General features: G+C 60.3%; 46 protein-coding genes and 1 pseudogene (1 of these 47 running past the window's edge). 23 read left to right on the top strand and 24 right to left on the bottom strand.

Annotated elements, in window-relative coordinates; translation table 11 throughout:
* The 3 genes from ACREYQ_RS00235 to ACREYQ_RS00225 all read left to right on the top strand — a co-directional run.
* A protein-coding gene (locus tag ACREYQ_RS00235; protein WP_432258824.1) for an SDR family oxidoreductase crosses the window boundary here: on the top strand, positions 1 to 378 show its final stretch. Its footprint begins 405 nt before the window's first position; only the last 378 of its 783 coding nucleotides appear in the window; the start codon falls outside the window, past its left edge; the stop codon is at positions 376 to 378.
* 73 nt (positions 379 to 451) lie between these two features.
* Positions 452 to 1,384, top strand: a complete 933-nt coding sequence (locus ACREYQ_RS00230) for a 3-keto-5-aminohexanoate cleavage protein (protein WP_432258823.1) — start codon at positions 452 to 454, stop codon at positions 1,382 to 1,384.
* A 123-nt stretch (positions 1,385 to 1,507) separates the two neighbouring features.
* A complete protein-coding gene (locus ACREYQ_RS00225) occupies positions 1,508 to 2,815 on the top strand; it encodes an MFS transporter (RefSeq protein WP_432258822.1) in 1,308 nt (435 codons plus the stop codon).
* A 243-nt stretch (positions 2,816 to 3,058) separates the two neighbouring features.
* On the opposite strand, the gene ACREYQ_RS00220 is transcribed toward ACREYQ_RS00225, so the two are convergent.
* Complete coding sequence (locus ACREYQ_RS00220) at positions 3,059 to 3,850, bottom strand: YncE family protein (RefSeq protein ID WP_432258821.1); 792 nt, start codon at positions 3,848 to 3,850, stop codon at positions 3,059 to 3,061.
* On the opposite strand from ACREYQ_RS00220, the gene ACREYQ_RS00215 reads away from it, so the two are divergent.
* Positions 3,849 to 5,072 (top strand): YdcF family protein, encoded by a 1,224-nt coding sequence (locus tag ACREYQ_RS00215; protein WP_432258820.1) that lies wholly within the window; start codon positions 3,849 to 3,851, stop codon positions 5,070 to 5,072. The genes ACREYQ_RS00220 and ACREYQ_RS00215 overlap by 2 nt on opposite strands.
* Before the next feature lie 119 nt (positions 5,073 to 5,191).
* Here ACREYQ_RS00215 and ACREYQ_RS00210 read toward each other — a convergent pair whose 3' ends face one another.
* The 3 genes from ACREYQ_RS00210 to ACREYQ_RS00200 are packed head-to-tail and all read right to left on the bottom strand — an operon-like array spanning position 5,192 to position 9,293.
* A complete protein-coding gene (locus ACREYQ_RS00210; RefSeq protein ID WP_432258819.1) occupies positions 5,192 to 6,115 on the bottom strand; it encodes a hypothetical protein in 924 nt (307 codons plus the stop codon).
* Positions 6,090 to 7,595, bottom strand: a complete 1,506-nt coding sequence (locus ACREYQ_RS00205) for a hypothetical protein (RefSeq protein WP_432258818.1) — start codon at positions 7,593 to 7,595, stop codon at positions 6,090 to 6,092. The genes ACREYQ_RS00210 and ACREYQ_RS00205 overlap by 26 nt, the downstream gene beginning before the upstream one ends.
* Before the next feature lie 24 nt (positions 7,596 to 7,619).
* Positions 7,620 to 9,293: an OmpA family protein gene (locus ACREYQ_RS00200; protein ID WP_432258817.1), complete on the bottom strand. Its 1,674-nt coding sequence runs from the start codon at positions 9,291 to 9,293 to the stop codon at positions 7,620 to 7,622.
* Between the two features lie 723 nt (positions 9,294 to 10,016).
* Between ACREYQ_RS00200 and ACREYQ_RS00195 the strand changes: the two genes are divergently transcribed.
* The 7 genes from ACREYQ_RS00195 (at position 10,017) to ACREYQ_RS00165 (ending at position 24,256) form a co-directional block, all read left to right on the top strand.
* Positions 10,017 to 18,863 (top strand): hemagglutinin repeat-containing protein, encoded by an 8,847-nt coding sequence (locus tag ACREYQ_RS00195; protein ID WP_432258816.1) that lies wholly within the window; start codon positions 10,017 to 10,019, stop codon positions 18,861 to 18,863.
* 10 nt (positions 18,864 to 18,873) lie between these two features.
* Positions 18,874 to 19,140, top strand: a complete 267-nt coding sequence (locus ACREYQ_RS00190) for a hypothetical protein (RefSeq protein ID WP_432258815.1) — start codon at positions 18,874 to 18,876, stop codon at positions 19,138 to 19,140.
* A 998-nt stretch (positions 19,141 to 20,138) separates the two neighbouring features.
* Positions 20,139 to 20,552 (top strand): hypothetical protein, encoded by a 414-nt coding sequence (locus ACREYQ_RS00185; RefSeq protein ID WP_432258814.1) that lies wholly within the window; start codon positions 20,139 to 20,141, stop codon positions 20,550 to 20,552.
* A 96-nt stretch (positions 20,553 to 20,648) separates the two neighbouring features.
* Positions 20,649 to 21,089 (top strand): hypothetical protein, encoded by a 441-nt coding sequence (locus ACREYQ_RS00180; RefSeq protein WP_432258813.1) that lies wholly within the window; start codon positions 20,649 to 20,651, stop codon positions 21,087 to 21,089.
* Positions 21,090 to 21,101: 12 nt separating this feature from the next.
* Positions 21,102 to 22,829 carry a ShlB/FhaC/HecB family hemolysin secretion/activation protein gene (locus ACREYQ_RS00175; RefSeq protein WP_432258812.1) on the top strand — a complete coding sequence of 576 codons (1,728 nt, stop codon included), beginning with the start codon at positions 21,102 to 21,104 and terminating at the stop codon, positions 22,827 to 22,829.
* A gap of 7 nt (positions 22,830 to 22,836) precedes the next feature.
* Entirely contained in the window at positions 22,837 to 23,358 is a 522-nt protein-coding gene (locus ACREYQ_RS00170) for a hypothetical protein (RefSeq protein ID WP_432258811.1), read from the top strand.
* A 46-nt stretch (positions 23,359 to 23,404) separates the two neighbouring features.
* Complete coding sequence (locus tag ACREYQ_RS00165) at positions 23,405 to 24,256, top strand: YdcF family protein (RefSeq protein ID WP_432258810.1); 852 nt, start codon at positions 23,405 to 23,407, stop codon at positions 24,254 to 24,256.
* Between the two features lie 18 nt (positions 24,257 to 24,274).
* On the opposite strand, the gene ACREYQ_RS00160 is transcribed toward ACREYQ_RS00165, so the two are convergent.
* Positions 24,275 to 26,050 (bottom strand): SWIM zinc finger family protein, encoded by a 1,776-nt coding sequence (locus tag ACREYQ_RS00160; RefSeq protein WP_432258809.1) that lies wholly within the window; start codon positions 26,048 to 26,050, stop codon positions 24,275 to 24,277.
* A 164-nt stretch (positions 26,051 to 26,214) separates the two neighbouring features.
* Here ACREYQ_RS00160 and ACREYQ_RS00155 point away from each other — a divergent pair, with 164 nt between their 5' ends.
* The 4 genes from ACREYQ_RS00155 (at position 26,215) to ACREYQ_RS00140 (ending at position 29,330) form a co-directional block, all read left to right on the top strand.
* Positions 26,215 to 26,370: a hypothetical protein gene (locus ACREYQ_RS00155; RefSeq protein ID WP_432258808.1), complete on the top strand. Its 156-nt coding sequence runs from the start codon at positions 26,215 to 26,217 to the stop codon at positions 26,368 to 26,370.
* Between the two features lie 23 nt (positions 26,371 to 26,393).
* Positions 26,394 to 27,182 (top strand): YdcF family protein, encoded by a 789-nt coding sequence (locus ACREYQ_RS00150; RefSeq protein WP_432258807.1) that lies wholly within the window; start codon positions 26,394 to 26,396, stop codon positions 27,180 to 27,182.
* A 710-nt stretch (positions 27,183 to 27,892) separates the two neighbouring features.
* A complete protein-coding gene (locus tag ACREYQ_RS00145; RefSeq protein ID WP_432258806.1) occupies positions 27,893 to 28,900 on the top strand; it encodes a helix-turn-helix domain-containing protein in 1,008 nt (335 codons plus the stop codon).
* Positions 28,887 to 29,330 (top strand): GNAT family N-acetyltransferase, encoded by a 444-nt coding sequence (locus ACREYQ_RS00140; RefSeq protein ID WP_432258805.1) that lies wholly within the window; start codon positions 28,887 to 28,889, stop codon positions 29,328 to 29,330. Before ACREYQ_RS00145 ends, ACREYQ_RS00140 begins: the two co-directional genes overlap by 14 nt.
* Before the next feature lie 13 nt (positions 29,331 to 29,343).
* On the opposite strand, the gene ACREYQ_RS00135 is transcribed toward ACREYQ_RS00140, so the two are convergent.
* On the bottom strand, positions 29,344 to 30,009 hold the full coding sequence (locus tag ACREYQ_RS00135; protein ID WP_432258804.1) for a DUF1028 domain-containing protein: 666 nt from the start codon (positions 30,007 to 30,009) through the stop codon (positions 29,344 to 29,346).
* 1 nt (position 30,010) lies between these two features.
* Entirely contained in the window at positions 30,011 to 30,757 is a 747-nt protein-coding gene (locus ACREYQ_RS00130; RefSeq protein ID WP_432258803.1) for a JmjC domain-containing protein, read from the bottom strand.
* Between the two features lie 372 nt (positions 30,758 to 31,129).
* Between ACREYQ_RS00130 and ACREYQ_RS00125 the strand changes: the two genes are divergently transcribed.
* The gene (locus tag ACREYQ_RS00125; RefSeq protein ID WP_432258802.1) at positions 31,130 to 31,291 is read left to right on the top strand and encodes a hypothetical protein; all 162 of its coding nucleotides are present in this window, start codon (positions 31,130 to 31,132) and stop codon (positions 31,289 to 31,291) included.
* Between the two features lie 561 nt (positions 31,292 to 31,852).
* Here ACREYQ_RS00125 and ACREYQ_RS00120 read toward each other — a convergent pair.
* Together ACREYQ_RS00120 and ACREYQ_RS00115 are read right to left on the bottom strand one after the other, a co-directional pair.
* Positions 31,853 to 32,230, bottom strand: coding sequence for a 2OG-Fe(II) oxygenase (locus ACREYQ_RS00120; RefSeq protein WP_432260443.1), 378 nt, complete (start codon positions 32,228 to 32,230; stop codon positions 31,853 to 31,855).
* A 332-nt stretch (positions 32,231 to 32,562) separates the two neighbouring features.
* The gene (locus ACREYQ_RS00115) at positions 32,563 to 33,339 is read right to left on the bottom strand and encodes an aKG-HExxH-type peptide beta-hydroxylase (RefSeq protein WP_432258801.1); all 777 of its coding nucleotides are present in this window, start codon (positions 33,337 to 33,339) and stop codon (positions 32,563 to 32,565) included.
* A gap of 310 nt (positions 33,340 to 33,649) precedes the next feature.
* On the opposite strand from ACREYQ_RS00115, the gene ACREYQ_RS00110 reads away from it, so the two are divergent.
* Positions 33,650 to 36,292, top strand: coding sequence for a bifunctional diguanylate cyclase/phosphodiesterase (locus ACREYQ_RS00110; RefSeq protein WP_432258800.1), 2,643 nt, complete (start codon positions 33,650 to 33,652; stop codon positions 36,290 to 36,292).
* 152 nt (positions 36,293 to 36,444) lie between these two features.
* On the opposite strand, the gene ACREYQ_RS00105 is transcribed toward ACREYQ_RS00110, so the two are convergent.
* The 4 genes from ACREYQ_RS00105 to ACREYQ_RS00090 are packed head-to-tail and all read right to left on the bottom strand — an operon-like array spanning position 36,445 to position 38,694.
* Positions 36,445 to 36,987 carry a hypothetical protein gene (locus ACREYQ_RS00105; RefSeq protein WP_432258799.1) on the bottom strand — a complete coding sequence of 181 codons (543 nt, stop codon included), beginning with the start codon at positions 36,985 to 36,987 and terminating at the stop codon, positions 36,445 to 36,447.
* Complete coding sequence (locus ACREYQ_RS00100) at positions 36,984 to 37,604, bottom strand: hypothetical protein (protein ID WP_432258798.1); 621 nt, start codon at positions 37,602 to 37,604, stop codon at positions 36,984 to 36,986. The genes ACREYQ_RS00105 and ACREYQ_RS00100 overlap by 4 nt, the downstream gene beginning before the upstream one ends.
* Positions 37,601 to 38,161 (bottom strand): PAAR domain-containing protein, encoded by a 561-nt coding sequence (locus ACREYQ_RS00095; RefSeq protein WP_432258797.1) that lies wholly within the window; start codon positions 38,159 to 38,161, stop codon positions 37,601 to 37,603. Before ACREYQ_RS00095 ends, ACREYQ_RS00100 begins: the two co-directional genes overlap by 4 nt.
* On the bottom strand, positions 38,161 to 38,694 hold the full coding sequence (locus ACREYQ_RS00090; RefSeq protein ID WP_432258796.1) for a hypothetical protein: 534 nt from the start codon (positions 38,692 to 38,694) through the stop codon (positions 38,161 to 38,163). The genes ACREYQ_RS00095 and ACREYQ_RS00090 overlap by 1 nt, the downstream gene beginning before the upstream one ends.
* 444 nt (positions 38,695 to 39,138) lie before the next feature.
* Between ACREYQ_RS00090 and ACREYQ_RS00085 the strand changes: the two genes are divergently transcribed.
* On the top strand, positions 39,139 to 39,468 hold the full coding sequence (locus ACREYQ_RS00085; protein ID WP_432260442.1) for a YdcF family protein: 330 nt from the start codon (positions 39,139 to 39,141) through the stop codon (positions 39,466 to 39,468).
* 30 nt (positions 39,469 to 39,498) lie between these two features.
* Positions 39,499 to 40,662: pseudogene (locus tag ACREYQ_RS00080) on the top strand (putative bifunctional diguanylate cyclase/phosphodiesterase); the annotation flags it as partial.
* Positions 40,663 to 40,764: 102 nt separating this feature from the next.
* On the opposite strand, the gene ACREYQ_RS00075 reads toward ACREYQ_RS00080, so the two are convergent.
* A complete protein-coding gene (locus tag ACREYQ_RS00075; protein WP_432258795.1) occupies positions 40,765 to 41,094 on the bottom strand; it encodes a DUF1484 family protein in 330 nt (109 codons plus the stop codon).
* A 533-nt stretch (positions 41,095 to 41,627) separates the two neighbouring features.
* Here ACREYQ_RS00075 and ACREYQ_RS00070 point away from each other — a divergent pair.
* Positions 41,628 to 42,743, top strand: coding sequence for an MrcB family domain-containing protein (locus ACREYQ_RS00070; protein ID WP_432258794.1), 1,116 nt, complete (start codon positions 41,628 to 41,630; stop codon positions 42,741 to 42,743).
* A 402-nt stretch (positions 42,744 to 43,145) separates the two neighbouring features.
* On the opposite strand, the gene ACREYQ_RS00065 is transcribed toward ACREYQ_RS00070, so the two are convergent.
* Positions 43,146 to 44,333 (bottom strand): hypothetical protein, encoded by a 1,188-nt coding sequence (locus ACREYQ_RS00065; RefSeq protein WP_432258793.1) that lies wholly within the window; start codon positions 44,331 to 44,333, stop codon positions 43,146 to 43,148.
* A 958-nt stretch (positions 44,334 to 45,291) separates the two neighbouring features.
* Positions 45,292 to 45,618, bottom strand: a complete 327-nt coding sequence (locus tag ACREYQ_RS00060) for a helix-turn-helix domain-containing protein (RefSeq protein WP_432258792.1) — start codon at positions 45,616 to 45,618, stop codon at positions 45,292 to 45,294.
* Between the two features lie 41 nt (positions 45,619 to 45,659).
* Here ACREYQ_RS00060 and ACREYQ_RS00055 point away from each other — a divergent pair, with 41 nt between their 5' ends.
* The 3 genes from ACREYQ_RS00055 to ACREYQ_RS00045 all read left to right on the top strand — a co-directional run bounded on the left by ACREYQ_RS00055 (position 45,660) and on the right by ACREYQ_RS00045 (position 47,933).
* Entirely contained in the window at positions 45,660 to 45,947 is a 288-nt protein-coding gene (locus ACREYQ_RS00055; RefSeq protein WP_432258791.1) for a DUF4031 domain-containing protein, read from the top strand.
* A gap of 28 nt (positions 45,948 to 45,975) precedes the next feature.
* Entirely contained in the window at positions 45,976 to 47,265 is a 1,290-nt protein-coding gene (locus ACREYQ_RS00050) for a nucleoside triphosphate pyrophosphohydrolase family protein (protein ID WP_432258790.1), read from the top strand.
* Between the two features lie 299 nt (positions 47,266 to 47,564).
* The gene (locus tag ACREYQ_RS00045) at positions 47,565 to 47,933 is read left to right on the top strand and encodes a uracil-DNA glycosylase (protein WP_432258789.1); all 369 of its coding nucleotides are present in this window, start codon (positions 47,565 to 47,567) and stop codon (positions 47,931 to 47,933) included.
* On the opposite strand, the gene ACREYQ_RS00040 is transcribed toward ACREYQ_RS00045, so the two are convergent.
* The 8 genes from ACREYQ_RS00040 to dnaA all read right to left on the bottom strand — a co-directional run bounded on the left by ACREYQ_RS00040 (position 47,925) and on the right by dnaA (position 57,671).
* The gene (locus tag ACREYQ_RS00040; RefSeq protein WP_432258788.1) at positions 47,925 to 48,767 is read right to left on the bottom strand and encodes a hypothetical protein; all 843 of its coding nucleotides are present in this window, start codon (positions 48,765 to 48,767) and stop codon (positions 47,925 to 47,927) included. The genes ACREYQ_RS00045 and ACREYQ_RS00040 overlap by 9 nt on opposite strands.
* Before the next feature lie 6 nt (positions 48,768 to 48,773).
* Positions 48,774 to 49,409, bottom strand: coding sequence for a C1 family peptidase (locus ACREYQ_RS00035; protein ID WP_432258787.1), 636 nt, complete (start codon positions 49,407 to 49,409; stop codon positions 48,774 to 48,776).
* Positions 49,406 to 50,464, bottom strand: coding sequence for an ImmA/IrrE family metallo-endopeptidase (locus ACREYQ_RS00030; protein WP_432258786.1), 1,059 nt, complete (start codon positions 50,462 to 50,464; stop codon positions 49,406 to 49,408). The genes ACREYQ_RS00035 and ACREYQ_RS00030 overlap by 4 nt, the downstream gene beginning before the upstream one ends.
* A complete protein-coding gene (locus tag ACREYQ_RS00025; protein ID WP_432258785.1) occupies positions 50,464 to 50,832 on the bottom strand; it encodes a helix-turn-helix domain-containing protein in 369 nt (122 codons plus the stop codon). Before ACREYQ_RS00025 ends, ACREYQ_RS00030 begins: the two co-directional genes overlap by 1 nt.
* Positions 50,829 to 51,101, bottom strand: coding sequence for a hypothetical protein (locus ACREYQ_RS00020; RefSeq protein ID WP_432258784.1), 273 nt, complete (start codon positions 51,099 to 51,101; stop codon positions 50,829 to 50,831). The genes ACREYQ_RS00025 and ACREYQ_RS00020 overlap by 4 nt, the downstream gene beginning before the upstream one ends.
* 306 nt (positions 51,102 to 51,407) lie before the next feature.
* On the bottom strand, positions 51,408 to 53,933 hold the full coding sequence (gyrB, locus tag ACREYQ_RS00015; RefSeq protein WP_432258783.1) for a DNA topoisomerase (ATP-hydrolyzing) subunit B: 2,526 nt from the start codon (positions 53,931 to 53,933) through the stop codon (positions 51,408 to 51,410).
* Between the two features lie 387 nt (positions 53,934 to 54,320).
* Positions 54,321 to 55,436 (bottom strand): DNA polymerase III subunit beta, encoded by a 1,116-nt coding sequence (gene dnaN, locus ACREYQ_RS00010; protein ID WP_010811375.1) that lies wholly within the window; start codon positions 55,434 to 55,436, stop codon positions 54,321 to 54,323.
* 483 nt (positions 55,437 to 55,919) lie between these two features.
* A complete protein-coding gene (gene dnaA, locus ACREYQ_RS00005) occupies positions 55,920 to 57,671 on the bottom strand; it encodes a chromosomal replication initiator protein DnaA (RefSeq protein ID WP_432258782.1) in 1,752 nt (583 codons plus the stop codon).

Below are 57,671 nucleotides of genomic sequence, written 5' to 3'. Positions count from 1 at the left end.
TCGATCGTGAACCTGTCCTCCGCTGCCGGGCATCTCGGCATGCCGGGCCGTTCCGCCTACTCCGCATCGAAATGGGCGGTGGTGGGCTTTACCAAATCGCTGGCGCTTGAACTGGGCGCGGATGGCATCCGTGTCAACACGGTGCTGCCCGGTGCGGTCGACGGCCCGCGTATCCGCGCCGTCATTGCCGCAAAGGCAGAGTCGCTCGCCAAACCGCTTGAGGAAGTCACGCGCAACTACACGTCGCAGGCAGCGCTGTGCCGCATGGTGACGATGCGCGACATCGCCAACATGGTGCGCTTTCTCTGCAGCGACCAGGCGGCCAATGTGCACGGCCAGGAAATGGTCGTGGACGGCCTGACCCAGGCGCTCAGCTAGCGCGCCCGGCGCATTCCGGGGCCGCCGGATATCCGCGGTCCGCAATCCGACAACACCCGACAAAGGAATCACCATGGCCAAGCGAGCCAAAGCCATCATCACCTGCGCCCCGACCGGCGCCATCCACACGCCCAGCATGTCGCCCCACCTGCCGGTGACCGCCGACGAGATCGCACAGGCCGCCATCGACGCGGCGCGCGCAGGGGCCGCCATCCTGCACCTGCACGCCCGCGACCCGAAGGACGGACGCCCGTCGCAGGACCCGGGGCTGTTCCGGCCGTTCCTCGCCAGGATCAGCACCGAGACCAACGCCGTGATCAATATCACCACCGGCGGCAGCCCGCACATGACGGTGGAAGAACGCATGTTGCCAGCCACGACCTTCAAGCCGGAGCTGGCCTCGCTGAACATGGGCTCGATGAACTTCGGCCTGTTTCCGATGCTCGACCGCTTCAAGGAATTCCAACACGACTGGGAGCGCGAACACCTGGAGAACAGCCGCAACCTGATCTTCAAGAACACCTACCAGGACATCGAGAACATCCTGCGCATCGGCAATGCCAACGGCACGCGATTCGAATTCGAGTGCTATGACATCAGCCATCTGTACAACCTGCGGCACTTCCTTGACCGTGGCCTGGTCAGCGGCCCGGTCTTCATCCAATCCGTCTTCGGCATCCTGGGCGGCATTGGCCCCGATCCCGAAGACCTGATGCATATGCACCGCACCGCCCGGCGCCTGTTCGGCGATCAGTTCCGCTGGTCTATCCTGGGCGCCGGCCGCAGCCAGATTCCGCTGGCGACCATCGGCGCGGCCATGGGCGCCAACGTGCGCGTTGGCCTTGAGGACTCACTCTGGATCGGTCCGGGCCAGCTGGCGGCATCCAGCGCCGAGCAGGTCACGCGCATCCGGACCGTGCTCGAAGCCCTGAACATCGACGTGGCCACGCCGGACGAAGCCCGCGACATCCTCAACCTCAAGGGCGCGGCAGGCACCGCGTTCTGAACCGGCGGGGCCGCCACGGCCCGGCCCCGCCCAACCATCGAACACTGAAGATATCAACCAGGCAGAACGGCTGACGCGCGGCCCCAGGGCGCGGCACCATATCCGCCGATGGAGACTACGCACATGCAGACCGTACCCGCCTCAGGCGCGCCGCCGCTGGCCGCGCCGACCGACCGCCCGCTGACCGCACTGCTTTTCCGCAAGCTCATGCCCTTGCTGGTGCTGTCCTATGTGATCAGCTTTCTAGATCGCACCAACATTGCCCTCGCCAAGACCCACATCGCTGTCGACCTGAACATCTCGGCCGCGGCCTACGGCCTGGGCGCGGGTCTGTTCTTCCTCAGCTATGCCTTGCTGGAAATCCCGAGCAACCTGATCATGCATCGGGTCGGGGCACGCTTCTGGATCACACGAATCATGGTGACGTGGGGCCTGCTGTCCGCGGCGATGGCCTTGGTCCAGGGCGAGACCTCCTTCTACATCATGCGCGTGCTGCTCGGGGCGGCCGAGGCGGGGCTGTTTCCCGGTGTGATGCTCTATCTCACGTACTGGTTCGGCCGCGAGGATCGCGCGCGGGCGGTGGGCTACTTCCTGCTCGGCGTCTGCATCGCCAACATCGTCAGCGGCCCGCTGGGCGGCGCGCTGCTTGGCATGGACGGCACGTGGGGCTTCAAGGGCTGGCAATGGATGTTCGTGCTGGAAGGCCTGCCCGCGGTGTTCCTTGCCGCGGTGGTCTGGAAGAAGCTGCCCGACGGTCCAGACAACGCGCCATGGCTGACGCCGGCCCAGGCGCAGGAAGTCCGCAGCCGACTGGCCGCGGAAGCCGCCGATGCCAGCGCCGGCCAAGGTGGCCACTCGTTCCTGAGCGCCATGCGTGATCCGCAGGTCTGGCTGGCGATCTTCATCTACTTCTGCCACCAGATCTCGATCTACACGGTGATCTTCTTCCTGCCGGGCATCATCGGCACCTACGGCAAGCTCACGCCCGTGGAAATCGGGCTGCTCAATTCCCTGCCCTGGATTGCCGCCGCCATCGGGGCCGCATGGCTGCCCCGACATGCCAACACCCCACAGCGCGGCCGCCGCCTGCTCTGCCTGGGGCTGGTCGTGATGGCAGGCGGCCTGCTGATTGCCGCCTTCGCAGGCCCGGTGATGGCGCTCGTCGGCTTCTCGCTGACCGCACTGATGTTTTTCGTGGTGCAGTCGATCGTCTTCCTGTTCCCGTCCTCTCGCCTGAAAGGGGTGGCGCTGGCGGGCGGACTGGCCCTCATCAATACCTGCGGGCTGGTGGGCGGATTCATCGGGCCGTCGGTGATGGGCATCATCGAACAGGCGACTGGCAGTACGCGCAATGGGCTGGTCATTATGGCGGCACTGTTGCTTGTCGCCTGCGTCGTCGCACCGTTTCTGCGGCAGGGGCAGGAACGCTGAAGGGCTGTAAAGCGAGAACAGCACCATGGCAGGAAGTGGTGCTGGCTATATTCCAAGTGCGGCACTCGGCAGGCAACGGCCGGCGCCGCAGTGAACGTGGTAGCACTGGTGCGAACGGAAGGGGGCCGAGAGGCTGCCCCCCGTAAAAAGGGTTCCGGAGCGTTTGAGGCGTCGGCGGTGATGCGTCGGGCTTGCTATGCAAGATCGCCAGGCTCCGTACGCTTCCTCTTTGCCGAAAAGCCCTTACAAGCTGCAGGTACCAGGGCCACCGATGCCGCCCATGGGGTCCACGCACTTGTTGCTCACGCAGTCAGCGTTCGTCTGACACTGTCTGCCAGCGGCGCACTTCGGGCAGGTCGGCCCGCCGCAGTCGACATCCGTCTCCTGGCCGTTCTTGATACCGTCCATGCACGACGGGGGCGCCGGGGGCGGCCGTGGCGCCACAACATCGAATGGATGGTTCCCGACAAACACTGTGGCCGTGACGGTATTGGTCGCTGTCGCGATGATCGACACGGAGTGGTCGCCCTCATTTGTCACCCACGCGCTCCCGCCATCCGGCGTCATGGCGATCCTGTTCGGGAAAGCGCCGACCGGCACGGTGGCGACCACCGTCTGCGTGGCCGTATCGATCACGGAAACGGACCTGTCGTGCGTGTTGGCGACGTACGCGTGTTTGCCGTCTGGCGTGATCGTGATACTCACCGGGCTCATGCCCACCTGAACCGTGGCGACCACGGTACTACTGGCCGTGTCGATGACTGACACGGTGTTCGTGCCGCTGTTGGCAACATAGGCCCGCACCCCGTCCGGCGTGACGGCAATGCTGACCGGAAATGGCCCGACCACGATCGTGCCCACAACCGCATCGGTGGTCCTGTCGATGACAGATACCGTGTCGGAACGGGAGTTGGCTACATAAGCGCGTTGTGGCACGGGTTGTGCGGCCGCCTCTTCTGCGGTCGAAAGCACGAATAGCAGCATCAAGGCAGCCAGGACGCGAACGACAGCGCTGAGTTTGAAAACGGTTGGCATGGTGATCCTCCCTGACACGCCACGAACAAAAACGATACACAACAGAAAAAGCGATAGCCACGCAGTGAAGGCGCCTATCGCGCGCTGTCGTCCGGCGCGGGACGCTCTCATCACGTCTTTCTGCTTCCTAAGACCAAACCAGCATCTGCCGCCGGTGAATGAAAGAGGCCAGACACTGGCTCCGTGTCTGGCGGCCGTCAGGCGCAATATTCGTGCCGCGCGCCATACCTGTGCCGCTCCCCGTTTTCGAGTCATCCTGTGGGAAGCGATTTCGTTCACAAGTGCTTCAGGAACGAAGCAGAACGCCGACCGCGCCCACACATTGACGCGTGCCGTTGAGCGCGATGCCACGCCAGGCAGGCGAGATGCGGTATGTTTCATGCCATTGAGTTCAACGCACACGACGATGTTGGTACGAACAACGACGCATGACAGGAAGGCCGGCGCCCCGTGGCGGCGCATCGGACTGGCATTGGCGGGCGCCTTGCTGCTGGGCGATGCCATCGCGCTGATGCTGACGGGGCTGTTCAATTTTGGCGTGGCGCTGCCCGGCGCGATCGGCGCTGCATGCCTTGCGCTGTCATGGTACTGGGAAGCCGTGGCGCAATGGCGTTCAGCCAGCGCACAGCGCCGATGGTTCTGGCGGGCAGGGTGGACGGCATTCGCGGTATGGCTGGCGACGGTGGCGGTGTTCTTCTACTTCATCCACCGCGGCATTGCAGAATCCGCGCCGAAGGCAGCGGCGACAAGGGCCATCATCATCCTTGGCTCCGGTACGCCGCACTGCGTTGCCTCGCCGACGCTGGTGGCCCGGCTGGATGCAGGCATGGCGCTGGCGCGGCAATGGCCTGCGGCGTGGGTGGTGGTGAGTGGCGGGCGGGACTTCTTACGGGAATGCCGCGAGGCGGACATCATGGCGGATTACCTGACCGCGCACGGCCTGTCGCGCAACCGCCTGATCCGGGAGGATCTAAGTACCAGCACGGAGGAAAACCTGCGCTTCAGCCGCCGGTTGCTGGAGCAACGGGGCGTGAGCGCTGGAGACCCGCTGGTACTGGTGACCAGTGACTTTCATCTGATGCGGGCGAAACGGATTGCGCGGAAGGCGGGTTTTCAGCTGGTGTCTGACGCGCCGGCTGCGACTCCGCTTTACTTGCGCTACAACGCCTGGTTGCGGGAGTATTTTGCGTTTATTAGCGGGTGGGTATTGCGTGAGTTCTGAGCCGCTCGGCTTGGGGAAATCCGGCGCTGAGCAGGCAACGGCCGGCACCGCCGTGAACAGCAGCGCCCCGCAGCAGACAATGTCAACAGGCCTACAGGATAGCGAACGGCAGACGAGGGCTAACGTATTGGTGTAAGCAACGCAGGCGCCCCAAACCCAGCCAGCCTCGCGTTGCTTCGCTCAAAAAACCCCTCCCAGAACGTTCTAAGGGCTTCAATGCTCTGTGGCGAACGATACGAGGCAGCAGCGCTCCGCGCCCCCTTCGGTTCCGGAACAATCCCGGCGCCCATCACATAGACGGAAGCTCCACCAAAGTCAGCACGCACATTCGCCTTCTCGACCTTGCGCAACTCTTGCGCGGCGTCGATCTGCCGCATGCGTTCCTGGCTGTAGAAACTGGAGATCGAAGAGTTCTCCAGCATGTCCGACACGATCAGCACCGTCTTCTTCTGCGCTGCTGTGTCTCGTACCGCCTGCGATACTGCAGCAACGCTTGCCAATACATCGGAGCGCGCCAACGCTTCGCTCGTGCCCTGCAGGGCTTCCCGCACCGAATCTGCCACCAGCTTCGTGCCATACGCATATTGCGACTTCAGGCATGCATCGAAGTTCTTCAGCGTCTTGACCGCCGTGGCATCGCGCACCGCCTGGTCGACCAGCGGTGCCTCCAGCATTCCGGCCGCGAGCTGCTGCAGGTAGCGGCCTTGTGCATAGGCCGAAAAGCTGTAAACGCGGAACGTTGTGCCCGGCCGCAGCAAGCCCTGCAGATGCCGGCCCAGTTCCGCAACCAGCTTGTCGTCCAGCACCGTGGTCTGGTCGATCATCAGGAACAGTGCGCGCTGCGCAGCTGCTGGCGAGCCGAGCTGATTGGCAGCGTAGCAGCTGGGCATTTCCGGTGCGGCAAGCGCGGGGCCGCAGAGCATTGTGGTGGCCAGCGCCAGCCACGCTGCGCAGCGCCTGCCGAAACCCGAGGCTCGCCGGTCTGACGCAGGCCAGCCGGCAGGCGTACTTGTCATGTCAGAGCAGGGCTTCCAGGCGCGCACGTTCGGCCTCCTTGTTTTGGTCTTCCTCGGCCTTGCGGGCTTGTTCGGCGGCAAGCCTGGCTGCTTCCTGCGCTGCCTTGCGCTCGGCAAGCTGCGCGGTGACGTCATTGCGCACGCTCTCCGGAAGGCTCTGCAGCAGTGCAACAGCATCGGCCTTCCGGCCGGCAGCCGTCATGGCATCGATGCGCGCAAGCACGCTCGCGGTATCGGTCGCAGGCAGGCTCTCCGCAGCCGTCGCGATGTCTGCGTGAGAGACATTGCGGGCGGCCGCTGCGCGCGTGCGCGACTCCTTCGCCTCAATCAGGTAGTCGTCAAAGGTGTGTTCCAGCCGGAGCCCGTCATTGGCCCGCCGCTCGCTCATCTTTTGCTGCAGGGTCTGCAGCTTCGACTGTGCCACCTGCATCAGCGGCGTAAAGAAGGCCAGGTAGTCGTCATAGGTAGAGAACCCACGCGTACCGCGATAGGCAGCCTTGCTTTCCTTCCCGGCGAACCCCCACTTGTAGCCCCCGGCAATACCGACAAGCTGCGTGATCGCAAAGATGAACGCGAGCATCAGGAATGCCGCGAGGCCTTCATCGGCATAGGCGGCGTGGCCATCGGCCTTGGCCTTGTCGTCTGCCTTCTGCTGCTCCTGGATAAGCTCCGCTGGCAGCGCCTGGCCAAGCTTGTCAAACGGATTGCCGGCACTTGGCCCTTCCGCAACCAGAGCGGTTTGCGCAGTTCGCTCGGCCTCCAGGTGCTTGACGCGCATCACTGTCGAAACGATCGACACAAACACGATAATGACCGCCGCCACCCCTACCATGAAATAGCTGCGGCTGGTTCCGACACGATTCACGCATTGCTTGTACTCGGGCTCAACGTCATCCTTGTCTTGCGAGTCGTTCAGCTTGATGTTGTGGCTGGCAAACTTGCCCGGCTGCCCCTCGCCGCGCCACTCCGAGTCCGCCTTGGCGATCAGATTGCTGCGATACAACTGATGCCCGGCACTGTGCATCACGAACACGAAGATGACACACAGCACGAACACGATTGCCCACATCAGCAACTGGCGCGCGTTTTCGCTGCCGCCTTCGCCTGCCATCCACGTGCCAAGCATGTATGAGAAGCCCAGGCCTTCGGCCAGCACCAGGACGCAAAGCAGACCCATCATCCATCCTGGCGTCGGCGAGCGTCCGAGGTCGTGCGCCTTGGACAGATAGGTCAGACGCTTGTTGAACTCTTCCTCAGTGGTGAAGTGAATGAACTGCTTGTAGGCGTCGCACAGCGTGCGCTCGGACAGCGTCCAGGACTTGTCTTTGGCAAAGCGCGTGGTGTCGCGGGACAGCCGTGCGATCTTGCCGATCAACGGCAGGCTGTACCAAAGGTTCATCAATGCAAAGTCGATCCGAAACTTGTTGCCGAAATACACGATCAGCAACACGGCAAGCGCGAGCGCAGAGTTCAGCGCCGCAAGGTTCTCGTTGATCCAGTGACTCATCGTCTTATTCTTTATCGTTGTTGATCAGATCTTGCCGCCCGCCGCCATGCGCGGGCTGAATGCAGCAGAGTAGCTATTGCCGTCCTTGTCGTAACGCAGCCACGACCCGCGCGCCTGGTCCGGCGAGGCGTGCGGGATCACGATGTCGAGACATTGCAGCGGCGCCTTGTTGACGAAGACGCGGTAGAGCAGGCCCTTGTCGCCACGATAGGTGTTCACCTGTGCCTCGGTGCGCAGGTCAGCGACCTGCCTGGCATCGTGGTAGTCGCGATAAACAAGTACTTCAGGGCGGCGTGCCGGCGCACCGCCATCACGCAACACCGCTACGCCCTTCAGTGCAACGAGATGACCGTTGACGGTATCGGTCCAGATTGTGTTGTACAGGCCAGGCATGTAATCGGCAGTCCGATACGCTTTGTCGTCGCTTAGCGATTTCACGGCACGCGCCTCACGTGGGCGGTCCTGGTCGCACCGGGCCAGCGGCGTGTCCGCCACAGCGGACGAGATCAAAGCAAAGCCGCCGGGCCGATCAAGCTTGCCGAGGTCTGGCACCATCGCGCTGCGTCCCGAAGGCGTGCCACCGAAGTCGATCGATGGGGCGCTTGCGGTACGTGTCTGCATCACGGAGCTTTGCTTCTGTGCCGGGGCAGGCGAGGCAGAAGCGGAGGCAGATATGGCTGGTCGTTCGCCGGCCGGCACCTTCACAGCATCGCTACGCTCGTCGCCTTGGCGCGGTGACTTTGTGGAAGCGGTACGCGCAGACGGTTGAGTCTGGCCCCGGTCACCGGCACGGGCGGTTGTTGCCGATTTCGTCCGCGTGGCGCCGGTCGCCTCACGACTCTCCCTGCCGGGTTGCGGCTGATCAGCGGCAGACTCGCGATAGAACGCCACGTTGGGCCGGCGAGCGGCGAGGTACTTTGCAAAGGCCGCTTCGTCGGTCACATCGACGATCTCGACTCGACGATTCTTCGCCCTCCCCGCCTCGTCGCGGTTGTCCGCCAGGGGCATCGTTTCACCCGCGCCCTGATAGTAGAGCTGCGACTCCGCGACACCCGCATCGCGGAATAGTGCAGCAACGGCACGCGCGCGCTGCTCCGACAGATCAGCGTTCAGCCTGGAACTGCCTGTATCGTCGGTATGCCCGATCAGCAGGATGCGCCGCGACTTCAGTGCCTCAACAGCCTGCCGTTCTTGAGGCGTGGACTGCGGGCCGAGCGTCCTTGCCTGCGCCGCATATGCGTACTGCTGAGCGATCTCCGTGAAGGCGACGCGGGCCTCCGGCGCCAACACGCTGGATCCGGAAGCAAACTGGGAACTGCCGCCAGTGCCAGCGTCTCGTACCGACACGGACATGCCGAGGCCGCCCTGTTCGCGGTCGCGTGTTGCAGGCGCCAACGCACTGCCGTCCGCGGCGATGTCGACCACAGTGACATCCAACCCGTGCTTCTTTGCAATGCGCGACAGCTCGCAACGGCGGCGGTCCATGTCCGCACCGATCAGCCCGCCAAGCGCCGCACCCACACCCGCGCCGAGCAGCGTGCCGACCTTCTTGTTGCTCGAGACGACATTGCCCAGGACCGCGCCGGCGATGACACCCGCTGCGATCCCGATATTGCGGGCATTGTTCGAGCAAGGATCGTCACTGGCGAACGTCTCCTTCAGGTACCCACCTGGTGCCGTGGCGCATCCGGTGACCATCGAACATGCAACCGCAAGGCTGGTCCATCGCCACACGCCGCTTGTAGCAGGCCTCGCTGCATTCCGTATTGCGCGGCGTGACCCGCCGACCGTTGTCTTATTCTCTTTGTTCATCGACCTTTGTTTCCTGAAGCGCCTAGCCATATCCACCGACAGGCGCCATGGCACGCCACACCAGTATCGGCAGCGACTGCGGAAACTTGAGGAGCGAATCCACCCGCGAACGCATCGAGTGCGTTATCAGCGAACATGGGAAGGGCGGTGACCCGGCCGTCGATGGTAGTGATCGGCACGGCATGTGCCAACCCTCCGCGGACCATGCTTCGGAGGGGTTGGGATGAATTCAATGCGGAGCCTATAGGGGATCCGATTTCCGGGCTTACTCGATGCAGGCACGGCTTCGTTCTACTTGGTGACGTATGCGGTGGCCTGCGGTTTCATTCGAACGAGATCAGCCACTCATAGACCGTGATCACCGCCATGGTGAGAAGTGGTGCAACACATCGCCAACGAAGCCTTCTCGGCGCGTGGCGCAACCAGATTCCCATCATCGCAAGGCAAAGGTGAGGTTGTGGTCGTGTGAAACGCCCCCCATAAACCGCGCACACAGTTGCTCGGAAAATTCGACCCCATTTTCAGATTCGCCCGATGTCATTTCGGGGAGCAGCCCGCTATCTTCAGCGTAGCTTAGGCGCAGAGCAGCCTCTTGCAAGCCCATAGCGCTTGCACGCCCTCCTCGACACCAAAGACATGAACAAGAATATCTATCGCCTGGTTTTCAGCGCCGAACGCGGCATGCTGGTGGCCGTACAGGAAAGTGCCGAAGGAGGCGGCAAGGGGCGCCATGGTAGTGCGAAGCGTCAGGACGGCGGCACGGCGTTCGCGCCGGTATTGTGGCTGACGGTGCTGGCAGCATCGATGATGGGCATTCCCGTGGTGCTGGACCAAACAGCCCGCGCACAAACCCTGCCAATCCAGGTGGACAAGAACGCGGCGGGTGCCCGCCCTTATGTCGGCACAGCGGCAAATGGCACGCCCGTCGTAAACATCGCACCGCCCCAGCGCAACGGTGGCACGAGCGTCAATAGCTTCATCCAGTACAACGTCGGGCCGTCCGGTGTCGTGATCAACAATTCGGGCGGCAGCAGCCAGACGCAAATCGCGGGTTGGGTACAGGGAAACCAGCAGCTCGGCAACAACTATGCCGGTACCATCGTGCAGCAAGTCACGACACCCAATCCCTCGCAACTGCTCGGCATGCAGGAAATCGCCGGCAACCGTGCCGCGCTGGTGGTGGCCAATCCGGCGGGGATCACATGCTCGGGTTGCGGCACCATCAACGCCGACCGCTTCACGCTTTCGACGGGCCGCGCACTGTACGGTCCGGACGGCAGCCTCGCGGGCTTCGACGTGAGCCAGGGCAATATGGCCATTGGCGGTCAAGGACTATCCAGCCCACAGGCTCAGGTGGACCTGCTGGCGCGCTCGATATCGGTCAACGCCGACATCTGGGCCAGATACCTGAACGCCATCGCGGGCGCCAACCAGGTCGATTACCAGAACCTGAACGCCACGCCGCAGGCTGGGGCCGGCCCAAGGCCGCAATTTGCGCTAGATGCTTCTGCGCTGGGCTCAATGTTCTCCGGGGCTGTCCGCCTCGTTGGCACCGAGAAAGGCGTTGGCTTCAACCTGGGCGGCAATATCGCCGCCAGCACCGGCGACATCACCGTGGACACCAATGGTGATGTACGCATTTTGCCCAGCGCCCGACTGCAGGCACAGGGGGGAGCGACCGTCTTCGGCAGCAACATTGACAACGCCGGCACCATCACCGCGCGTGGCGCGGTGAACGTCACCTCACCGGGGCAGCTCAGCAACACCGGCACCATGGCGGCGGGCACCGACCTGCAAGCTATGGCCGACAGCATGACGAACCATGGCACCATCGGTGCCGGAGTAGATGCCAACGCGAATGTGACCGGCGCGGGCACCGCCATCCTCGCTGCGCGCACCACCCTCCAGTCAGATGGCAACATCGTGAGCGGTGCGGATGCAAACCTGTCGGCGCCGAACCTGAAGTTGTCCAATGGCAGCATCATCGCGCACGGCACCGCCAACCTGTCCGCCTCGGGCGACATCCAGCACCAGAACGCCCGGCTGGAAGGCAACGCCGTGCAGGTGCAGGCTGGCGGCACGCTGGACAACCGCAACGGCAGCATCGTGGCAGGCACCGGCGGCACCACGCTGCAGGCCGCCACCATACTGAACCATGCCGGCACGACAACCAGTGGCGGCAACCTCGCCATCAATGCCGCGCAATCCGTGGACAACACCGGCGGCACCATCGCGGGCACTGGCGCCACCACCGTGGCGGCGGCCAGCGTCGTGAACCGTGGCGGCACGCTTGGCTCCGCACAGGACAGCGTGACCGTTCAGGGCACGCTCGATAACACCGGTGGCAAGACGCTGGCCACGGACGAGCTGCGCGTGTCGGGGGGTCCCATCACCAACGACCAGGGCCAGATGGCCGGCCAGAATGTGTCGCTGAATGCAGGCAGCCAGGCGCTCTCCAACGCGGGTGGCACCATCCAGGGCGGCACAGGCGCTACCACGCTGACGGCGGCCAGTGTGGACAACGCAGCCGGGTCGATCACCAGCACCGGCACGCTGGCCATGCAAACGCCCGGCGCCGTCAACAACCAGGGCGGTACGCTGGCGGCCAACGGCGCGACCACTGTGTCGGCCAGCCAGATCAGCAACCAGGGCGGTGTCCTGGGATCGGCACAGGCGAGCCTCGCCGCCACAGCGCCGCTGGATAACACTGGCGGCAAGACGCTGGCGGCCACTGACATGACGCTCACCGGCGGGCTGATTACCAACACCAATGGCCAGATCTCGGCGGGCCACAGCCTGACGCTCGACACCGCCACCCAGGCACTGGTCAATACGGCCGGTGTGATCTCCGCCACCGACCTCAACGCCAGCACGGGCGCCTTCGACAACCAGGGCGGCGTGGTGCAGGCGACCGGCGCCGTGGCGGTCGATACCCACGAGCAGACCTACGACAACAGCCAAGGCGGTCTGACGGTAGCTAACGGCGCCGTGACCCTCGACACCGACGCCCTGAACAACGCGGGCGGCGCCGTTTCCGGCAGGCAGGCTGTCACGCTGACGGCCTCCACTGTGGATAACACCGCCGGCAAAATTCGTGGGGGCGGCCCACTCGGCGTCACCGCCGACAGCCTGACCAACGCTGGCGGGCAACTGGCCTCCAAGGGCCACGCGACACTGCGGATTGCCAACACGCTGGACAACACCGCGGGCTTCACCCATTCCGGCGGCACGCTCGATGTGCAGGCCGGCACGGTCATCAACCGCAACACGCTGGGCGGTACGGACACGAACCCGCTCGGCATGGAGGGCAGCACGGTCCAGGTGGCCGCCAACGCCATCGACAACACCCAGGGCGTGCTGCAGGCGGATTCGGCGCTGACCGCCGCGGCGGCGACGCTGGACAACACCCAGGGCCAGATGACGTCGGGTGGCACGGCGCAGCTCAGTGTCGGAGCGACCACCAACACGCAGGGCCTGCTGTCGGCTAACCAGGCGCTCGGCGTCACCGGTACGAGTCTCACCGGTGACGGCACGGTGCAGTCGCAGGGCGACGTGAACCTGAAGCTCGCCAGCGACTTCAATAACACGGGCACCGTGACAGCGGGCCGGAACGCGACGCTCGACACCACGGGTGACGTGAACAACGCCGGCAGCATCAGCGCGGGTCAGGCACTGGACGTGCATGGCCGCAACCTCAGCAACTCTGGCGAGTTGTACGGCCAGGGCTCCAACCACCTGCGTGCGGATCAGGCCATCTACAACAACGGCCTGATCGACGGCGGTGCTGTGCGCATCGATGCCGGGACCACGGTTACCAACGTGGACCGTATCTATGGCGATTCGGTCTCTGTCGGCGCGGGCCAGCAAATCCTTAATGACGCGAATCCGGCCACCGGCAACGGTGGCGTGATCGCCTCGCGCTCGGGTGACGTGAACCTCGGGGCGCCCGATATTGTCAACCGCGAGCATGCGCTGATCTATACGTCGCAGGACCTGAACGTGGGCGGCACGCTGGACGCCGACGGCCGCGCGACCGGTCAGGCCAATTCGTTCACCAATGACTCGGCCACTATCGATGTGACACGCAATGCCAACATCAACGCGGCCAACATCCAGAACCAGAACAGTCACTTTGCGACGACGGTGACCGACACCGGCACGGTCAGCCAACTCACGTACCGCCTCAAAGGTTCTACAAGCGATATCGACCCCACGACGGCAATTATCTTCGACTACAGGTTGGGATCAACCGATTACTACCACCCCGGCACCGACCTGGGCTGGCTCTATCGGGACGGCAATGAGCGGGGTGCGCCACGCTGGCTGGTACTGCCCTCGGATCAGTATCCGTTCTCGACGTTTGGCCCGCCTTTTGACTGGTCACGCCGCATCGACGGTACGCCTGGCCCCATCCTGTACTGGGGCAGCAACGTCGGCACTATGCTGGAGGGGGACAACGTTTTCACGCCTCTGGATCAATGGTCTCCAGTTGGTCTCGCCTTTGCCCAGTACACGCAGCAAGATAACCTTGGCACCGTCCTGGCGGTGACCAACGAGCGGTTCTACTATCAGCCCGGTGACGCCATCTGGGACAAGTTCGGCGTGCCGCGCCCAAGCTCGGCCCCCCCTCCGTTCCAGGGTCCCTGTGCGCAGGATGCGCCGGCATCGTGCCAGGTCGACTACCAGACCTACCAGGCATGGCACGACGCCAATTTTTCGAAGCACCTGGCGCTCAACGACAAGATCAAGGCCTTCAACCAGGACTTCCACGCGCGCTCGGTCTCGGACTTCTACAGCGTCAATGAGCATACCCGTACCCGCGATGAGACCGTGGCCAGCACCGATCCAGCGCGCATCCTTGTAGGCGGCAATGCGGCCCTGAATGGCGTGGTCGTGAACGACAAGAGCCAGATCCTGGTCGGTGGCACCCTGACCGTCCAGGCGCGCGTGGACAATCGCGGCTACACCGGCACCCGGATTGAAACCGTGACAGGTTCGCAGGACTGGAACTACGTCAACTACGGCGTCAATAATCCCGACCGGCGAATGACATCCGGGGCACTGCCGCCGGTGAACATTAACCTGCCCCTGGTCCTGGCGACCGGCTCCACGCTGGATCACCAGGTCATCACGGGCACCGGCACGACCGTGGCGGGGAAGACCGATGTGGGGCCAATCGCCAATGCCCCGACGATGCTCCAGGTCTCGCTGGACGCCGGTGGTGCGGCCTCCGGTCCACAGTTGAGCGCCAATGGCCCGGGCTCCAGTCTGGGTGGCGCCGTCATTCGCGCTGTCACCCCCTCTCTGGCCGTGCCGCGCAACGCGCTCTTCACGGTCAACACGCAACCGGATGCGCGCTACCTGATCGAGACGGACCCGCGCTTCACCGACCAGCGCCAGTGGCTGTCGAGCGATTACATCCTGAAGCAGCTCGGCCAGGACCCGGACAACGTGCTCAAGCGCCTGGGCGACGGCTTCTACGAGGCGCGTCTGGCGGCCGACGCGGTGATGCTCGGCACCGGCCAGCGCTTCGTCGGCAACTACACCGACAACGAGCAGCAGTACATCGGCCTGATGAAGTCAGGCGTCACCTTCGCCCAGCAGTTCCACCTGAACGTGGGCACCGAACTGACAGCGGAGCAGATGGCGGCGCTGACCAGCGATATCGTCTGGCTGGTCAGGAAGACCGTCACACTGCCGGATGGCACAACGCAGGACGTGCTGGTGCCGCAGGTCTACCTGATGACCCGTGTCGGTGACCTGACGGGCGACGGCACGCTGATCGCGGCCAACAACACCGTCATCCGGACCACCGGCGACGTGAAGAACACCGGCACGATTGCCAGCCGCAATCTGACGCTGATCGATGCCGGCAACATCGTCAACGAGCGGGGCACGCTTTCCGCCGGCACCATGGTGCTCAATGCCAGCCAGGATATCGACAACCTGGCCGGCACCATCAGCGCGGGCAAGCTGTCGGCCAGCGCGGGCGGCGATATCAACCTCACCACGACGACGGCCACCGGCAGCAACCAGAGCGGCCAGGCCGCTGCGAGCCACACGGTGGTGAGCGGCGTCTCGACGCTCAACGTGGACAGCGCCACGCTCATGGCGGGGCGGGACATCAACGCACAGGCCGCCAGCATCGCCGCGACGGGCGACCTGGGCATGGGCGCCGGGCGCAACCTCAATCTCGACACGGTGCAGGTGGGTGACCGCCGGGATTCCGTGGCCGATGCGCGCAACAGCACCAGCACCGCGCGCAGCGCGGACATCGGCACGCAGATCTCCGGCCAGAACGTGACGCTCGTCGCCGGTCAGGACGTGAACGCCAGGGCGGCCTACGTCAACGCGGACAGTGCACTGGACGTGAGCGCCGGGCGCGATATCAACGTGACGGCGGGCCAATCCAGCGTGTCCATCCGGGACCAGCAGGGCAGGACGAGCGGTGGGTTCCTGTCCAAGTCCTCCACGCATACGATTGATGCCGCAAGCCAGACGGATGCCATTGGCAGCACCTTCTCCGGCGACTCGGTGACTATGAACGCCGGCCGGGACCTGACCGTCGCGGGGAGTACCGTGGCGGGCACGCACGACGTGAACCTGTCGGCCAAGCGCAACCTGGACATCACGACCACTGAGACGCAATCGTCCGCCTACAGCTTCAAGGAAGAGAAGAAATCCGGCTTCGGCGCGACGGGCGGCGGGATTTCGTATGGCAAGCGCGACCAGAAGGACACCACGCACGACAACGGCACGCAGCAGGTGGGCAGCCTGGTCGGCTCGACCGACGGCAGCGTGCACCTGAACGCTGGCAGTACCCTCACCATCAAGGGCAGCGATCTCATCGCAAGGCAGGACATCACCGGCAAGGGCGCCGACGTGAACATCGAGGCGGCGCAAAACCTGCAGCACCACGATGAGGCCCATGAACTTAAGCAAAGCGGTTTCACGCTGGGCGTGTCGGGTGGCGCCCTCGGCGCCGCCATGAACGCCGGGAACAAGATCAGCTCCGCCAGCAAGAGCCAGGACGGGCGCGCCTCGGCACTGTGGGGCATCGCAGCGGGCCGCGACCTGTATGAAGCCGGCAGCGCGCTGGGCGATGCGGGTGGTACTTCTGGCGCGGCAGGTGCTGACGGCGCCAAGGGCGCGGGCCAAGGTGTCGCAGCCGGCGTCAGCCTGTCCTGGGGCACCAGCCAGAGCAAGCAGACGCTGACGCAGGACTCGACCAGCCACAGAGGCTCGCGCGTGTCGGCGGGAAGCACCGCCGCCTTCCAGGCCACGGGCGTGGATGCGGATGGCAATCAGACCGCTGGCAAGCTGAACCTCGTCGGCTCGGATATCGACGCCAGGAAGGTGGCGCTGCAGGCCAAAAATGATGTGAACATCGTGTCGGCCACGAACACCGACGAGAGCCACAGCACCAATGCGTCCAAGAGCGCCAGCGTTGGTGTCTCGTACAGCTTCGGTCAGGGCATGGCGGGCATTGGCGTCTCGGCATCGGCGTCCAAGGCCAATGGCAATTCGGACAGCACAGGTACCTCACAATCCGACAGCCACGTGCGTGGCAGTGACTCCGTGACCATCGTTTCGGAGAACGACTCCAATATCCTGGGGGGCACGGTCAGGGGCGGCAAGGTCAGCATGGACGTGGGCGGCAACCTGAACCTCGCCAGCCGCCAGGATACGGAGGCAATGCACGCCAGGCAGCAGAGCGCGAGTGGCGGCGTCAGCATCAGCCAGGGCGGCGGGTCGGCCAGCCTGTCTGCCATGCAGGGCAAGGCCAACGGCAGCTATGCCAACGTCAGCGAGCAATCAGGCATCCAGGCCGGCCAGGACGGCTTCGACATCAACGTCAAGGGCAACACCGACCTGAAGGGCGCGGTGATCGCCAGCGATGCGACGAAGGACAAGAACCGTCTGACGACCGGCACGCTCACCTACAGCGACCTCCAGAACCACTCCGACTACAGCGCCACCTCTGTTGGCGTTTCCGTGGGCACCGGCGGCGGGCTGGGCGGGTTCACGCCGATGATTCCGCAGCACGAGAGCCACAGCCAGAACGGCGCGGCACAGTCGGCCATTGCGGACGGCACCATCACGATCAAGGATCAGGCCAGCCAGACGCGGGACCTGGCGGGACTGAAGCGTGACACGGCCGCCACCAACAGCCAGGTCGGCAACAATCCGGACCTGAAGAACGTGCTGGACAAGCAGGCCGACATGATGGCAGCTGCGCAGGCGGCCGGTGCGGCCATCGCCAAGACTGTGGGGGATATCGCGGACAGCCGCCTGAAAGATGCGCAAGGCCGATTTGCGGATGCTGAGAAGGCATACCAGAAGGATGCGAGCCCAGAGAACAAGGCCGCGATGGATGCAGCGCAGGCTGACATCGCTGGCTGGAAAGAGGGCGGTGGCTATCGCGCTGAACTGCACGCCGCAGGCGGAGCGATGGTCGCCGGCCTTGGTGGGGGCAGCGCGCTGGCCGGGGCGGCCGGCGCGGGGCTCTCGTCGCTCGCAACGCCCAAGCTGGGCGACTTGAAGCAAGCAGTCGCCGATGGCCTCAATACCGGCAACGACAAGGCAAATGCTGCACTGGGTAATCTGGTGGCCAACGTCGTCGCGGGCGGCATCGGCGCTGCCGTGGGGGGTGGCTCCGGTGCTGCCATGGCGGCAAATGTCGACGCCTACAACCGGCAACTCCATCCTGAAGAGAAGGCAAAGATTCTGGCTCAAGCGAATGGAGACAAGGCCGAAGAGGAGCGTTTGACGCGTGCGGCCTGTTTCGAGGTGAAGTGCTGGGCTGAATACCCGGTTGGTAGCGACGCCTACAACAAGAACTACGTCAGCGCGGTCGAGGCATCGCAGCTCGGCCCGGAGCTGGATTGGATTCATCGGCAACAGCAAGCCAATCTGTTCGTGTATACCCCCGCACAAAAAATAGGAGATGCAGTCAAGAGCGATCCGCTGGGTGTAGCGAAGGATGCGGCGAAGGTTGTCCTTGGCGGGGTGACCGCCAAGACCGGTGCTGGAATCTGCGCCACAAGTGGGGCGGGTTGCGTCGCTGGTGGCCCGATGATTGCCTTTGGCCTGAGCGATATGGCTGAAGGCGCGGACGGTTTGTACAATCGCTATGCTGGCATAGCATCGCCCGGCGTCAATCCTCTACGATGGGCTGCCAACCAGATCTCACCGACTTGGGGGAATACACTGTATGACGGTGCTAACCTCGCGACGGCCATGGTTGCGCTTACAGTGCCGGTTCCACTGAAAGTCGGCATTGCTGATGGCATGAATCGGCCCGGATCTATATTCGATGTAACCGTTCCGCGCTTTGATAATCAGACTCTAAATCCCATTACCAAGCTGCCGCTACCGTATGGTACAACCCAGGGCATATTGCTGTACGGGGTCGGCTCGAAGGGAGTGACAGTTTTAAACGATCTCCAAAGGTAGAGGAAAAAAAATGAACTGGCGAAGATTGTTGGCAGCTCTGCAAATTTGCGTGGTAGTGGGCGGGGCCGCGATTGTTGGCGCAACCTTCTGGGGGATGCTATTTGCAGCTGCTGCGCAGAAGTTACTCGGGCTAGATGAGATGCAAAGCATGCTGTTTGTTTTCGTACCGTCGGCGAGCCTTATTGCTATCTATTTGCTCCGCTCTCTGCCAGCTCCGTTGCGCAAAGCGGGAATGTTGAGTGATTCTCCTAAGGCATTTGGCTCATGGCGAAAGTAGGATGAGATGTAGACCGCTTCAACAGGCAGCTGCATCCGTATGAGAGGAAGCGGGCGAAGGACAACGCAAAAGGCGTTCGCCGAATTTTATGAGGATAAGACGGGAAAATCGCTTACGGTTGATCAGGCCGAGAAGGAGAAGAAGTGAGTTCCTCCCATGAGCACAGGAAGACTTATAAGCGCCTACTGCTGTGATATCTCGGCGTGGCAATTATTGTCCTCGTGGCCTTGACATTCTCGTTGGCTCAAGGCGCCGGCTGGAAACCAATCATTGCTGGCTCCCCTGTTTATCTAACTTTCTTCGTCGCTGTGACTTATCGCTTCATCAAGGATATCCGCTCGGAGAAGCGGAGAGAGCGCGGTGAGCCAGAGCCCCCAAAAAAGAGAGGTCCATGGGAAGATGAATAGTAGGCCGCTTCAACCGGCAGTTGCATCCGGATGAAAGGCAAAGGGCGCGGCGCAATGCGAAGGACTGTCTGGGCAGGGTGTCGGTGGCAAGGTGATTGCGGGCGCGTACAACGCGGGACTGGCTGGAACAGTGGCCTTTGGGGCCTCATCCATATTCAGTCCGACTCAAAATCCCAGTTTAGCGACTGGAATCGCCGCGTCCGGGGCAACATTCGGAACTGTGATATCTAACACCATGCCCGGTCCGGCTGGGTCCGCAATGAGTCAGCTCATTCAAGTGATGTCCGGCCCTGCCCAAACTGCAATTGAAATCTATGGAAAGCCGAAACACTAGGGAAGGTAGGAAGCCCATCTGGAGACGAGCTGCGGTTGCATACCTTGCTCTTCTTGGGTTGCCAGGTGTGATACTCGCGTTCTCATATGCAAAGGGAGCGGGTTGGAAACCAGTGTTGGCTGGAATGCCTGTGATTCTGATTATTTTTGCAAGTATTACGTACCAGCTAATCAACGAGCTGCGGGCCGCAAGTCGCGGCGATGGAAAACTGAAGCGAGAGGTTTCTCGGGAGGAGGACTGACCGCTTCGACAGGCAGTTGCACCCGGATGAGAAAGCCTTAGCCCGGAAAATGGCGGCCGACAGTAATGGCAAGTACACGGCCGAGCAGATTGAGGCGCAGATGCGTCTGTCGAATCGGCTGGATATGAATGGGAAGGTGCTGGAGTATGGCACACCCGATCAAATCAATGCGGCGACCACGAAGCCCACAGATTCCCTTGTCAGCACGGTTGCCGGTGTAATCGCCGGAGGTTTTAAGCAGTTGGCCAGACCAGATGTCGGGCAGTATTTTGGCGAAGGCGCTATAGGCACGGCCGGCTATTTTCTTGGTGAGCGTTATCCCATGGCCGGACCTGCCATCAATGAATTGAGGGAGCCCACTGGCACCATGGACAATATCAAGGCCTGGATAAACAAGGGTTGGAACATGGTAACGACGTCTGGCAAATGACATGAAGATAATAACGGATGGAAATCTCACGACCTCAGTGCGTGGTCTGTTTATTCTCATCGGTGCTGCGGTTGGAGTGGCAGGATTTGCCGTGGAATGGCTTCCCAGGTGGATGAGCATCGTGATGGTTCTGGGTGGGCCACGCAACGCGGGATCCGCCAAAACCAAGTCGATGGTCCGGACGCGCTTTCACCGGCTGCTGCCAAACCCTCCACAGGACCCGAAATGACAGCTTCAGGCCATGAATTGATCGAGGCTAACTTGCTCTTCATTTTGAGCGAGATGGTCAGTCAACCAGAGGTAGCCGCCTACTACCCCACGACGACATTGTCGTATGAGGAGCAAATGGCCCAAATACGTGAGTTCATTGAAATGGCCGGGGAGTATGGGCTTGCTTATGAATATATCGTCTGTGCGCTTGAATCATTCCCGTTCAAGATTTCGGGAGCTGCCGGTGTCAAGCTGCTAGAAGTTGGCTTACTGATGCGCTTTAAATCTGAGCTTCATTCCGACCAGAGATTTGACCGCCGTTTATAAACTCAACACCGCATGCCACCGAATTGCAAGAGCGCGCGCCTTAACACGCACGGTGCCTCCCCTTTCGTCCCGTTCCTCCTGTCACTGCCCTCTCTGGCCGTTGCGCAGGCCCTGCCGCTCTTCCCGAACATCACACCCAACGACGCCATCGAACAGCGCCAGGAGCAACAGCAGGAGGCCGCCAAACAACGCGCCATGGCGCGCCCGGACGTACTGTCACCGGCTGCCAGCGAACCGGCCACAGGTCCACTGATCCTGCCCACCGAGTCGCCGTGCTTTCCAATCAAGGCCGTGGCGTGGGGCGATGCACAGGCGTTCGGCTGGCTGACCCGAGAGGCCGAAATCCTGGTCGGTCAGTGCACCGGGGCCAAGGGGCTGCAGGCGATCCGCGACTACTTCAGTGCTCGGCTGGTGGCCGAGGGCTTTGTGACCACGCGCGTGCTGATCCCTGCCCAGAATCTGGGTACAGGTCTGCTTCGCCTGCAAATCGTGGCCGGCCGCATCAATGCGGTGAAGTCAGAAGGCACCGCCGGCTGGTGGCGTACGGCCTTGCCGACCGGTCCAGGCGGCCTGGTGAACCAGCGCGACCTGGACCAGAGCATGGAGAACATCCGCCGCCTGCAGGGCCAGGCCGATGCGACCATTGACCTGGTGCCGGGCGACAATCCCGGCGAAGCCGATTTGGTAGTCAAGTCCGGCACCGGCAAGCGCTGGCACGGCCTCATTACGGCGGACAACGCTGGACTTCAGAACACTGGCAAGTACCAGATGGGCGGCACGCTGACGGTAGATTCGCCGCTGTTCCTGTATGACAGCCTGACCATCTCCGGCAACACCAATGCCAACTATGGTAACGGCGCGGCAGGCACGCGCTCGTCGGCCATCAACTACAGCATCCCGTTCGGCTACTGGAACGCATTCTTCAACGCCAACCAGTCCCGTTACAAGCAGACCGTGGCAGGCTTCGATGGCGACATCGCCTATGGTGGGCGGAATACGCAGATTGAGGCCGGGATCGGCTATGTGCCGTTCCGCAACGCCTCGGGCAAGACCAGCCTGTACAGCAAGCTCTTCCGCAAATCAGCCAGCAGCAGCATCGACGGGCTGGACCTGGCGGTGCAACACCGCGATTTCGTTGGTTTCGAGTTGGGTGCCTCGCACCGCCAGTATTTTGGTGCTGCCGTCTTCGACATGGGCGCGGCCTGGCGCCAGTCCCTGCCAGACCACTCCAAGGCCGCGGGCTTCGTGCCGGGCGATCCGAACTGGGACGGCAAGTCGGAGATCCTGCAGGGCAACCTGGGGCTGATGGCGCCCTTCCAGGTCGGCGGTCAGCGTCTGCGCTACCAGGGCAGCGTGCGCATGCAGTACGCGCCCACCCGCATCCTGCCCTCGGACTACTTCGTGATCGGCAACCGCTACTCAGTGCGGGGCTTCGATGAACAACTAACTCTGGCCGCCGAGAACGGCGTCACGATGCGCAATGATTTCGCCTGGCAGATCGGCAATACGGGCCAGGAGGCGTTCGTCGGCTTTGACATGGGCCATGTCAGCGGCCCGTCTGCGGCCTTCCTGGTCGGGCAGACGCTGATGGGCGCAGTGATCGGCGCGCGCGGGCGCTGGCGTCTGGGCAACGTGGTGGCGCTGTCTTACGAGGTCACCCTTGGCGCGCCGGTCAAGAAGCCGGACAACTTCCGGACACACCAGACCAACATTGCCGCACAGGTGGGGCTGGAATTCTAGGACAACCATGCAAACTACCATTTCGGCCTGGCGCAGGCCGTACCTCGGCCTGGCTGCCGTGCTGTTGGCCATCAGTGGCTGCGCCCCCACGTATCCCCTCTATGAGCCTTCGGAGCAGTCCCCCAGCAAGTCCGTGGAGGTGACGTTCCGGAGCGTCCACGAGCGCGGCATGGCACTGCTGGTGTCCGAGGATCTGGACGAATGCGATCCCGCCAAGGTCTTCCGGGTGACGCGTGATGAGCGAAGCTATATCCCGCCCGGCGAACAGCCCGTGGTCAGGGTGTCGCGCGGCAAACCGATCCGCATCCATATGAGCTGGGTTTCCGCTCCGGCGGTGGATGGCAGCCAGGCCATGTGCTCGGTGAACATGGTCTACACCTTCACGGGGCAACAGGCAGTGGTCGATTTCGTCAACGCCGGCCGCCGGGGTTGCGCCACCGCCGTGACGCAGGACGGCGCTCCGTTGCAGGGCAAGGTGTTCTACCGCAATTCCGCTTGCAGCCGTCCCGTGCAGACTGTGCGGCCCTAGTTGTGGGCACGGCATCCCTCTACCTGGTGACATATGCGGTGAGGTAGTGTCCAATGCCGCTCGCTGTCAAACCTTTCTTACACTGAATCGAGCAACTGCAATGCAGGGAATAAAAACGAAGGCGTTCTGGCGCCGCATGGGCCTTGCGCTATGCGGCGCCGTGCTTCTCTCCGACGCCATCGCCTTGATGTCCATGGGCCTCTTCAACTTCGGCATCGTCCTGCCAGGCTGCATCGGCGCGTCATTCCTCCTCCTTGCATGGAGGTGGCCCCGCGTAGCCCACTGGCGAGCAGCGAGCCATAGGCGCCAGCAACTATGGCAAGCAGCGTGGATCGCATTCGCAGTGTGGCTGGCGACAGTGGCCGTCTTCTTCTACAACATCCACCGCAACACCGAAGCCGCCATCCCAGTAAGCTCCCTCGTAAAAGCCATCATCATCCTCGGCTCCGGCACACCAAACTGCGTCGCTTCGCCAACGCTGGTTGCACGGCTTGATCAGGGCTTGAAACAGGCTCGGCAATGGCCGCAGGCGAAGATCGCGGTCAGTGGCGGGCAGGATTTCGGGTTGCGATGCCGGAAGGCCGACATCATGGCTCACTATCTGACTGCCCGCGGTATCGCAGAAGACAGGCTGATCCGGGAAGGCCAAAGCACCAGCACGGAGGAGAACCTGGTGTTCAGCCGGCGCTTGCTTGAAAAGCAGGGCGTCGCCGCCACCGATCCCATTGTGGTGGTGACCAGCGATTTCCATGTACAGCGGGCGCTGCGGATTGCCCGAAAGGCAGGATTCGGGGAGGTCGCCGGGGTCGGGGCTGGAACGCCGCTCTACCTTCGGTATAACGCCTGGCTCCGTGAGTACTTCGCGGCGATCAGTGGATGGGTGTTGAGGGAGTATTGACGCCTGCGCAGCCCGCCATCAAGACAATGTGGCGAGCAACTTGATGAAGTTGCGTTTTGCGCGATAGGTCTCGCGAATCTCCTCCAGTTCGCGGCTGAATTCCGCTCGCTCCTTCAGCTTTGTCCGCAGGCTGCCGATGGCGCGCACGATTTCAAATGCTTCGTCATAGCGCGCATTGCGCGCACCGCTATCGACAGCGACGGGCAGCAGCCGCTGATAGAGGGTAATCGCGTCACGCGGATGCGTCATGCCGCGAACAGCTGCCATCTGGGGCCACAGCAGCGTCGAGACCAGACCACCGGTGAAGGCATCCCAGGCCAGGTCGTTCTTGTTCTCGGAGAGGAAAATCTTGACCAGTTCGCTGCGCGTCGGCGTCTGCCAGGCATCGCGCTTCGATTTTCCGGTCGACTCCTCCTTCTTGATAAGCGCCAAGAGGTGGTTGAGTGCGCGTTCCCGGGTTTCGTCAAGCCGACCGATGGCCGTCGCAACCTTCATTAAAATGGGGAACGCGTCGGCCCTCGGGCGTATCGCGAAACGACGCCATGCCAACGCATCGGCCTGGTCGAACGCTCCGCGATGCAGATAAGCGTCGACGCAGAAGTCGAGCAAGCGCAAGTCAACATTCCCGCCCACCTCCCTGAGGCCGCGCTCCGCCCACGCGAGTCCCTCGTCGAGGCGACCGTACTTCACGCAAACTTCCGCCACCTGCAGAAAGCAGTACTGACTCGACAAGTCCTTGGAGCCAATGCGAATGAGCGCATCAACGTCGCCGTCAAGCTCGGCCAGGGCTTCCATGGCGTGCTCGAGCCTCATACGCCGCGAGTCAAATGACTGGCGAGACTCGTCGCCCGGAGCAAGCGCGGGGAGGGCGTCCCAGGCCTCGCCAACCAGTTGGCGATAGCGGCGCAACCCGCTCTCGCCCAGCGGTTCTGCATACGCTGGCAGGACATCGTAGAAGGTGTCCCATCCTCCCTCTGCCTGCAGCCGGAAGAGTCGCTCCGCGAGCTTCACCGGGTCCGGGCCGGTCTGTTGGCATGCGTCAAGATGGACGGAGGCCAGCTCAAGGATGCCAGGCATCACCCCGCCGCCGGAATCGTCGATCTGCAAGAGACTTTCTTCCGCGCCGGCAATGGCCAGCTCCGACAGTTCGACCACTTGCGCCGCGTGCGGTCCGGCTAGCCGCTGGCGCAACACGTCTGCCAGCGACATCAGGCCATCGCCGTATGCGTCAGCCTCCCTCCAGTCCAGCGGCCGGGAAAGGCGTGTTGCCTGCCGCACCGCAGTTTTCATGCTGGGCAAATCGGATGCCTGTGCCGCACGCGCGGCAAGCAGCAGTTTGTCGCGTAACGTCAGGTCATGCTCGACGGCTTCCAGCAGCAGTTCCTGAAGCGCGTCCTTGTCCAGCGTCGCCACGTATTCGCGAATCACTTCCGCGTAGGTCTTTCGCTTCTTGCGTGGTTTCTCCTGGGTTACCTCTTCGGCATGGAATACCTCTTCGCCAGAGTTCTCGAGCCAGGCGAGTGCAACGGCTACCGCGTGCTTGCAGAAGATACCGTCATCGCCTACGGGACAGTTGCATGCATAGGCGAGTTGGCCATCCACGGTAACGGCCAGTTCGACACGGTAGCTGTGCGTGCCGCGGACACTGGCGCGAAGTACGCCTTCGCGCTCCTCAAGGCGAGACACGGCGCCGTCGTGAAAATAGGCCTTGCCGCGCGCGAACGTCTTGGGGTCGGCCAGCGCCTGGACCTCGGCAAGTGAGAGGGTTTCAGCAAGCTTTGAAGAATCGGACATGGAAAGGAACGTTCCATTGAAACAATGCCGCAACGGGCAGCGGACTGTCACGATGATACCTGCCTGAGCGCGAGGGTCTGGGACAGGCACAGCAATGGCCGCAGCCGAAGGTCGCAGTCAGTGGCGGGCAGGATTTCGGACTGCGGTGCCGAGGGACCGACCTCGTGGCTGACGATTTGATTTCCCGCGGTGTCGCCGCCGACTGGGTGATGCAGTTCAAACAGGCGGTCAGGGTAGAGTCGACCAAGTACATCGATCAGTCGATGGCTGACCTGCGACACGTGTTCAGCATGCTCGCTGTCGAACCTTTCTTACACTGAATCGAGCCACCGCAATGCAAGGAATGAAAACGAAGGCGTTCTGGCGCCGCATGGGCCTTGCGCTATGCGGCGCCGTCCTTCTCTCCGACGCCATCGCCTTGATGACCATGGGCCTGTTCAACTTCGGCATCGTCCTGCCAGGCTGCATCGGCGCGTCATTCCTGCTCCTTGCATGGCAGTGGCCCCTCGTAGCCCACTGGCGAGCAGCCAGCCACAGGCGCCAGCAACTATGGCAAGCAGCATGGATCGCGTTCGCCCTATGGTTGGCGACAGTGGCCGTTTTCTTCTACAACATCCATCACAACACCGAAGTCGCCATCCCAGGAAACTCCCCCGTAAATGCCATCATCATCCTCGGCTCCGGCACGCCAAACTGCGTCGCCTCACCAACGCTGGTTGCGCGGCTTGATCAAGGCTTGAAGCAGGCTCAGCGATGGCCGCAGGTGAAGGTCGCGGTCAGTGGCGGGCAAGATTTTGGGCTGCGGTGCCGGGAAGCCGACATCATGGCTGAGTACCTGATTGCCCACGGTGTCGCAGCAGGCCGGTTAATCCGGGAAGGGCGCAGCACCAGCACGGAAGAAAACCTGGTGTTCAGCCGGCGCTTGCTTGAAGAGCAGGGCGTCGCCGCCACCGATCCCATAGTGGTGGTGACCAGCGATTTCCATGTACAGCGGGCGGTGTGGATTGCCCGGAAGGCTGGGTTCCGGGAGGTCGCCGGGGTCGGGGCTGGAACGCCGCTCTACCTTCGGTATAACGCCTGGCTGCGGGAATACTTCGCGGCGATTAGCGGATGGGTGTTGAGGGAGTATTGACTCCCGTGCGCTCCCCCTCAACGCATTTTCCTGAACGCACGCGTTTCCAGTGCCGGACATCTGCGTACGTTGACACGACCTCCTTCACCACCAGGCGTCCTGACTGCGTTCAGTCTGCGCGGCGATCGGAACCTGGTGCCTGACCCAGATCCGCCATGGTTTGCGCTCCGTTGCCTGCGTGATCGGAACTGAGGGCTTACGGCGAGGCCCTGCTCAAGGGACTGACCGGGCGGCAGGCGTACTTTCTGGAGGTGCCCGGCACCGCAGCACTGCGGCACTGTCGGTGGTGGTCTCCTTCGAAGCGGTAGAGCAAGGGCGAGCCCTACACCGTCACCATCCGGCTGACGCACCCGCTGGCACTGGACCGGGCCGACCATCTGGGCCGCGAAGGGGCCTTCCTGATCGATCCCGTCGACGGCAGTGAGCCGCGCAAGTTTGCCGGCTGCATCACGCACTTCAGCCAAACCAGGCAGACCCGTGCGACTTCTACAGCTACGCGATCGTGGTGGAGCCGCTCATCGCGCAGCTACGGTTAACGCGGGCAGGTAGAGTGCACGCGCTCACAAATGTTGACCCTGATCAAGATTCATTTTTCCGAACTCGTCCCCGAGCGTTTCCTTAAGAAGCTCGCTGTAGGATACTCAACTCAGCTACCCGATCACATACGAAAGTCCTGGAAATCCTAAAAACCCTTTCACCCGGGGATTGCCATGCATTCGTCATTGATGTCTTGTGCGTCCTGTCGACTTAATCTTGTCCTCAATGAACTCGTCGCACATCAGGACATAGAATTAACAAACCTTCAGCTTACGAAGGAGAATCTGAATGAACTGAGGTTAAACCCATTCCGCAACATCCTCAAGAAAAGATATTGCTTGGCATTATCCATACTGGAGCGATCAAGTATAGATGAATTATTCCATATTAATCTTGCATCAAAATATCCGCAGAACGCACCCCATGCTCTCGCAAGAAATCTCCAGCAAACAACGTCTCCCTTACTCCAACTCGCTAACGTGGTGCATTTCAAACAATCCACGGACCGTAGCGCTCAGTATAAAATACGCGTAGATAATCGGGTTGCGTGTGTTTCATATCAACCCGCACCTACTGACATATCACTCGACGATATTGAATACACAACAGCCTGTCTCGTAACCATCATCAAGGAGATGCTCGGCCTAGAGATCGACCATATATGCTTTTGTCATTCTCTCGCAAAGCGCACTCTCTACGAGCAGAGGCTAGGATGTGCCGTTCACCAAACAAGAGGTGCAGCCGCCTCGGTATCAATTTCACTGCCCGAGGATCTAAACGACGAATTCCCCGCCTTCGGCACCGACGGACTCGCCACCGAAGGGATGAGCCCGAGTCCGACTGATGGTACCGAGAATATTGCCTCGTACTCCTTCAAAGCCGCACAACGACATGGATGCAAGGCCACGGAGGTCGCAAAGGAACTCAATATGAGCGTCGGCGGTCTTGCCAAGAGACTGCGACAAAGCGACGTCAATTTTCGCTCCATCTCAAGGATGGCAAAGATGCAAAGGACGCTAGAAATGATGCGTAATGGCAGCCCTAACAAGCTAATAGCAGATGCGCTCGGTTATTCCGACGTTTGCACCTTTAGCCGCGCATTTCGTAGCTGGTTCGGAATGCCACCGGCAGAATACAAGAAGACCATACTTGAGGAGAAAGAGAAATATGGTGGAATTTGATTCGATCTGGCTCAACCAGGCCGACCAGGTTACCGACGAGATCGCCATCGGAATCTCAGACCTATTGAATCAGTTGTCCTCGCGACCAAGAATTATCGACAAGACCGTCATTGATAACCTTCTTTGTTCATCCAATGTTCATATTTTGCTTGCTATATCCCACGGCCAACTCATTGGCATGCTGACGCTGGCCAACCTGATCCTTTTCTCGGGTCAAAAGGCCCTGATTGAAGACGTTGTGGTAACAAAGAACTGGAGGGGGAAAGGGATAGCTGACAGGCTCGTGCGTAGTGCAATCGAGAAAGCCAGGGACTTAGGTGCCACGAAGGTTGACCTGACCTCTCGTCCAGACCGACTCGCCGCAAACCGGCTTTATGAAAGATGTGGCTTTGAGCGTCGCGACACAAACTCGTACAGACTTAACCTGTAAGCCCTGCCCCAACCTATCCAGTTTCGGCTGGATATTCGTGGTCAGGGATCCTATTGAAGGATCTAGTAAATCTGCTGTATGCGCCATCTGACAGTTCCAGCATTCGATAGAGTTCGCCTAGCGGTGATGGATGGTCATCGACGCGTAGGTCAAGGATCGAATAGCCTCTGGGATGCCAGACCTTCAGCGCCGCTGATTGCTCCCCTCTTCTGTCGCCACCAACTCGCTGGCCTGCAGCAATAGCGACTAGCAATCTCTCTTGGAAAGGGAGTCGCGCTGCTTGCGCATATGTTGCTCGGGTGATCTCAATAACGCTTAAGGACGCAAGCATATTCCCAGCGACTGAGATGTTCTCACACGAAATATGCCCTTGCTCCGAGATGCATCCGGACCCGGTCCAGGCAAACGAGAGCCCATTCGCTGCCACGACATGAAATTGCCGGTCCGCTCTATCTGCGAGACTTCCGAGCCCCTTCATGAGTTCGGCGGTCCACTTCTGGCGGGCAAGGGTTGCGAGTATTCGCGAGCCTATGAAGGGGTTGATCTGTGACTGCACGACCGCAACGCCGTAGCGTCCGTCGCCGTAGATTGCCAAGCCGCCGACCGCGAGGAACCTCGATGCCACGCATACACCAAGTTCGCCTGATGCCGGGTCCCGGGCAATGATTGACCAGGTCACTCTAGCTATTCCTCAATATCAGATCGCGGAAGGAGAGCTGATCGTAGTGCCGAGTCAGCACGGCTGAGCCAGCGTGCGCTTCCGCGTGAATGCCGACCGTGAAATGAAGAGAAGGCTCACCAATGGCCTCCACGGAATGCCACAGCCCGGTTGGCACAAAGAGGATGTCGCCTTCGTCAAGCACGTACTCGTAGTCGAGTGCAGGCTGCACTCCATCGATCGAGGGGCCAGTGGATTCTGCTGCGAGAAGCCAACGCTTGCGTCCATGGCCTTGCAACACGATAACATCGTGGGAATCGAAATGCGGGTTGAACCCTGGTCGGTCTCCACAGACAAGGTATGCATTGACTTGAACCGGGGATTCCAACAAGGTAGACATCCGCCCGCAAAGAATACGCGCAGGTCGGTAATACCGCTCGCACTGATTGAGATTCAGAGTGGCCCCTTGCATATATAGTTGTCCCACACGCATTAAATCAAGCTCTGAATGGAGACGCCCGGCTCCATCCTGCACATCACTGCAAAATTCAGCCTTCCGGTGGTAACCGTTCCTATCCATGATACGCAGGAGCGGGAACGGTTCGCCATCCCGGTGCAAAACACGCGCCACGGCACTGACCTCGTCACAGAATGAGGCAAGGTCGAACAGTCCTCGAAGGAGGTCTCGTTTGCCGGGGCAGAACTGCCATCGCCCGGGCTCGGCCTCGGCGGCGCAGACCAACTCGTAGAGCCTGTCGGCCAGCCCCAACACCCTATCATCTAACAACCCTGTCCTGGAGGGACGCTTCCCTCTGCGCATACCGGTGGCTCCTCTAGCTGGTTGTCGAATCTAAAGCATGCGTGCTGTGGCTCGCCGATGGGCGACCAGCGCCGATAGGGGGTCGCATGCTTGTTGGAGCTGCAGAAGTTGCATGCCCACATCCCTCCACTGCCCGAACGCAATAGCCAGATTTGTCAATGACATCGCCAACTGGCCATCTGTAATCGCGCCACGGGACCATAGAAAAAATATAACGAAATAGAAACCCACTTGCCCAGACATGACGAAGGACATTTGTATCGTAGACGCCCTGGTAATGCCGAATAGCCAATGCAAAGTTGAGGCTCTCCATGAACAGACATGCTTTTCGATATCGGCAGCTTCGGTATCGCCTGGACACCCACGCGCAGCGGTCGATTCAAGGCAGCAAAGGAGCACGGCGCTGATGGAAGCGTCCATACCGAGCGCGTGGCCAGCCCTATTCGAAATGTTGCGCCCGCAACAAAAAATGCTCAAAAATAGGAACGCGAGCACCCAAACAGCCAATATCACCCCGATGGGGATTGATATTGCAGAGAATAGAACAATTAGTCCTATGGCCATTACCAGGCTGGGGAGAAGCCTGTTAATTACGATCTGACCCAGAGCCTGTGTGGCCCATGCCGCCCGCAGTATTACTCTCACGGACACGGCACTGGACGTTTCGGGAACGGATAGCACCCCAGCATCAGGTTGCACAGAATCCCGTATAAGCTTGAGCATAACCTGCATGCTAATAGTGTCACAAGCCCTAGTGCAATGGAAACGAAGGCAGAAGATGACAACGAGTAAACATACATTGATCAAGGCGTAAGTAAAAATTACTTCCCAATCCATTGCCCCTCCAGCGCTTCGAGCAGTCTCGACCATTCGCCCTAACAATACTGGAATCAGGAGTTCGAGAATCGAGGCTCCTAGGCGACCCAGGGCAATTATCAATAACAATACTCTTTTTTCTGAAGCGAGCACAAAGGCTTGTGTGTGTTGAAACCATGCGGTCGCAACACTCTCGCTGGAGACTGCTGAGTGGGCATCAGCCACAATCTAATCCTCAGCGAAATAATAGAATCCGACCAATGAGATGCGTGCTTCACTTTTGCGAAGTATGGGTGCCACATAATGAACGCCCATCCTAGGCACGTCGAAGATGATGAACGAGCCTGCGGTTGGCCTTAAGGCAAGGTCCGGTTCGGGGTGGTCCCGCCTATAGATTAAAGCTCCGTCGTCATGACCCTCGCTATAGGAAGGCGCGGCCAGGCAGTAACTGAACGCGATCGCCTTGGCTCCGTCTGCTCCGCTCCTGTCTGCATGCGGCCCGAGGAAGTCACCCTGTTCGTAATGTGTAATACCGACGAAACGAGCCCGACCAAGCCTGTATCCGCTGATAGATTGAAGTATCCCTAGCGTTTCTTGACTCTGCATGACAGACAGGAGGGCCTCAACAGCAGGAAACCTAGAAAATCGGACTATATCTAGACACCGGTAACAGTACGAAAATACGTTCTCGACGATGTATAGGTCGGCTCGCTCCCGCAATTTCTCAAGCTCCGGATCAAAGCGGTCTTTCCTGGCGAACCGGCCGCTGTCTGGGGAGTGAGCGACCCAGACGGCTTGCTCGGCATGGGAGACATAGAACTTCAGAAGTGCGTCCGACAGAGAGGGGCCGAACGGCGCAGCCGCCTGGAGGTACCCGGAAGTGCGAAAAGACTCCACTGCCTCCGCCGTCAAAGTGAAAGTCGGTAACATTGCTGCCTCTATGCTGCAGCAAGTTCACCAATCAATGGCTCACCCATGCAACTAAGCGCCGAGTTAATGATGTCGCGACCATGCCCCGTCAGCTTGCCGTAGCGGCGAATAACGTCAGTCGCATCTTGAAACTGCTTCTGGCGAACCGCACACCGCTCATCAATGAGCCCAGCTAGTCCTACACCGATTGACTTGCACTCCTTCAGTTTTGAAAGGCCATAGTGCATTCTGGCCGTCACGTATGCTGCATGAAAGAGGCCGTCCATTGTGCGGAGGTCGCTCCGCAATGGCGAAACAAAGCGCTCATCCCGCGAGTTCGTGACGACCGGATCATCCTGACAGAGCGCAAACAACAACAGATGGGCTGACTCATGCAAAAGAGCTTCGAGGAAGTACAGTTCGTGAACCGAGCGGCGCATATTAACCAGCACGGAACCCCACAAGGCAAACGAACTTGCAGACTCCGCGCCCATGTCGCTCGAACCCTTGTCGTCGAAAACAACGATCTGCACCACTAAGTGGCCAAGCTCCTGAAATAATGCCAAGTCGGCTTCAGGTAGGATCTCGTTCATTTGAGTAAGTCGCTCACCGACTTCGATGACATGCTTCTCATCTGGGATCTTGAGGATCAATCTCAACTTCTCGTCACAGTCAATATAATAATCATATATGTCCCATACGGAAGATGTCATTCCCTTCTTATATGGCGAAATCATGCTCTCTCGTGAGATAGACGGGGAAATAAAAATGAGAGCGGATGCCAGCCTATGCGCGTCTTCGATCATGCCAGATCTGATCATACAGAGCATGCGGTTAAATACCGCATAAACTGCCGGATTTATTCTATCCGCACGCGCAAGTGCCGCACAATATTCCACCGGATTATAAGAAAACTGGCTCTGAGCGTTGAACTGGTTACCCGCCCTCTTGCATCCGCGAGCGAGCCATGACCACAACGTGCCGCTCTCGGCACACACCGGCCCAGCTCCCCACGCAGTGAGCACGCGACTAGAGTGCGTACTGCTTGTCGCGTTCGCTAACCTCGACTAGCCTGCTATCGATGTCGATTCCTCGCTGCGCTGCGATACCCATTTGATGCCAGAACGCTCGACCACCCGATATGGCAAGGCGCTGCAGCGCCTGCGCCAGGTCTTTTCCCCGTTGAACCTTGGCGCGGCGGCGTGGTTAATTGCAACATGGGCGTTCGCGGCGTTTCAGCTCGTGAGCGAGCGGGACCGCTTGCTGCACGACGCGGCGGAGCGTACCCAGGCGGAGGCCCAGGCGTTCGGCGCGTACTCCAAATCCAGCATCCTGCGGCTGTCCGAGTTCCTCCTTGACCTGCGGGCCAGTTGGCTGGTCGGCCAGGCGGGGTTCATCGAGATGGTGCATGAGCGGGAAAACCTGGTGGTGGACCTGTCGTTCCAGGTGTCGGTGATCGACAAGCACGGCCTGCTCCTCTACTCGTCCATCGCCCCGCCCGCCCCCGGCGAGAAGGTGGACCTGAGCGGGCGCGAGCATTTCCGGGTCCATCAGGTCGCGGGCGGGCGCGACATGCTGTTCATCAGCGACCCGGTAAAGGGCAAGGTCTCGCGCAAATGGTCGATCCAGTTCACGCGCCCCATCCTGCGCGCGGGCAGCTTCGACGGGGTTATCGTGGTGTCGGTCAGTCCGGAGCAGCTCGCCAGCTTTGCGCAGACGTTCACAAACCGCGATGGCGAAGTGGCATCGGTCATCAAGACGTCCGGCCAGGTCATTGCGCGCGTGCCGGCCCTGGAGGGCTCGCTGGCCAGGGCGGTCAGCAACAGGCCGTACCTGGCCAGCGGGTCGCCCCAATCTGGTAGTTATCGGGCGGTGTCGGGTTCCGAAGGCGTGGAGCGGGTCTTCGGCTATTACCGTGTGCCGGAGTTCGGGCTCAATTTCGTGGTGGGCGAGTCCGTCAGCCTGGTGCTGGCGCCCTACGAGGTCTATCGCCGCGTTTCCCTGGCCGGTGCCATGGCTTCCACGCTGCTGCTTGGCCTGTTGTACTACAGCCTGCGCCGCTCCATGGCGGAGCGACGGCGCCATATGGAGGAGATGCGGCTGGCTTCGCTGGTTTATTCGTCCAGCAGCGAGGCCATGGTGGTGACCTCGCTCGATGGCACCATCATCGACGTGAACCCGGCCTTTGCCGCCGCCACCGGCTATACAGTCGCGGAGATCAAGGGCCGCTCGGGCTATAGCGTCAGCGGGGCAGGCAATGCGGCAGGGCTGGTCGAGCGCCTGCGGGCCACCGTGGCAGCCAAGGGCAGATGGAGCGGCGAATTCTCGATTCGCCGCAAGGACGGCAGCGAGTTTCCCGCCTACCTGACCGTGGATACCTACCTGGCCCACGCGTATGGCGAGCGCCGCCGCGTTGCGCTGATCCATGACATGACCGAGAAGCGCCAGGCGGAGGAAGTCATCCGGCACCAGGCGAATTTTGATGCGCTCACGGATCTGCCCAACCGCCGCCTGTTCTTCGACCGGCTGGAACAGGAGATCGGGCGTTCGCGCGGCACGGAGGATGTGCTGGCGCTGCTGTTCATCGACCTGGATCGCTTCAAGGAGGTGAACGATACCCTCGGCCACGACCAGGGCGACCTGTTGCTGCTGGAGGCGGCGCGGCGCATTGCGGCATCGGTGCGCGCGTCGGATACCGTGGCGCGGCTGGCCGGCGACGAGTTCACCGTGATCCTGCCCGCGGTGGGCGATGCCAGCGTTGCCGGGGGCATTGCCCAGGCCATCCTGGAGCGGATTGCCGCGCCTTATCGCTTGGCCGGCGAGCTGGTGGTGGTGTCGGCCAGCATCGGCGTGGCCACCTACCCCAAGGACGCCGACAACGCCGAGGACCTGCTGGTGTGCGCCGACCAGGCGATGTTTGCCGCCAAGGAAGAGGGCCGCAATCGCTGGAAGGTCTTCACCCAGGCGCTGCTGCAGGCGGAGAGGGAGCGCCTGCGCATCACGCAGGACCTGCGCACGGCGCTGGCGTCCGGGCAGTTCGCGCTGCACTACCAGCCCATTGTCAATCTGCAAACGGGCAAGGTCTGCAAGGCCGAGGCCCTGATCCGCTGGGATCATCCGGTACGCGGGCCGATCCACCCGGCCGATTTCATTGCCGTTGCGGAGGAATCCGGCCTCATCATCGACATCGGCCGCTGGGTGCTGACGGAAGCGCTAAACCAGCTAGCGCGCTGGCAGGTGCTGCTGGGCAATGGCTTCCAGATCTCGGTCAACAAATCACCAGTGGAGTTCAGCGCGCCTGCGAGCGGGCCCGAGTCCTGGTCCAGCATGATCGAGCGCAGGAACGTGCCGGTGGGCAGCCTCGTCATCGAGATCACCGAAGGCTCGCTGATGGAGCAGAACGCCGATGTCATGGACCAGCTATCCCGCTTCCAGGCGGCCGGCATCGAGATCGCGCTCGACGACTTCGGCACCGGCTACTCGTCCTTGTCGTACCTGCGGCGCCTGGACATTGACTACATTAAGATCGACCAGTCCTTCATCCGCTCGCTGACGCGGGGCCCGGACGACGTGGCCTTGTGCCGCGCCATCATCAGCATGGCGCATGCGCTGCGCATCCGCGTAATTGCCGAGGGCGTCGAGACCGAGTCGCAGCGCGACATCCTGCTGGCTGCCGGCTGCGACTACGGGCAAGGCCACTTCTTCTGCCCGCCGGTGGAGGCCAGGGCGTTCGAGGCCTATGTGAGTGCGGTGACTTGAATGCCACTGCACCAGAGAGCAAACGGCGCGAGACCAGTTGGCTCGCGCCGTTTGCTTTTCAGCGCTGCTCATCCGTTGGGCGGGTAAGCAGGACGTGCAGGCAATGGCCGACGCCGCCGTGAATGGCAGCAGGACTCGCTTCATCATGGCCGCTATTTCGGCCCTTCATTGAATGCCCTGAACTTCTTCACATCTGCCATCTTGTAGTAGAGCTTCATCGTGGAGCCCTTCGATGCTGGAATTCGCCCCACAAAGGCCGATCTCACGAAAGCGGCGCTGCCGTTTCCATTGCTTTCCATCACACACACATATCGCTGCCCACGCTGGCGCAGCACAGCGTAAGCGGCAAGGCTCGGTTCCTCAACTCTTGACGGTTGAAACCTTCCCACAGCGACCGCTCGCATGATGAATCCGCGACGCGCCCCGACAAAGATGTAGTCGTTGCTTCCGCGCTTGCTGGTTGCGTAGCCTATCCGAAGCTTGTTGCTGTCACTTCCAGGGGAAAACAGCTGGTAGCCGGGCACAGTAATCTCGTCGATCAGATTCGCATCCCCTTCAATTGGGCTGATCGAGATCGAAGCGTCAGTCGATCTGTCGAATAGGAGGCAGCTATCGATGACCGCCTCGGACACCTGTTTCGCGTGAGCGGAAACTGACAGCGTGAGGAGCAAAGGCATGAGAGTAGATCGCATCATTTGTATTCCTTAGCGCGAGTGGCAGTAACCCAGTCTTGGCCGTAGCGCCAAAAGATAGTGCCCCCCGCAGCGGCAGTAGACTCATAGGCCCAGGAGTAGCGACCAACCTCCTCCTTTACAGTCTTGACGTGTCCGTTGACCTTCTTCTTGGCGATCTTATACAGAATCTTTGTTTTCTCTGACCCACTGATTCCGTAGATATTGTGTGCCGGATCCGTGAAGTGAATGCCGGACTTCACCTTCGCATGATTCTTGTAGTTTGACTTGATGTCTGCTCCGTCCCAAAAGTACGCGCCGTTCGAGTAGTCCACACCTCCAGAGAATGCATTTCTCGCGGCCCTAACCGCATCCGACATGGCCGAACTCTTTTCGATAACTTTTTCCACGGACTTCATCAACCTGGCGTAGCGCGCGTTGCCATCTGTTCTCACAAAGGAAAAGTTTTTATCCTTTGTTGTAAAGGCGTCAATTGATGAATAACCGCGCGCCTTCATTTGACGAACCATAACGCTTGCCAGCGCCGCCATCTCTTCATATTGGTCGCGTGTGGAGGATTCGCCGTAGGCAATGGCTGCCAGCAAGCGCTCCTCCGAAGTGAGTTTGGAAGATTCTGTCATGGTCGCGCTTCGATAGTTTTGTCCAGCCACATGACGATGCGCACTGCGACATCGCCGCCCACTGCTGCGGTCGTCCCGCTAAATGCAGCATTCTGGGTAACCCGCTGATCCTCAATGAACAAGTCATATCGATAGCCGGACTCAGGTCCACCCGTGTCGGCATCAACAAGCTCGTAGTACTGCTCAATGATCTGCGTGTCGTGACTAGTCGCAGCTACGTCGGAACTCAACCCTGCCGAGTAAGGCGGCGACGCGTGCTGACTCCCTCGGCTCACTTCAATTCTGAAGTCGGACTGCGAGTGTATGACCAGTGGCCGCGTAGCACACTTGCAATAGACGCGGGCACCGCTTACCAGGATCTGCTTCCCGTGTATGTTGAACGATGGGCAGCAGTCGTTCATCACTGGCCCGCCAGCCTTGCAGGCCGGGCACGTCGCATAGTCACCCTCAACACCGACCGTCAGGCCATGATGAAACATGCTATGGCCGGTGGCAACAAGCGTGCCTCCGGTACTGGTCTTATCCCCGTTTCGAAGCGCGTAGCGAATATCAGGCATTACGACTCCATGTTGTCTGTGTTGGAAGTGAAGACGTCGATTGGGACGAAGTGCCATTGCGCGGCATCGAAATCGTACATTGCCAACTGGTTGATATCGCAGCCTACCGGAACCGTGCCGGGCATTAATTCGATAGCCCGCGCGACATGCTGCATGCGCTGCCGCTCGTCAAGAGCCAATACCCGGTTATGGCATTCGGCGTGCGCAAACAGTCCCGCACTTTCTCGCATCCGGACATAGTGTGCGAGGTCCTTGCTGTTGATATTCAAGTCGACGGCCTTCATGGCTTCAGGTGACACCCTGACTGTATCCATGCCATATAAGCCAACAAGGCCTCCCTTTCGCCGAGTGACCAGTTGCCGGTCACTCGCCCCCCATCCGCAATGCAGGAAGTAATGCAGCCTGCCGCCGTTGTCCTCAATGAGCTCACGCGGGTCAAACTCATAGGCAGGAATGGCGTGGTACTGCTCGCCTGACTTGGAGAGAAACGCGGCAGCGATGTAGGCATCGAATGGCGAGAGGTAGACAGACATGCCATTTCCCTCGCCTCGGTTCTCATGGTCAATGTACTCACATGACACGCGACAGTAGTTCGGCGTATCTGCCTTTGGCTGATAGCGAACGAGGATGTAAAGATCTGGCGAGGTATGGAGGACGTGCCCGCAAGACCGAAGGTGTGAAGGAGAGCTCAACTGTTCACCTCTAACGACTGAAAAGAGTCCGAATCCGCCCCTGTGTGCACAATGCATATGCAGACGCCAAAGGCACCGTTGGCCGCGGTGACTCGCTCTACCTTGGGCTTCAATCCGCTCCCATCGCTAAGACCGCGTTTGCCAATACCAAGATGTACCCAACGTTAGTTCGTGCATCCATAGGCCGCCCCTTAAAGTTGTCCTTCTTTCGAATTCAGAGGCCGTTAGAATTTGCGCCCCATATCTCTGATCGTCTCCTCGCAAAGGATTGCTCCAGACTTGTCCATGCGCCTGGACGCAAGCGGCCAATGTCCCGGCATTGTCTTGGGCCGGTCCGGGAATGCCGAGATCACCTTTCAACAGCTCAATGCCAGCACGGAGGAGAACCTGGTGTTCAGCCGGCGCTTGCTTGAAGAGCAGGGCGTCGCCGCCGCCGATCCCATTGTGGTGGTGACCAGCGATTTCCATGTACAGCGGGCGCTGCGGATTGCCCGGAAGGCAGGATTCGGGGAGGTTGCCGGAGTCGGGGCTGGAACGCCGCTCTACCTTCGGTATAACGCCTGGCTCCGTGAGTATTTCGCGGCGATTAGTGGCTGGGTGTTGAGGGAGTATTGAAGCTCCGGACTTGCGGAATGCCACCATACTCGCTTCATGCAGGTGAACGATACCCTCGGCCACGACCAGGGCGACCTGTTGCTGCTGGAGGCGGCGCGGCGCATTGCGGCATCGGTGCGCGCGTCGGATACCGTGGCGCGGCTGGCCGGCGACGAGTTCACCGTGATCCTGCCCGCGGTGGGCGATGCCAGCGTTGCCGGGGGCATTGCCCAGGCCATCCTGGAGCGGATTGCCGCGCCTTATCGCTTGGCCGGCGAACTGGTGGTGGTGTCGGCCAGCATCGGCGTGGCGACCTGGCCCAAGGACGCCGACAACGCCGAGGACCTGCTGGTGTGCGCCGACCAGGCGATGTTTGCCGCCAAGGAGGAGGGCCGGAATCGCTGGAAGGTCTTCACCCAGGCGCTGCTCCAGGCGGAGAGGGAGCGCCTGCGCATCACGCAGGACCTGCGCACGGCGCTGGCGTCCGGGCAGTTCGCGCTGCACTACCAGCCCATTGTCAATCTGCAAACGGGCAAGGTCTGCAAGGCCGAGGCCCTGATCCGCTGGGATCATCCGGTACGCGGGCCGATCCACCCGGCCGATTTCATTGCCGTTGCGGAGGAATCCGGCCTCATCATCGACATCGGCCGCTGGGTGCTGACGGAAGCGCTGGACCAGCTTGCGCGCTGGCAGGTGCTGCTGGGCAAGGGCTTCCAGATCTCGGTCAACAAATCACCAGTGGAGTTCAGCGCGCCTGCGAGCGGGCCCGAGTCCTGGTCCAGCATGATCGAGCGTAGGAACGTGCCGGTGGGCAGCCTTGTCATCGAGATCACCGAAGGCTCGCTGATGGAGCAGAACGCCGATGTCATGGACCAGCTATCCCGCTTCCAGGCGGCCGGCATCGAGATCGCGCTCGACGACTTCGGCACCGGCTACTCGTCCTTGTCGTACCTGCGGCGCCTGGACATTGACTACATCAAGATCGACCAGTCCTTCATCCGCTCGCTGACGCGGGGCCCGGACGACGTGGCCTTGTGCCGCGCCATCATCAGCATGGCGCATGCGCTGCGCATCCGCGTGATTGCCGAGGGCGTCGAGACCGAGTCGCAGCGCGACATCCTGCTGGCTGCCGGCTGCGACTACGGGCAAGGGCACTTCTTTTGTCCGCCGGTGGAGGCGAGTGCGTTCGAGGCCTATGTGAGTGCCGTGACTTGAATGCCACCGCACCAGAATGCAAACGGCGCGAGACCAGTTGGCTCGCGCCGTTTGCTTTTCAGCGCTGCTCATCCGTTGGGCGGATAAGCAGGCTCTGCCTCGTCAGACCAGCGCCTGCAGGCGGTCGGCGCTCTCGATCAGCTGTTGCCTGAGCGGCAAAAGCAGGGCGTGCAGGCCGATGCTTTGGGGGATGGTGTCGCTCTGCAGCTCCAGCAAGGTCAGGAGGGACTGCATGCCGGCGCTGACGCGCAGGATGTCGTCAGTGGCTTCGAGGATGTGGTCCTCGAGGGTGACGGCTTTGCTGGGCGGGGGTGGGGCGGCTTTGGCCTGGCGGCGGGCCTGGGCGCGGTCGATCTTGGCCAGGTTTTCGGCTAGTTGGGCTTGCTTTTGGGCGAGGGTGGGCTCTTGGGGAGCCGGGGTGGTGCTAGTCATTGCGACCTCCGTACGTGAATGATGGAGGCTCGTCGTCCGCTGTCAATCGGGTGGGCGAGCACGAAGCAGGGTTGACAGACCGGCACGTACCACCGGCGAGCCCGAAGACTCCCCCGCCGCAGCCCGCCCTTTAGGGGCGTACGTAGGCGAAAGACGAGAGGATACCGCTTCGCTGCTCGTCCGGTGTACGTGGGTCAGGCTGTCAAACCTGGTCAGCCATTGCTGTGGTGACACTGCCAGTTTCCAACGGCAATCCGCACGGAACAATGCAGCGAACTCTCAAAGAGGCCTTCCGCCCGTCATGTGTAAAGCCCAAGTACGGTCCTTCACATGCTTGCCAGGAAGCTTCGAACTACCGAGCTCCTTCCGTCATTACAAGGAATTTTGACACCCTTGCCGAGTTTGACGCGGAATCTGACAAGGGAATCTGCAGCAAGGAAATGGATGATTCCTCGGCAGCCAGTAGAAATTTCCGATTCTGCCATCGGATTCCGCTATATTCTTAAGCTTTCTACGATGTCGAAAGAAGGCTGATGCAATCCCTGTCTGTAGTCATGGAGAACTATCTGGCGACTAAGTCCGCTCTTGGCGGTAAAGCTCGAAACGCTAATACGCCGGATCAGATAAGTATCAGCAAGACGCTACCTCAGTTCTTCATTGACGTATTGGAGAGAGTGGAGCGGCGTGAAGCTTTCAAGGTCGAAGGCTCCTATGGTCAAGGGAATATCGCCGGCGTTCCTTGGATTGGCATATTCAACCTCGACATCACAACATCGGCACAGAACGGGTACTACATCGTCCTTCTCTTTTCAGAGGACATGAAGTCGTGTTATCTGAGCCTCAATCAAGGGGTTACAACTCTGAAGAACACCTATGGGCTGGAGGTGGCACTTCACAAGCTTAGGGGGGCGGCTGAGCTAGCCTTAGAGGCCTTTGTACCGGCTGCTGGCACGATTAAGGGGCCAATCGACCTAAAGGCCAGCAGGGCTTTAGGTAAAGGCTACCAGCGAGGGGCAATTGAGAGCTTTCGATACGATTTCTCCGCACTGCCAACGCCCGGCAGCCTAGAATCAGACTTCAGATCACTGCTCGGGCACTACGATACGCTGGCGAACAGGGTCGGTCCGAGTCTGCAGGCATTGGTGCCGGTCAATGAAACCCAGTTTCAGCAAGCAGTGCTTGAAAAAGCAACAGCGACCACAAAAAAAGATAGTCCGCGATTTGTCGAACCTGCAGGAGGTGTACCCGCCTCGCCGAAGCAGGCAAACGGTGGCTCCTGGAAATATCCACGAGATCCATTGGTGGCAGCTGAGGCAGTCAAGAGTGCAGGCTACCGGTGCGAGCTGTTCCCCGAACACCAAACATTCAAATCCAGCTCGAAGAACGTACCGTACGTCGAGGCGCATCACCTTATACCCCTGAGCAGGCAGGGCGATTTTCAATTCTCTCTCGACATTACAGCGAATATCATTGCGCTTTGCCCGACCTGTCATCAACGCTTGCATCACGGGCATGCTTCCGAAAAACGGAGTCCTTTACGGAAGCTACTATCGCAACGAAAGGGGCGCCTTCTGGAGAAAAAAATCTTGATCGAAGAGCAAGCGTTGCTTCGTATGTACAGCAAGGATCTACTCGACAATGAAGCCTGACTGCGAAACTGATTCTGTCGACGGGCTCAGGTGCAGTGTTCGAGCGCAATGCGTACGGCTTGGCCAGTCGGCACGCGGTTCGGGCTCGATGTCGTGCTTGCAGATAAGCAAATAGGCGCCAGCGGATGTGGGACATGCCGGCCCTCTGAGACATAAGACTTTGGGGGGTGACGCGGCTCCGGCGCGCAGCCACCGTGCTGAGTCTGAGGCAGAGACCCAGTCACGCTGTAAGCCGCTCACCGTGTCCACCGTTCACAGGCGTGAGGTGTCCATTCGATTTCCTTAGCAACTTGTCATGCCCTAAGCACAGAATTTCTGACAGTCCCGTGCAACTTCATGAAACAGATGAGGCTGCGAATTGCTTGTTTTCGTCAGGCCCCGGCCCCTCCACTGCGTCGGGGCCTATCCCCTAAGCGGCCGGACTTCATTAGCCAACGCTCGTACGCAATGGGAGCCTGCTGCAATACGCGCAGCTTCGTTTGCTTTCACGCGCTCGTCCCTCGTACTTATGGACGATTTAGACGCACGTTCGTCATATCGACTACGGCAAAGCAGGAGCGTCCCTCCAAAGCTGTATCGTCGATAAGCACTAACAAAAATGCCGTTGCCGCTCGTATTGGTGGGCAAGCCGACGACGGAAATGGCGTCAGCTAGAGTTGGCTGCAAGACCTGAAATGTCTGTGGCTCATTGCTGAACACCCCTGCTAGCCGAAGTATGGTCGAAGAAACTGGCGCGAAGTATATCGCTACCGAAAAAAGCACATACATGGATATCAAAAACCCAACCACTGTAATCTTCAATGGCTGATGAATACCAGCGTGTTTCGTTCTTCCTTGCAGATAAGCAAATCCCGGCAGCAGACTCACTACAGAAGCAGCTGCACATATAAAAAAAGCAAAAATCTTCGCCCAAACACCTACCTCTTCATATTGCGCCAAAAATCTAATTGCGAGAAGCAACGGGACACATGTCCCTAACATAGTAATGCTGGCCATCAGCGAAGCACCGACAATTCTCGCCATCAACCAAATAGTTCGTACTTCCTTCTCACCCTTTAGATGTTCACGCTTGGCAAACGCCAGGGTGAGCGCCACGGAGATGGTCAGCGCTGCAACAGGCCAACCATCGGTGAAATCGAAGGCGATGATCAACGCCAGTCCACCAAGCCATCCCAACAAGGTCCAGAGATACAATGCCATGATTCCTTGAGGAATTGGCTTTTCATATTCATAGAATGACAGGCCCATGAGCATAAAAATGGAAGGGACAATGACCTGAAACGCTACAGCTATAGCTATTAGCGCGGCCGTGGAGAACAGAAAGATTAAGCCACCCCCCGACATAGCAGACTCTTGGAACAGCTCTGTCCAGCCAATAACGTTAAGATGGCTCCATAGCAACAGCGCCGCCGGCATTAATGCAAGCGGAGCAATTTTCCAAGCTACGTCTAACGTATCCTTGGAGAGCCCTATAATCTCTTTATAGGCGTCCTTTATGCGTGCGATGGATGAACTAGGGGAAGCTGCCTGGTCACTACCCGCTGCGCTGAGATTCACCCCAGTTGTTATCTCATTCAAATCCTTGTGCACCGGCCATGCTCCTTAAGAAACCTCGAATGCGCACTCTACGCTCGATCTGAACAACGACATATTTCGGCGTGGACTTGAGCCAGTGAAGCTGCACTAAAGAACCAGCCCTTAGGGCTGGTTTTTTTGTCTGACCTTGAGCGCTCTGTAGATGGACGCATAACTTGAGAAACCTTGCCTTACCAGATAAGGCTTCCCGGCCGCCCCTGACGCACAACGCGAGAAAGCACGATGCGCAAGCTGAGAACCCCTGTTCGTAGCCAGTCCAGGAAGGTTTCCTGAGGCGTCGAAAGAAAAAGCCATCCCATAAGTACACGCAGTCACCGTCTATGACCTCCCTCCCAAAAACTGCCTGCTGGGCAAGGCAATTTTATCCAGTCTCCGGATGCGAGAGGAGTCGATTCGAAGCGGGGAGCCAGCGGCACCTGCACTGCGTGACCTCACACTACGCGGCACATCGGCTGGATGCGCTGGATACACACCATCGCGTACCAGGGCACCCTATCGTGCAGCCTTGGCCATTTGTTTCCTAGTGCGCGTCGACCCGGCCGCATCCCACCAGTCTCTTTGTCGATGAACCGAAATGGCACGTGAAAGCGCGCTCGGCCGCCCGGGTCTTCAAGCGAGTAGCGGGGCGGACCGGCGGCACCCACACCGCTTATGGCAACCAGGGCTCGCGCTCATCGCCGGGCTGCGGGCGCAAGCACACTCAATCGCGCTCCACCCGTCTATTGCCGGCTGCACCCTGGAGAAAATGGCCTGCCTCATCGCCCGCTCCCGCGACATACACTCTCGCAAATAGGGCTTGCCCGCGCGGGCGGGTCACAACTGCGAAGATAGGTTCAGTCTCTAGACTGCACGTCAGCGTTGCACTGGCGCCTGGTTACCGTAGTCAACGTTGGGGCAATTTTCAAGCTGGCCGAGCGAAGCCCTGGGCGCTCCTGTCGGCTTGTACCTTCCCTTACCGAAGCTCCTGTAGTGCTCGAACCAACGCTATCGCAACCGCCCGGTGCCTTTCGGAGCGACCAAGAAGCTTCGCAAACTGCCGGACAACAACTTCGGAATCATCCGGCTCTTTCGTGGTCGGTATTTGCAAAAATTCCGTAACTCTTTGCAAATTCCTGGACACGAGCTTGAACTCTGCCCGCTCGAATCTAGACAGTTGGCCAACGTCAATCTGCAACGCGCATGCCAGGTCATTTAGCGTTAGTCCGAGCTCCTTCCGCCGCTGGCGCAGAGCGCCACCGAGCTTCTCGGCCTCCTCAACTGACTTGCGGTTTCTTTGCATCTTGCATATTATTTTGCAAATCTTTTTGCAAATTGGCAAGCATGACTATCTATGTCGACGATGAGTGCATCCATTGGAGGGGCAAGCAGTGGTGCCACCTGGTTGCGGACTCTCTGCCCGAGCTCCACCAGTTCGCTCAACGGCTCGGTCTACGTCGGTCCTGGTTTCAGGAACGTTCGGTCTATCCTCATTACGACGTCACAGTGAGCGTTCGAGACAAGGCTCTGGCGCTTGGCGCTTCGATGGGTGACCGCAGCACCATCATCACTTGCGCCAAGCAGCTGAAGGCCGAGCTTTGCGAGGAAAGGAAAGCTGTGCCACAGTCCTAGGAAAACAACAGCTAGGAGGGTCACGGTCGTGTTCATTTCGGACGAAGTTGCAAGCAAGCCGGATTTGTCGCTCTTCGAGTACCAGGAGCGCGCATCTGCTTCGAATCAGTTCAGGGGAACCCCTGAGGCGTTCAATCAGCTCCGATACGGCTTCTTCGGCGAGGTTGGCGGAATACTGGCCGCCATCAAGAAATCGAAGCGAGACCTTGGCCCTGCTGAACAAGCTAATGTAACGGAAGAACTTGGCGATGCGCTCTGGTATCTGACAACTGTCGCCATCGAGTGCAATCACAGCTTGAACGAAATCGGCCTTACTGCGCTGAAAGAGCTACAGCGCCGGCTCGAAGTAGAACACACCCGGCCAACAGGCAACGTGACGTTCAACGAGTTTGACGGGTTGATTGCGTTCTGCCGTAGCAAGCTTGCTGCAGATTCGAGGACTGCCACGCTTTGCGGACTTGGTTCGCATTGCGGCCAGCTGATGGCGGTGTCGAGCGTAGAAGACCTCGGAAGCCATTCGAGCCTCGACCTGCTTGGCTCGTTGTTGGCGGACATGGTTCTTGTCTGTGCACAATTCAACCTCGAGTTTGCCCGCGTAGCCGAGGCAAATTTGCAGAAATTCGAATCGCGATGGCCCAGAGAAGGCACCGCCTATCGGCCGTTATTCGATAACACTTATTCGGAGCTCGAGCAGCTTCCGCGAAGGTTCACGATGCGGTTCATCGAGCTGCAAGGACCTGATGGCGTCCCCTATGTCATCCAGCAGATGAAGGGGGTGAACATCGGTGACCGGCTAACTGACAATCGTACTCAACCTGACGGCTATCGGTTTCATGATGTATTCCACTTGGCGTACATCGCCCACTTGGGCTGGTCGCCAGTCATACGTGGACTGTTGAAGCTGAAGCGGAAGAGCAATCCTCAGGTCGACCGCGACGAAGATGGCGCTCGCGCGATGATTATTGAAGAAGGCATTGCCACCTGGATATTCAACCACGCGTATCGCCACAAGTATTTCACCGACACTGCACCCGGCAAACTTGAGTATGGCGTGCTGAAACAGGTGCGGGAAATGGTGAAGGGATATGAAGTCTACGAGTGCCCTCTTTGGCAGTGGGAGAAGGCCATCCTCGAGGGCTTCAAGGTCTTCCGTGAGCTTTGCCAGGCAGAAGGCGGCGACGTTACTGTAGACATGAACGACCGCTCCATCACCTTCTCCGAGATAAAGGATGAAGAGAAGCCAGCACTACTGGTACTCCCGAAGAGGAAGATGGTTGTCGGAGCTGTTCCTCCCCACATGAATAAAGAAGAAGCATGACCCCCCGTTCGTTCGTCGCCGCGCTATCCGAGATTGGAATGGATGGTGTATTTAATCCCTACAGGAACCGCTGCGAGGTCCACGACCTCGCGGACGGCCCCGCTGTCCGCCGAAGAAATCTTCGTACCTATCTCAGTGCTATCGAGCAGCTCGGTGTGGATACGATTTGGATGGGTCGGGACCTAGGTTATCGAGGTGGACGACGCACTGGGCTAGCACTGACTGATGAACGACGACTCAGCGCAGTTGCACAGTCATACCCTGGTGCCGCCGCCAATAAGGCGACCAGAGGACCGGTTGTGGCCGAAAGAACTGCCGCCGAGATTTGGGCAATCTTGGAGCGCTTGGAGCGGCGCCCACTCTTGTGGAACGTCTTTCCGTTCCATCCGCACGAGGCTGACGACCCACTGACGAACCGGAAATTCACCGCGAAAGAGTTGGCCGCCGTTTCCGAACTTAATCACACACTCTTCAAGTGGCTCGGCATCCGGCGAATCATCTGTATCGGCCAGGATGCCGCGAACTATGCGAGGGCGTTTGGCGTCAGCGTTGAATGTGTTCGCCATCCCAGCTACGGGGGCGTTGCTGACTTCCGCAGGGGCATGCAGGAAATATACGGCGACAGCCTTGCTTCTGCTGCCGCCAACTCACAAGCAGCTTTATTTTGACGGAAGGCCCAAGACAGTTCGGGCCTTAGCTACGCCACCCCACTCCGAAACGTCCAGCACCGCGTGCGAGGAAAGGCAGGTAAGCGTGCCGACCTTGAGCTCAGCCTCTTTAGCGACAAACGAGAGGAGCTGCGCCAAGCCTAGTAGATTGCCGAGCGCTCGAGCGCAGTAGTGGTGCGACCGATACATCGCTGTAAGGTGTACCGCGTGGCCATCGTCTTCCTTTACTCGCTTGAAGCTGAGGTGAGAGAGACAAGGCATGCCCAGCCACTCGCGGCCATCAATAGCCGGGTTATACGTCGGGACATCACCTTCAGCCTCGCCCGCCATGACATCGGCCTCAGCCAAATCCACTTCAGGGTCTGGAATGCTGAGTTCATAGGCCGAGGTATAGGAAGCTATAGAACCATTGTCCTTGGCCGGCTGTCCGTCGTCGCGCAACCGTTCGACGAGCATCTCCAGCGGGTTGATAGTTCCTTTCCCATCCTTGGACGGTCTCTCAATCATCCGGTGCGCATAAGTACCCCAGGAGCCCCGCTTCTTCCCACGCTTAAGCATCTCCTTGTACTTATCGTAAAAGGCTGGTCGCTCATGGCGACGGTACATATCCAACGGAAAGATGGTTCCCGCAACGGTTCGCAGTGTGAGGTCGAGCGGCTCCAGTGCGGCATCCACCCGCTGCATCACGCCCCTGTCTTCGTCCGTAATCGCGAGCGGGTCGTCAATTTCGAGAAGAATATTCAGCGCCTTACGTTTTGGCGCTGAATCGAGATACTGGGCTGCAGCGAGCCACGTAGGAACCACCCGTGAATGCGTGTTGAAGAGAACGGCCATATTTTTCTACACCAAGAATCCCTCTTGCATGTGCAGCTGGAGATGTCGCTCCGACACCCAGACATGCCCCTGACTTCCCCATCCATCGCCCCAGGAGTTCCGGAGCAGGAGGTGCGTTTCGCTCGATTGGCGATGCGCCCCTACGCCAACGGCGACCATTGCGTGAAACTGGTCGGGTATGAAATAAGGGTCAAATTCGACAATACCGTCAGTAGGATAGAACAGTGACTTTGTGACCGCCACAACTACGCCTACGGCATGCCCCTGTCGGATATGAGCGACAACCTCGGAAAGCGACAAATCGCGCCTCTTGGGCTGGCTGGCGTACAGGGGCATCAGATCGCTCGGCGGCACCTGGAGCGGCGCGTCGTGCGAGTCCCCACGATAGGGGTAGATGCCCTCCTCTGGCTGTCCTGGACTCGCGACAGCCGCAAGAATCTGCTCCATGGTGAAACCATCACCAGGCTGCCAGTCTTGTCCCAGCTTGGCCGCGTAGTGGCACATGTACTCGACGCTAAGATGCGACGTCGCATTGGCGAAGGCGTTCAGGTCTGACGTTGTGAACGCCAAGCATGTGGGCCGCATACCTTGGTTGCGGGAGGGCCCCAGACGGTCAGAATGATTCACTTCGACTTCAATCATCCTCGACCTCGCACGCTTTCCAGTCTGCGCTGACGCTCGGCTCTCGACAACCCACCGTCGGGGTTTAGGTCATCAAACTCGGCGCTGAAAGACAGGGTGTCATGACTTTCAGCTCCCTTGGACCACGGGGTGGTCTCATGGACAGAAATTTCAGCACGCTTATGGGATTTGGCGAAAGCATCACTGGATTCCGCTACCGGCGCGAGCTCGTACCTCATCGTCCCGCTGCCCAGCCCGCCCACCACGATGGGACTGCTGCTTCGCCTTGTCACAGTCCGCGCATCCTGGACAAACGGCTCGAGCGTGAACCCTTCGCAGCGCAGCTCGTCTACTGTCCACAGATGGCCCGCTACCGCATGGTTTGGCAGGTCAACCACAAAGCGGTCCGACGATGCGGGCTCGATGATGCGGTCCTTGTCGGACTTGTCGAGCACCCAGACGTCACCCGGTACTTTGACGGTGGCGTCCTGGATGTTCAGCGCATCCAGCTTCAAAGCCTTGGGCTTTCGTGCTAGCGTGCGTTGCGCCGAATATTGGCTGATGAACTGCAGGCGAACGAGCGACCAGGTCATCGCTTCGAAGCTCATACCCAAACGCAGGGAGAGTTGGTAGACGACGGAAGGGTCCTCAAGGTGGGATTTGGACCAGCCCTTTAGCTTCATGATGGCCACGACAAGCCACCGGGGTGCAAGCAGCGAATACGCAAATTGGTTTGCCTGCCGCTCGACAAGTTGGGCGCTTATCCCGAAGTCTACCGATTCATCGGTAGTGCTCTCATGGCCGAGAAAGTAGTGCCCAAGCTCGTGAGCACAGGTCATGTGCACAAGCCCGCGGGGCCGCAGCACATTGACCAAGACTCCGGCTTCGCTCCCCTCTCGCAGGAACCCTCCGAGAAGTCTATCCAAAGGCCGGAACATGACCGTGACGTCAGCCTCACTGGCGAGCTGAGTCGGGTCGACGCGCGTGTAGCCTTCCTTGATGCGGTCCCTTGCCGAGAATTCATCCAGGACTTCAGCAGCGCGGCGTGCAGCCTCCAACAGTTCGTCACGTGCCATCAAGAGCCTCGACGTTTGGACTTGCCGGAACTGCGTAGAAAGTCGGCGAAGCGGCCCAACTCTTCCATGTCTTGCTCGCTCAGCCCATGAGTGGCACGCGCCAGGAAGGCTACGCGCGCGTCTGAAGTCGAAGATTCGCCCGTCAGCAGGTATTGCACCGTTTGCCCGTACAGTTGGCTCAACTTGTCCAACTCAACGGCTTCCACTTTCCTGGTTCCGGCTTCGATGTTCGTGACTGCCGGTCTTGATATGCCGAGAGCTATTGCGACTTCCTCCTGAGAGAGGCCGACATACTCGCGCGCCTCTCTAAGCCGCTGGGCCAGGAGCAAACGTTGCTCGTCAGCCGCGTCTGACTTTTCCTGGCTCATTTTTTGGTCGCCAGATGCGAAAGAACCCGGGCCGACAAACGAATGACGAACTCTTCCTTCGTCTTGTACCCCCCGGCCTGAATGACACTGTTTGGCAGCTTTTTACCCACAATCTTGTCGAGAGTGGCCAGCACCTCCACAGCGGTCATGGACTCAATTGGCTCAAGCAATTCGTCGACTGTGCTCGGTCCACCCCCATCCGGTACCAAAGCATGCTCATCCCAGAATTGCGCCAACGCCGTTTTGATTTGGTTTTCAAGACTCGCCATGGTCATCTCACAAGTGCGGGAGTTGGTGTACGAAAATCGTACAAACAACGTTTGATTTTGTCAACCTGAACGAACGTTGCGCACGGAGCTGCATTGGCGCCCAGGGGGCTCTAAGGTGCGTCGTGCTCTCGATGGGACCTTGCCTCAACCCGAACTGGAAGACATCGACGGCCGTATGTGCGTGGAAATTTTTTGAGAGGAACCGGCGATGATTTCATAAATCTTAGCTATGAATAAAAAAGACCCATAAATTTTTCAACTTATGGGTCCAGATTTCTCAGGTTATCCGTCTATCTACAGGTTGGGTTAGACATCAATATTCCTTGCCACCAACGCATTACTCTCAATAAAGTTCCGCCGCGGCTCCACCTCATCCCCCATCAGCGTGGTAAAGATCTGGTCGGCCGCAATAGCATCCTCAATCTGCACCTTCAGCAGTCGCCGCTGCGTAACGTCAAGCGTCGTCTCAAACAGCTGCCCCGGGTTCATCTCACCAAGACCCTTATACCGCTGACGAGAAACCCCACGCTCAGCCTCAGCCAGCAGCCATTGCATAGCCCCGTGGAAGTCGTTGACAGTCTGATCGCGCAGCTTCTCGCCTTCACCCCGCTGCACCTTAGTCCCTTCCGGAGTCAGCCCCTGGAAAGTCTTAGCAGCATTGGAGAGCGCAGCGTAATCCGCCCCATGAACAAAATCCGCATCCAGATGCGACAACCGCACGTTCCCATGATGACGCCGCGCAATCATCAACCGATGCTTATCCGTCTTCTCATCAAACTGAGCGTAGACGTCAGCGGTGCCATCATCATTAACAGCAGCCCCAATCAACGTCTTGGCATGCATCTCAGCCAACTTCGCCTTCAACGCCACAGCAGACGCCTCAGCAGCAGCCGCACTGTCCAGATCCAGCGCCACCCCATCAGCAATAGCACGCAGGGCATCAGTATCAACAACCCGTGACAGCCGAGAAATCACCCCCTCAGTCAACTGATACTGCCGCGCCAACTCCGTCAGCGCATCCCCATTGATCTCCGACCCATCCGGCCGCACCAGCACAGCCTTTTCCATCGCCAGCTTCAGCAGGTAGGCATTGAGCTCAACATCGTCCTTGATATACCGCTCTTCCTTGCCGTGCTTGATCTTGTACAGCGGCGGCTGCGCGATATAGACATAGCCGCGCTCGATGATGTCGGGCATCTGGCGGTAGAAGAACGTCAGCAGCAGGGTGCGGATGTGCGAGCCGTCCACGTCAGCATCGGTCATGATGATGATGCGGTGGTAGCGCAGCTTGTCCAGGTTGTAGTCGTCCTTGCCGATGCCGGTGCCCAGGGCGGTGATCAGGGTCAGCACTTCCTGGCTGGACAGCATCTTGTCAAAGCGGGCGCGCTCTACGTTCAGGATCTTGCCCTTGAGCGGCAGGATGGCCTGGAACTTACGGTCGCGGCCTTGCTTGGCGGAGCCGCCTGCGGAGTCGCCCTCCACCAGGAAGAGTTCTGACAGCGCGGGGTCTTTTTCCTGGCAGTCGGCCAGCTTGCCGGGCAGGCCCATGCCGTCCATCAGGCCCTTGCGGCGGGTCATTTCGCGGGCCTTGCGGGCGGCTTCGCGGGCGCGGGCGGCGTCTACGATCTTGCCGCAGATGATCTTGGCGTCGCCCGGGGTTTCCAGCAGGAAGTCGTTCAGGGCCTTGCCGACGAGTTCTTCCACGGGCAGGCGCACTTCGGACGAGACCAGCTTGTCCTTGGTCTGCGAGCTGAACTTGGGCTCGGGCACCTTGACGGAGAGCACGCAGGACAGGCCTTCGCGCATGTCGTCGCCGGTGGTTTCCACCTTGGCTTTCTTGGCGACTTCGTTTTCTTCAATGTACTTGTTGATGACGCGGGTCATCGCGGCGCGCAGGCCGGTCAGGTGGGTGCCGCCATCCCGCTGCGGGATGTTGTTGGTGAAGCAGAGCACCTGCTCGTTGTAGCCGTCGTTCCACTGCATGGCCACTTCCACGGCGATACCGTCTTTTTCGGTATTGGCGTAGAAGATATTGGGGTGCAGCACGCTCTTGGAGCGGTTGATGTACTCGACAAAGCCTTTCACGCCGCCGGAGAAGGCAAAGTCTTCTTCCTTGCCGGTGCGCTGGTCGACCAGCTTGATATGCACGCCGTTGTTCAGGAACGAGAGCTCGCGGATGCGCTTGGACAGGATCTCGTAGTGGAACTCGACGTTGGTGAAGATCTCTTCGTCGGCCAGGAAGTGGACTTCGGTGCCGCGCTTGTCGGTGGCGCCGATGATCTTCATCGGGGACACTTCAACGGGCTGGCCGTCGGGGCCGGTCACGGTCTCGACGATGCGGTTCTGCACGTCGCCCTTGGCGAATTCGATCAGGTGGACCTGGCCGTCGCGGCGCACGGTCAGGCGCAGCCACTTGGACAGGGCGTTCACACAGGACACGCCCACGCCGTGCAGGCCGCCGGACACCTTGTAGCTGTTCTGGTTGAACTTGCCGCCGGCGTGCAGCTCGGTCATGGCGATTTCGGCCGCGCTGCGCTTGGGTTCGTGCTTGTCGTCAAACTTGACCAGGGGCGGGATGCCGCGGCCGTTGTCGACGATGGAGATCGAGTTGTCGCTGTGGATGGTGACCTGGATCTCGGTGCAGTAGCCGGCCAGCGCTTCGTCGATGGAGTTGTCCAGCACCTCGAAGACAAGGTGGTGCAGGCCGGTGCCGTCGGAGGTATCACCGATATACATGCCCGGGCGCTTGCGTACCGCCTCCAGGCCTTCCAGGATCTGGATCGAAGAGGCTCCGTAGGTGTTTTCCTGCTGCGGGTTCTGCTGTTCGGTCATATCTTTCTACTCACGGCAATGGCGGAATTCGGGCCGGGCCGGCATGGCTGACATGCTGGCGGCGGGGCGCGAAAGGGTCCGCATGGCGGGTTACTAAAAACGGCAAAAGGGGCGGATCGTCGTTTCGATCCTGCCCCCGCTGCGGGATGGTTATCCCCAGGACGTCCCGGCCTGGGCCGGGTGTCGTAGCGTACCGTTTGCTGCTCCGGTTTGAATCCTGATACGGCGTTCCTGCATCGCGACAACATTTGTCCCACCAGTGTCATTCCCGCGCAGGCGGGAATCCAGCGTCTTTAAAGTCGCTGGGTTCCCGCCTGCGCGGGAACGACAACCGTTGGGACATTGTCATGTTGTTGGCCAGACTCAAGATGGTCCTGTCACCGGTCCTCAGATGCGCATCGGCATGACGACGTATTTGAAGTTGTCGTCTTCCGGCACGGTAATCAGCGCACTCGAATTCGAGTCGCCGAGGCTGACCTGCACCTGCTCGCTCTTCAGGTTGGCAAGCACGTCGAGCAGGTAGGTCACGTTGAAGCCGATATCGAGCGCGTCGCCCGAGTAATCGAGTTCCAGCTCTTCCTGCGCCTCTTCCTGGTCGGCGTTGGTGGAGCTGATCTTGAGCATGTGCGTGTCGAGGATGCAGCGCACGCCCTTGAATTTGTCGGTCGTCAGGATTGCGGTGCGTTGCAGCGCCTGCTGCAGCCGCACGCGGTCGATGGCGAAGGCGTTCTTGTAGCCCTTGGGGATCACGCGCTGGAAGTCGGGGAACTTGCCTTCAACCAGCTTGGAGATCAGTTCGATATTGGCGAACGTGAACTTGACCTGGTTGGCGGCCAGCTGCACCTGCACCGGATCGTCGTTGTCTTCCAGCAGGCGCTGCAGTTCCAGGATGGTCTTGCGCGGGATGATGACTTCCTGGCGCGCGCCCACGCCGACGGCTTCGGTCTCAAGCTCAACGCCGCAGTAGGCCAGGCGGTGGCCGTCGGTGGCGACTGCCATCACCTTCTTGCCTTCCACCACCAGCAGCATGCCGTTCAGGTAGTAGCGGATGTCCTGCTGCGCCATGGCAAAGTGGACCATTGCCAGCAGGTGCTTGAAGGTCTTCTGCGGCAGGCTGACGCTGGCGTTGAATTCGCTGGCTTCGGCAACGGTCGGGAATTCCTCTGCAGCCAGCGTCTGCAGTGCGAAGCGGCTCTTGCCGGATTGCACGGTCATGCGCTTGTCGTTGAGCGACAGGGCCACGTCGCCGTCAGGCATGGCGCGCAGGATGTCCAGCAGCTTGCGCGCGGCCACGGTGGTGGCAACGCTGTCGCTGCCAACGCCGCATTCGGCGTGCGTGGTGATCTGGATCTCGATGTCGGTCGAGAGGAAGGAAACGTTGGACCCGGACTTGCGAATCAGCAGATTGGCCAGGATCGGGAGGGTGTGGCGGCGCTCCACGATGCCGCTCACGATTTGCAGCGGACGCAGCAGGTTGTCTCGCGAGGTTTTGACCAATTGCATTGAATTTATCCTTCGTCGTTTGTAATCGGCGACCGCAGAACGCAAACAACTCCGAATTCACTTAGGAATCAAGGAGTTAATGTGCCATTGTACCAAGGATAAGCCGCTGCGGTGAAGCGGGGCGGGACCGGCCGGCGGGCCAGCTGTGCACAAAAAGCCACGCTGGCGCAAACCGTACTTGCCATCCCGTCCCGACTCACCGCAAAGCCTTATCTGTGGCCATTCTCCGGACACTTGCCCCGGCGTCGCTGACGTTAATTCCCCAGGCGCCACGGGATGTCCGTGGCGCACACCCTACAGTATGCCAGCCCCGAGGGGCCGGCCCTTCAAAACTGCCCTACGTCGTTCCCGCGAAGGCGGGAACCCAGCGTCTTTAAAAGTCCCCCTGCGGGGGACAACAAGTCACTGGATCCCCGCCTGCGCGGGGATGACGGTGCTTGTTGCGCTCGCGCCCTGTGCGTTGCCCGGGCGCGGGCCACGCCATCAGCCCTTGAGCGTTTGCTCCAGCACGTGCAGCTCGTGGTTCAGCTGCGCGTCCTTGCTGCGTTCGTCGGCGATCTTGCGCACGGCGTGCAGCACGGTGGTGTGGTCGCGGCCGCCAAAGAGCTCGCCGATCTCGGGCAGGCTCTTCTGCGTCAGCTCCTTGGCCAGGTACATCGCAATCTGGCGCGGCCGTGCAATATTGGCAGGCCGCTTTTTCGAGTACATGTCAGCGACCTTGATGTTGTAGAAATCCGCGCAGGTCTTCTGGATGTTCTCCACCGAGATCTGGCGGTTCTGCACGGTCAGCAGGTCCTTGAGCGCTTCGCGCGTCACCTCGATGGTGATGTCCTTGCCGTGGAAGTTGCTGAACGCCAGGATCTTGCGCAGCGCGCCTTCCAGCTCACGCACGTTGGAGCGCAGGTGCTTGGCGACAAAGAAGGCAACCTCTTCGGGCACGTTGACGCTTTCCGCGGCGGCCTTCTTCATCAGGATGGCCACGCGCATTTCCAGCTCGGGCGGCTCGATGGCCACGGTCAGGCCCGAGTCAAAGCGCGAGATCAGGCGGTCGTCGATGCCGCTGATTTCCTTCGGGTAGGTATCGCTGGTGATGATCACCTGCGCCCGGTTGGCAATCAGGGCCTCGAAGGCGTAAAAGAACTCTTCCTGCGTGCGGTTCTTGCCGGAGAAGAACTGGATATCGTCGATCAGCAGCAGGTCCAGCGAGTGGTAGTAGCGCTTGAACTCGTCGAACGCCTTGCGCTGGTACGCCTTGACCACGTCGGACACATATTGCTCGGCGTGGATGTAGCGGATGCGCGCGCGCGGGTTCTCCAGCAGCATGTAATTGCCGATGGCGTGGATCAAGTGAGTCTTGCCCAGGCCCACGCCGCCATACAGATACAGCGGGTTGTATGACTTGCCCGGGTTGTTGGCCACCTGGATGGCCGCGGCCCTTGCCAACTGGTTGGCCTTGCCAGTGACGAAGTTGTCAAAGGTCAGGATCGGGTTCAGGCGCGAGCGCTCATGCACCGTGTCGCTGGGCTGGTGGCCGGGCATCGGCGTGTTGCCGCCCATCTGCTGGTGAGGCTGCTGCTGGGGTTGCTGCGGCTGCACGCGGTAGGAGCGGGCGCTGGCCTCGGCGGGGTCCATGTGGACCACGTCGATCTCGCCCATGTCGGCGCCGTGCTGCGGATGGTGATGCTGGCCGGGGTGCTGGCCGCCCATGCCGGGGCCCTGGGCGCGTGGGCCCGCCGGGACCGGGGCTGCGGAGGGCATGCCGGCCGGGTTGCCATACTGCGGCTGGCCCATGCCGTACCCGGCAGCGGCGGGGTACTCGCCATAGCCGGGCTGGCCGGGCATGGCATGCTGGCCCATGGGCTGGCCGCCCATCGGCTGGGTGCCGGGATAGCCGGCCATGGCCGTACCCGGTGCTGCGTGGCCGTCCATGCCGCCCGGGCCCATGCCGGGCTGGGCCGGCTGCATATAGGCAGCGGCACGGCCCGACGCGGCCGGGTCCAGCACGAACTGGACGCTGACCTGCGCTTCCCAGTACTCGCAGGCCAGTGCGGTGATGCGCCCCGAAAACTGACTCTTGACCCAGTCCAGCTTGAAACGGTTGGGCGCGGCAATGCGCAGCGCGTGCGTTTCTTCATCGAACGCAACGGGCGCCAGCGGCTTGATCCACGTCTTGAACTGTTGTGGCGTCAGCTCGCGCTCTAATTGCGCGGCTGCCGCCTGCCAGAAATCTTGCAT

Origin of the sequence: Cupriavidus sp. TMH.W2 (genome assembly GCF_050847365.1) — a bacterium.
In the GTDB taxonomy this organism is placed as follows: Bacteria; Pseudomonadota; Gammaproteobacteria; order Burkholderiales; family Burkholderiaceae; genus Cupriavidus.
Note: the sequence above shows the minus strand (reverse complement) of the source record. Positions and strands in the feature narration are given on the sequence as shown.

Bases quoted from the DNA above. Each gene is read 5' to 3' on its own strand.
- ACREYQ_RS00230 (WP_432258823.1), top strand. From the start codon at position 452: ATGGCCAAGCGAGCCAAAGCCATCATCACCTGCGCCCCGACCGGCGCC.
- ACREYQ_RS00225 (WP_432258822.1), top strand. From the start codon at position 1,508: ATGCAGACCGTACCCGCCTCAGGCGCGCCGCCGCTGGCCGCGCCGACC.
- ACREYQ_RS00215 (WP_432258820.1), top strand. From the start codon at position 3,849: ATGGTGATCCTCCCTGACACGCCACGAACAAAAACGATACACAACAGA.
- ACREYQ_RS00220 (WP_432258821.1), bottom strand. From the start codon at position 3,850: ATGCCAACCGTTTTCAAACTCAGCGCTGTCGTTCGCGTCCTGGCTGCC.
- ACREYQ_RS00205 (WP_432258818.1), bottom strand. From the start codon at position 7,595: ATGAGTCACTGGATCAACGAGAACCTTGCGGCGCTGAACTCTGCGCTC.
- ACREYQ_RS00200 (WP_432258817.1), bottom strand. From the start codon at position 9,293: ATGGTCACCGGATGCGCCACGGCACCAGGTGGGTACCTGAAGGAGACG.
- ACREYQ_RS00190 (WP_432258815.1), top strand. From the start codon at position 18,874: ATGAACTGGCGAAGATTGTTGGCAGCTCTGCAAATTTGCGTGGTAGTG.
- ACREYQ_RS00180 (WP_432258813.1), top strand. From the start codon at position 20,649: ATGGCTTCCCAGGTGGATGAGCATCGTGATGGTTCTGGGTGGGCCACG.
- ACREYQ_RS00175 (WP_432258812.1), top strand. From the start codon at position 21,102: ATGCCACCGAATTGCAAGAGCGCGCGCCTTAACACGCACGGTGCCTCC.
- ACREYQ_RS00170 (WP_432258811.1), top strand. From the start codon at position 22,837: ATGCAAACTACCATTTCGGCCTGGCGCAGGCCGTACCTCGGCCTGGCT.
- ACREYQ_RS00160 (WP_432258809.1), bottom strand. From the start codon at position 26,050: ATGTCCGATTCTTCAAAGCTTGCTGAAACCCTCTCACTTGCCGAGGTC.
- ACREYQ_RS00150 (WP_432258807.1), top strand. From the start codon at position 26,394: ATGAAAACGAAGGCGTTCTGGCGCCGCATGGGCCTTGCGCTATGCGGC.
- ACREYQ_RS00145 (WP_432258806.1), top strand. From the start codon at position 27,893: ATGCATTCGTCATTGATGTCTTGTGCGTCCTGTCGACTTAATCTTGTC.
- ACREYQ_RS00140 (WP_432258805.1), top strand. From the start codon at position 28,887: ATGGTGGAATTTGATTCGATCTGGCTCAACCAGGCCGACCAGGTTACC.
- ACREYQ_RS00125 (WP_432258802.1), top strand. From the start codon at position 31,130: ATGCTTTTCGATATCGGCAGCTTCGGTATCGCCTGGACACCCACGCGC.
- ACREYQ_RS00120 (WP_432260443.1), bottom strand. From the start codon at position 32,230: ATGCAGAGTCAAGAAACGCTAGGGATACTTCAATCTATCAGCGGATAC.
- ACREYQ_RS00115 (WP_432258801.1), bottom strand. From the start codon at position 33,339: ATGATCGAAGACGCGCATAGGCTGGCATCCGCTCTCATTTTTATTTCC.
- ACREYQ_RS00110 (WP_432258800.1), top strand. From the start codon at position 33,650: ATGCCAGAACGCTCGACCACCCGATATGGCAAGGCGCTGCAGCGCCTG.
- ACREYQ_RS00105 (WP_432258799.1), bottom strand. From the start codon at position 36,987: ATGATGCGATCTACTCTCATGCCTTTGCTCCTCACGCTGTCAGTTTCC.
- ACREYQ_RS00100 (WP_432258798.1), bottom strand. From the start codon at position 37,604: ATGACAGAATCTTCCAAACTCACTTCGGAGGAGCGCTTGCTGGCAGCC.
- ACREYQ_RS00095 (WP_432258797.1), bottom strand. From the start codon at position 38,161: ATGCCTGATATTCGCTACGCGCTTCGAAACGGGGATAAGACCAGTACC.
- ACREYQ_RS00090 (WP_432258796.1), bottom strand. From the start codon at position 38,694: ATGTCTGTCTACCTCTCGCCATTCGATGCCTACATCGCTGCCGCGTTT.
- ACREYQ_RS00085 (WP_432260442.1), top strand. From the start codon at position 39,139: ATGCGCCTGGACGCAAGCGGCCAATGTCCCGGCATTGTCTTGGGCCGG.
- ACREYQ_RS00075 (WP_432258795.1), bottom strand. From the start codon at position 41,094: ATGACTAGCACCACCCCGGCTCCCCAAGAGCCCACCCTCGCCCAAAAG.
- ACREYQ_RS00070 (WP_432258794.1), top strand. From the start codon at position 41,628: ATGCAATCCCTGTCTGTAGTCATGGAGAACTATCTGGCGACTAAGTCC.
- ACREYQ_RS00060 (WP_432258792.1), bottom strand. From the start codon at position 45,618: ATGCAAAGAAACCGCAAGTCAGTTGAGGAGGCCGAGAAGCTCGGTGGC.
- ACREYQ_RS00055 (WP_432258791.1), top strand. From the start codon at position 45,660: ATGACTATCTATGTCGACGATGAGTGCATCCATTGGAGGGGCAAGCAG.
- ACREYQ_RS00040 (WP_432258788.1), bottom strand. From the start codon at position 48,767: ATGGCCGTTCTCTTCAACACGCATTCACGGGTGGTTCCTACGTGGCTC.
- ACREYQ_RS00035 (WP_432258787.1), bottom strand. From the start codon at position 49,409: ATGATTGAAGTCGAAGTGAATCATTCTGACCGTCTGGGGCCCTCCCGC.
- ACREYQ_RS00030 (WP_432258786.1), bottom strand. From the start codon at position 50,464: ATGGCACGTGACGAACTGTTGGAGGCTGCACGCCGCGCTGCTGAAGTC.
- ACREYQ_RS00025 (WP_432258785.1), bottom strand. From the start codon at position 50,832: ATGAGCCAGGAAAAGTCAGACGCGGCTGACGAGCAACGTTTGCTCCTG.
- ACREYQ_RS00020 (WP_432258784.1), bottom strand. From the start codon at position 51,101: ATGGCGAGTCTTGAAAACCAAATCAAAACGGCGTTGGCGCAATTCTGG.
- gyrB (WP_432258783.1), bottom strand. From the start codon at position 53,933: ATGACCGAACAGCAGAACCCGCAGCAGGAAAACACCTACGGAGCCTCT.
- dnaN (WP_010811375.1), bottom strand. From the start codon at position 55,436: ATGCAATTGGTCAAAACCTCGCGAGACAACCTGCTGCGTCCGCTGCAA.
- dnaA (WP_432258782.1), bottom strand. From the start codon at position 57,671: ATGCAAGATTTCTGGCAGGCGGCAGCCGCGCAATTAGAGCGCGAGCTG.